Annotated in this window: 45 protein-coding genes and 1 tRNA gene (2 of these 46 running past the window's edge); 18 read left to right on the top strand and 28 right to left on the bottom strand. The window is 43.7% G+C overall.

Annotated elements, in window-relative coordinates:
- Positions 1 to 197, top strand: the 3' portion of a protein-coding gene (locus MusilaSJ_RS10100) for a DUF3892 domain-containing protein (RefSeq protein WP_274989855.1). 91 nt of this gene lie to the left of the window's left edge; the window shows 197 of its 288 coding nt (coding positions 92-288); its start codon lies off the left edge, out of view; the stop codon is at positions 195 to 197.
- Between the two features lie 57 nt (positions 198 to 254).
- Here the strand turns inward: MusilaSJ_RS10100 and MusilaSJ_RS10105 are convergent, their stop codons facing one another.
- Complete coding sequence (locus tag MusilaSJ_RS10105; protein WP_274989856.1) at positions 255 to 611, bottom strand: nuclear transport factor 2 family protein; 357 nt, start codon at positions 609 to 611, stop codon at positions 255 to 257.
- Between the two features lie 188 nt (positions 612 to 799).
- Between MusilaSJ_RS10105 and MusilaSJ_RS10110 the strand changes: the two genes are divergently transcribed.
- The 4 genes from MusilaSJ_RS10110 (at position 800) to MusilaSJ_RS10125 (ending at position 2,988) form a co-directional block, all read left to right on the top strand.
- Entirely contained in the window at positions 800 to 1,291 is a 492-nt protein-coding gene (locus MusilaSJ_RS10110; RefSeq protein WP_274989857.1) for a hypothetical protein, read from the top strand.
- A 159-nt stretch (positions 1,292 to 1,450) separates the two neighbouring features.
- Complete coding sequence (locus MusilaSJ_RS10115; RefSeq protein ID WP_274989858.1) at positions 1,451 to 1,795, top strand: hypothetical protein; 345 nt, start codon at positions 1,451 to 1,453, stop codon at positions 1,793 to 1,795.
- 110 nt (positions 1,796 to 1,905) lie between these two features.
- On the top strand, positions 1,906 to 2,478 hold the full coding sequence (locus MusilaSJ_RS10120) for a Crp/Fnr family transcriptional regulator (RefSeq protein ID WP_274989859.1): 573 nt from the start codon (positions 1,906 to 1,908) through the stop codon (positions 2,476 to 2,478).
- Between the two features lie 72 nt (positions 2,479 to 2,550).
- Positions 2,551 to 2,988 carry a carboxymuconolactone decarboxylase family protein gene (locus MusilaSJ_RS10125; protein WP_274989860.1) on the top strand — a complete coding sequence of 146 codons (438 nt, stop codon included), beginning with the start codon at positions 2,551 to 2,553 and terminating at the stop codon, positions 2,986 to 2,988.
- A gap of 72 nt (positions 2,989 to 3,060) precedes the next feature.
- Here the strand turns inward: MusilaSJ_RS10125 and MusilaSJ_RS10130 are convergent, their stop codons facing one another.
- Entirely contained in the window at positions 3,061 to 3,351 is a 291-nt protein-coding gene (locus tag MusilaSJ_RS10130) for a YciI family protein (protein WP_274989861.1), read from the bottom strand.
- Between the two features lie 95 nt (positions 3,352 to 3,446).
- On the opposite strand from MusilaSJ_RS10130, the gene MusilaSJ_RS10135 reads away from it, so the two are divergent.
- Positions 3,447 to 3,797: a nuclear transport factor 2 family protein gene (locus tag MusilaSJ_RS10135; RefSeq protein ID WP_274989862.1), complete on the top strand. Its 351-nt coding sequence runs from the start codon at positions 3,447 to 3,449 to the stop codon at positions 3,795 to 3,797.
- 60 nt (positions 3,798 to 3,857) lie between these two features.
- Here MusilaSJ_RS10135 and MusilaSJ_RS10140 read toward each other — a convergent pair whose 3' ends face one another.
- Positions 3,858 to 5,813 (bottom strand): sialate O-acetylesterase, encoded by a 1,956-nt coding sequence (locus MusilaSJ_RS10140; RefSeq protein WP_274989863.1) that lies wholly within the window; start codon positions 5,811 to 5,813, stop codon positions 3,858 to 3,860.
- 71 nt (positions 5,814 to 5,884) lie between these two features.
- Positions 5,885 to 6,247 carry a cupin domain-containing protein gene (locus tag MusilaSJ_RS10145; RefSeq protein WP_274989864.1) on the bottom strand — a complete coding sequence of 121 codons (363 nt, stop codon included), beginning with the start codon at positions 6,245 to 6,247 and terminating at the stop codon, positions 5,885 to 5,887.
- Between the two features lie 219 nt (positions 6,248 to 6,466).
- Between MusilaSJ_RS10145 and MusilaSJ_RS10150 the strand changes: the two genes are divergently transcribed.
- Complete coding sequence (locus tag MusilaSJ_RS10150; protein ID WP_274989865.1) at positions 6,467 to 7,000, top strand: hypothetical protein; 534 nt, start codon at positions 6,467 to 6,469, stop codon at positions 6,998 to 7,000.
- A gap of 119 nt (positions 7,001 to 7,119) precedes the next feature.
- Here MusilaSJ_RS10150 and tamL read toward each other — a convergent pair whose 3' ends face one another.
- Positions 7,120 to 9,480: a translocation and assembly module lipoprotein TamL gene (tamL, locus tag MusilaSJ_RS10155; protein WP_274989866.1), complete on the bottom strand. Its 2,361-nt coding sequence runs from the start codon at positions 9,478 to 9,480 to the stop codon at positions 7,120 to 7,122.
- On the opposite strand from tamL, the gene MusilaSJ_RS10160 reads away from it, so the two are divergent.
- From MusilaSJ_RS10160 to MusilaSJ_RS10170, 3 genes are all read left to right on the top strand, one after another.
- The gene (locus MusilaSJ_RS10160) at positions 9,471 to 10,220 is read left to right on the top strand and encodes a TrmH family RNA methyltransferase (protein WP_274989867.1); all 750 of its coding nucleotides are present in this window, start codon (positions 9,471 to 9,473) and stop codon (positions 10,218 to 10,220) included. The two genes, tamL and MusilaSJ_RS10160, sit on opposite strands and share 10 nt — an antisense overlap.
- Positions 10,221 to 10,266: 46 nt before the next feature.
- Positions 10,267 to 10,337 (top strand) — tRNA-Cys (locus tag MusilaSJ_RS10165).
- Between the two features lie 30 nt (positions 10,338 to 10,367).
- Complete coding sequence (locus MusilaSJ_RS10170; RefSeq protein WP_090527770.1) at positions 10,368 to 10,541, top strand: spore protein; 174 nt, start codon at positions 10,368 to 10,370, stop codon at positions 10,539 to 10,541.
- A 247-nt stretch (positions 10,542 to 10,788) separates the two neighbouring features.
- Here MusilaSJ_RS10170 and MusilaSJ_RS10175 read toward each other — a convergent pair whose 3' ends face one another.
- Entirely contained in the window at positions 10,789 to 11,838 is a 1,050-nt protein-coding gene (locus tag MusilaSJ_RS10175; protein WP_274989868.1) for a quinone-dependent dihydroorotate dehydrogenase, read from the bottom strand.
- 290 nt (positions 11,839 to 12,128) lie between these two features.
- Here MusilaSJ_RS10175 and MusilaSJ_RS10180 point away from each other — a divergent pair, with 290 nt between their 5' ends.
- Positions 12,129 to 12,731, top strand: coding sequence for a DUF998 domain-containing protein (locus MusilaSJ_RS10180; protein WP_274989869.1), 603 nt, complete (start codon positions 12,129 to 12,131; stop codon positions 12,729 to 12,731).
- A gap of 21 nt (positions 12,732 to 12,752) precedes the next feature.
- Entirely contained in the window at positions 12,753 to 13,115 is a 363-nt protein-coding gene (locus tag MusilaSJ_RS10185) for a hypothetical protein (RefSeq protein WP_274989870.1), read from the top strand.
- A gap of 147 nt (positions 13,116 to 13,262) precedes the next feature.
- Here the strand turns inward: MusilaSJ_RS10185 and MusilaSJ_RS10190 are convergent, their stop codons facing one another.
- Entirely contained in the window at positions 13,263 to 13,685 is a 423-nt protein-coding gene (locus MusilaSJ_RS10190; protein WP_274989871.1) for a hypothetical protein, read from the bottom strand.
- Between the two features lie 120 nt (positions 13,686 to 13,805).
- Between MusilaSJ_RS10190 and purU the strand changes: the two genes are divergently transcribed.
- Together purU and MusilaSJ_RS10200 are read left to right on the top strand one after the other, a co-directional pair.
- Positions 13,806 to 14,630 carry a formyltetrahydrofolate deformylase gene (gene purU / locus MusilaSJ_RS10195; RefSeq protein ID WP_274989872.1) on the top strand — a complete coding sequence of 275 codons (825 nt, stop codon included), beginning with the start codon at positions 13,806 to 13,808 and terminating at the stop codon, positions 14,628 to 14,630.
- Positions 14,631 to 14,866: 236 nt separating this feature from the next.
- The gene (locus MusilaSJ_RS10200) at positions 14,867 to 15,748 is read left to right on the top strand and encodes an endonuclease/exonuclease/phosphatase family protein (protein ID WP_274989873.1); all 882 of its coding nucleotides are present in this window, start codon (positions 14,867 to 14,869) and stop codon (positions 15,746 to 15,748) included.
- Between the two features lie 53 nt (positions 15,749 to 15,801).
- Here MusilaSJ_RS10200 and MusilaSJ_RS10205 read toward each other — a convergent pair whose 3' ends face one another.
- Both MusilaSJ_RS10205 and MusilaSJ_RS10210 read right to left on the bottom strand, forming a co-directional pair.
- The gene (locus MusilaSJ_RS10205; protein WP_274989874.1) at positions 15,802 to 17,265 is read right to left on the bottom strand and encodes a glycoside hydrolase family 30 protein; all 1,464 of its coding nucleotides are present in this window, start codon (positions 17,263 to 17,265) and stop codon (positions 15,802 to 15,804) included.
- A 279-nt stretch (positions 17,266 to 17,544) separates the two neighbouring features.
- A complete protein-coding gene (locus MusilaSJ_RS10210) occupies positions 17,545 to 17,925 on the bottom strand; it encodes a chorismate mutase (protein ID WP_274989875.1) in 381 nt (126 codons plus the stop codon).
- A 262-nt stretch (positions 17,926 to 18,187) separates the two neighbouring features.
- Between MusilaSJ_RS10210 and MusilaSJ_RS10215 the strand changes: the two genes are divergently transcribed.
- Positions 18,188 to 19,252 carry a sterol desaturase family protein gene (locus tag MusilaSJ_RS10215; protein ID WP_274989876.1) on the top strand — a complete coding sequence of 355 codons (1,065 nt, stop codon included), beginning with the start codon at positions 18,188 to 18,190 and terminating at the stop codon, positions 19,250 to 19,252.
- Positions 19,253 to 19,585: 333 nt separating this feature from the next.
- On the opposite strand, the gene MusilaSJ_RS10220 is transcribed toward MusilaSJ_RS10215, so the two are convergent.
- Together MusilaSJ_RS10220 and MusilaSJ_RS10225 are read right to left on the bottom strand one after the other, a co-directional pair.
- Positions 19,586 to 20,569, bottom strand: coding sequence for a GlxA family transcriptional regulator (locus MusilaSJ_RS10220; RefSeq protein ID WP_274989877.1), 984 nt, complete (start codon positions 20,567 to 20,569; stop codon positions 19,586 to 19,588).
- A gap of 128 nt (positions 20,570 to 20,697) precedes the next feature.
- Positions 20,698 to 21,345 (bottom strand): ankyrin repeat domain-containing protein, encoded by a 648-nt coding sequence (locus tag MusilaSJ_RS10225; protein WP_274989878.1) that lies wholly within the window; start codon positions 21,343 to 21,345, stop codon positions 20,698 to 20,700.
- A 274-nt stretch (positions 21,346 to 21,619) separates the two neighbouring features.
- On the opposite strand from MusilaSJ_RS10225, the gene MusilaSJ_RS10230 reads away from it, so the two are divergent.
- Together MusilaSJ_RS10230 and MusilaSJ_RS10235 are read left to right on the top strand one after the other, a co-directional pair.
- Positions 21,620 to 24,232, top strand: a complete 2,613-nt coding sequence (locus MusilaSJ_RS10230; protein WP_274989879.1) for an FtsK/SpoIIIE family DNA translocase — start codon at positions 21,620 to 21,622, stop codon at positions 24,230 to 24,232.
- A 69-nt stretch (positions 24,233 to 24,301) separates the two neighbouring features.
- Positions 24,302 to 24,979, top strand: coding sequence for an outer membrane lipoprotein periplasmic chaperone LolA1 (locus tag MusilaSJ_RS10235; protein WP_274989880.1), 678 nt, complete (start codon positions 24,302 to 24,304; stop codon positions 24,977 to 24,979).
- A 406-nt stretch (positions 24,980 to 25,385) separates the two neighbouring features.
- On the opposite strand, the gene MusilaSJ_RS10240 is transcribed toward MusilaSJ_RS10235, so the two are convergent.
- From MusilaSJ_RS10240 to MusilaSJ_RS10315, 16 genes are all read right to left on the bottom strand, one after another.
- On the bottom strand, positions 25,386 to 27,785 hold the full coding sequence (locus MusilaSJ_RS10240; protein ID WP_274989881.1) for a glycoside hydrolase family 2 TIM barrel-domain containing protein: 2,400 nt from the start codon (positions 27,783 to 27,785) through the stop codon (positions 25,386 to 25,388).
- On the bottom strand, positions 27,782 to 28,906 hold the full coding sequence (locus MusilaSJ_RS10245) for a glycoside hydrolase family protein (RefSeq protein WP_274989882.1): 1,125 nt from the start codon (positions 28,904 to 28,906) through the stop codon (positions 27,782 to 27,784). Before MusilaSJ_RS10245 ends, MusilaSJ_RS10240 begins: the two co-directional genes overlap by 4 nt.
- 13 nt (positions 28,907 to 28,919) lie before the next feature.
- Positions 28,920 to 31,682: a family 78 glycoside hydrolase catalytic domain gene (locus MusilaSJ_RS10250; RefSeq protein ID WP_274989883.1), complete on the bottom strand. Its 2,763-nt coding sequence runs from the start codon at positions 31,680 to 31,682 to the stop codon at positions 28,920 to 28,922.
- 9 nt (positions 31,683 to 31,691) lie between these two features.
- Entirely contained in the window at positions 31,692 to 35,213 is a 3,522-nt protein-coding gene (locus tag MusilaSJ_RS10255) for a malectin domain-containing carbohydrate-binding protein (protein ID WP_274989884.1), read from the bottom strand.
- 349 nt (positions 35,214 to 35,562) lie between these two features.
- Positions 35,563 to 38,370 (bottom strand): glycoside hydrolase family 95 protein, encoded by a 2,808-nt coding sequence (locus tag MusilaSJ_RS10260; RefSeq protein ID WP_274989885.1) that lies wholly within the window; start codon positions 38,368 to 38,370, stop codon positions 35,563 to 35,565.
- Positions 38,371 to 38,375: 5 nt separating this feature from the next.
- Complete coding sequence (locus MusilaSJ_RS10265) at positions 38,376 to 41,132, bottom strand: alpha-d-galacturonidase (RefSeq protein WP_274989886.1); 2,757 nt, start codon at positions 41,130 to 41,132, stop codon at positions 38,376 to 38,378.
- A 222-nt stretch (positions 41,133 to 41,354) separates the two neighbouring features.
- Positions 41,355 to 42,902, bottom strand: coding sequence for an MGH1-like glycoside hydrolase domain-containing protein (locus MusilaSJ_RS10270; protein WP_274989887.1), 1,548 nt, complete (start codon positions 42,900 to 42,902; stop codon positions 41,355 to 41,357).
- A gap of 19 nt (positions 42,903 to 42,921) precedes the next feature.
- Positions 42,922 to 43,935, bottom strand: a complete 1,014-nt coding sequence (locus tag MusilaSJ_RS10275; RefSeq protein WP_274989888.1) for a zinc-binding alcohol dehydrogenase family protein — start codon at positions 43,933 to 43,935, stop codon at positions 42,922 to 42,924.
- Between the two features lie 198 nt (positions 43,936 to 44,133).
- A complete protein-coding gene (locus MusilaSJ_RS10280; RefSeq protein WP_274989889.1) occupies positions 44,134 to 45,786 on the bottom strand; it encodes a UxaA family hydrolase in 1,653 nt (550 codons plus the stop codon).
- A gap of 12 nt (positions 45,787 to 45,798) precedes the next feature.
- Complete coding sequence (locus MusilaSJ_RS10285) at positions 45,799 to 47,292, bottom strand: tagaturonate reductase (RefSeq protein ID WP_274989890.1); 1,494 nt, start codon at positions 47,290 to 47,292, stop codon at positions 45,799 to 45,801.
- Between the two features lie 24 nt (positions 47,293 to 47,316).
- Positions 47,317 to 49,218: a glycoside hydrolase family 88/105 protein gene (locus MusilaSJ_RS10290; RefSeq protein WP_274989891.1), complete on the bottom strand. Its 1,902-nt coding sequence runs from the start codon at positions 49,216 to 49,218 to the stop codon at positions 47,317 to 47,319.
- A gap of 96 nt (positions 49,219 to 49,314) precedes the next feature.
- Entirely contained in the window at positions 49,315 to 50,976 is a 1,662-nt protein-coding gene (locus tag MusilaSJ_RS10295) for a glycoside hydrolase family 28 protein (RefSeq protein ID WP_274989892.1), read from the bottom strand.
- Between the two features lie 384 nt (positions 50,977 to 51,360).
- Positions 51,361 to 52,338 (bottom strand): ankyrin repeat domain-containing protein, encoded by a 978-nt coding sequence (locus MusilaSJ_RS10300; RefSeq protein ID WP_274989893.1) that lies wholly within the window; start codon positions 52,336 to 52,338, stop codon positions 51,361 to 51,363.
- Between the two features lie 21 nt (positions 52,339 to 52,359).
- Positions 52,360 to 53,796 (bottom strand): ankyrin repeat domain-containing protein, encoded by a 1,437-nt coding sequence (locus MusilaSJ_RS10305; RefSeq protein ID WP_274989894.1) that lies wholly within the window; start codon positions 53,794 to 53,796, stop codon positions 52,360 to 52,362.
- A gap of 2 nt (positions 53,797 to 53,798) precedes the next feature.
- Positions 53,799 to 54,290, bottom strand: a complete 492-nt coding sequence (locus tag MusilaSJ_RS10310; RefSeq protein ID WP_274989895.1) for a hypothetical protein — start codon at positions 54,288 to 54,290, stop codon at positions 53,799 to 53,801.
- Between the two features lie 136 nt (positions 54,291 to 54,426).
- The gene (locus MusilaSJ_RS10315) at positions 54,427 to 54,759 is read right to left on the bottom strand and encodes a magnetosome magnetite crystal formation protein family (RefSeq protein WP_274989896.1); all 333 of its coding nucleotides are present in this window, start codon (positions 54,757 to 54,759) and stop codon (positions 54,427 to 54,429) included.
- Positions 54,760 to 54,917: 158 nt separating this feature from the next.
- Between MusilaSJ_RS10315 and MusilaSJ_RS10320 the strand changes: the two genes are divergently transcribed.
- Positions 54,918 to 56,909 (top strand): LuxR C-terminal-related transcriptional regulator, encoded by a 1,992-nt coding sequence (locus tag MusilaSJ_RS10320; protein WP_274989897.1) that lies wholly within the window; start codon positions 54,918 to 54,920, stop codon positions 56,907 to 56,909.
- Positions 56,910 to 56,970: 61 nt separating this feature from the next.
- Here MusilaSJ_RS10320 and mnmE read toward each other — a convergent pair whose 3' ends face one another.
- Positions 56,971 to 57,671, bottom strand: partial view of a tRNA uridine-5-carboxymethylaminomethyl(34) synthesis GTPase MnmE gene (gene mnmE / locus MusilaSJ_RS10325; protein WP_274989898.1) — the 3' end only. It continues 796 nt past the right edge of the window; 701 of the gene's 1,497 nt are visible here — the last part of the coding sequence; its start codon lies beyond the right edge, outside the window; it ends in the stop codon at positions 56,971 to 56,973.

Consider the following 57,671-nt stretch of genomic DNA (forward strand, 5'->3'; position numbering starts at 1 on the left):
ACAGACCAAGAGTAGTAATCTCCGTTGCCGAAGCCATAGCCCGCATTGAAGCCAACAGCCAGGCATTTTATGTAAGCACCGAGCGGGGCAAAACCTATCTTACCGTAGTGAAACCTGAAAACGGCGGCAAAAAACATCTCCAATCTCTAACCGACAGGGCGGGTATCGATAACCTGCTAACGTTGGAAGAAGTTTAGATAACAAAGGACAAAACCTTTCTCCTTTAACCTTTTTCCTTTCACCTCAAAAACAATCTATTCCTTTTTATCAACTATGTACGAGGTAACCCTTTTCACCTTGCCATTTTCAAGCTCATAAATATCGGCATAGTACATAGCCATGTCCTTGCCATTTTTGTCTTTGCACCGAACAAGGCCGTCGACAGCCGCAGTGTTGCCGTCCACAATAATATGCTCCTTGGTTGATGAAACCATTTTTACATCTTCCATGCCGCCTAAAAATTGCTCCACTTCATTCTTCCCGTTCATAATAGTTACGGATGAGCCTTTCATAGTCCATTTTACGTCGTCGGCAAAAAAACTTAAGATCTTTTCAACGTCATTGTTATCAAAAGCGTCGATAACCTGCTGTACAATTTCTTTAGTTGCCATGATAGTTTGTTTTTGTTTAATATAAAGTTAGGCAGCATCCCCCGGCGCTGAGAGGGGCAAAAATGACATTATCGGGGCGTTTTACGACCATCGCGATTTAAAAAGTACAACCGTTTAAATTATCCTTCGGCGGCCTACCTTTAAATCATTTCTATTATTTATCTTGCTTCAAAATAGCCAACCTTAACATGATCAACAAACAATCGGTGGTTCAAAACCCCAATACCTTCGTAAAAACAATATCAATCATACACCTTGCTTTAATAGCCGGACAAATCATCTTTGCTGCAGCAGCTTTTATGACAACTAAAAATCACACTACAAGTAAAAGTGATGACGTGTTTATTTACGTTGCGCCGATTATGGCCCTTAGTGGTTTTGCGATAAGCAACATATTATTTAAAACATTGGTGAACAAAATAGACGGCCAAAGTCCGTTGAAGACTAAACTCGCTGCTTATCAATCTGCATTGATCGTGAGGTTTGCTTTATTAGAGGGGCCTTCCCTTTTTGCTATTGTGAGCTTCATGCTAACCGGCAACCTGATTTTTTTGGGCATATCCGGAGCTATCATAGCCTACTTTATTTATCTGCGCCCGACAAAGCAAAAAATTGAAGATGATTTAAATTTAGGGTATGAGGAAAAGGCAGAACTTGATGGCGCAGGTAAAGTTTATTAATGATGTATTAGACAAATGAGATCCAAGTTCAAATTTTGGCCTAAATTCCTTATACTGATGTGCCTGTTTTTGAACTGCCTGATAGTTTTTTTTATTTTCATTAATTTCGATATTTTTTTTGCTCATGGTAAGCCCCTTCATTTCCTAATATTTCCTTATATGATATTTAACTGGACTATCTGTAGTTTGATAGGGTATCAACTAAATCATAAAGCCCATAAAATAGTTATTGATGGTGACACAGTAATCAGGGTTCGCTGGTTTGGATTTGGCTTAAAAAAAGTTTATAAAATAAGCGATATAGAAGGTTTTTTGACCTATTCGATATCTGGCAAGAAAAATGCGAACGAATATCTATACCTGATTGCAGGCGATGAAAAGGTAGCGAAACTATCAACCTATTACCACAAAAACTATCAGGAACTAAAGCTGTCTATAGTTCAGCATCAGATCAAAAATTTGGCGAACGAACATTGGGCGATATGGAAACATCTCACGGCATAATCAATTGGAGCTTTAATATAAATAACATTTATTTTGCCGGAGATATAACTCTAATTGGCGCAATTCAATCTAATTCGAGAGATTTGTGTCGATCAACTCAAGCCTGATATATGTATCCCGAACTCATCAACCACATTAAAAGATACGTCCAGTTATCCGCGGCCGATGAGGCAACCATTTGCAGGCATTTTGAGCCTAAGAACTTTAAAAAGAAGGAATTTATCTTAGAATCCGGCAAACTTTGTGCAGGTAATTATTTTGTAACCAAAGGCCTGTTGAGGCAATACTTTGTTAATAACAAGCTCAATGAGCAGATCATCCAGTTTGGTTTGGAAAACTGGTGGATAGCCGATCAGGACAGCCTGCTTAATCACCAGCCCGCCACAACCTACATCCAAACCATTGAAGCTTCGGAGCTGCTGCTGCTTACCGAAAAAAGCCGCGCGGCGTTGTTTGAAGCTGTGCCGCAAATGGAAAGCTATTTCCGTGTCATGATGCAAAAAGCCTTTGTTGCGTCGCAACGGCGTATAGGATATATTTTTAATCAGAACGATGAGGAGCGTTACCGGCACTTTACCAGCCTTTTCCCGGCCTTTGTGCAGCGGGTACCACAATACATGCTGGCATCATATTTAGGCTTCACCCCACAGTTTTTGAGCCGGCTCAGAGCTAAAAAAATCTGATTTTCTTAAACTCAGTTCATTTTTTGAGGGCATGTTTATCCCCAACTTTGTATTAACAAAAAAGAAAAAAACATGAACCGCTTAAAAATAAACACCGCCGAACCGGCTGGATACAGGGCCATGATCGCCCTTGAAAAATATATTGAAAGTACAGGTTTAACCACCCGTCATAAAGACCTGATCAAGATCCGCGCCTCACAAATTAATGGTTGTGCCTTTTGCGTGGATATGCACACTGCCGATGCCCGCAAAGCCGGCGAAACCGAACGCCGCATTTACAACATCAGCGTTTGGCACGAAGCACCTTTCTTTGATGAGCAGGAACGTGCAATATTAGCCCTTACAGAAGAAGTAACCCTGATCGCCGGCCGCGTATCTGACGAAACCTATAAAAAAGCCGCAGAATTGTTTGACGAAAAATACCTGGCACAAGTGATTATGGCTATCATCACCATCAATGCCTGGAACCGCATTGGTGTAACTACCCAACTTCAGCCACCACTTAATTAATCCTTTTAATTTTGTTGTTTTGATTTTAAGCCGCCTGCGTAGTACCGGGCGGCTTTGTTGTTAAATTAATAACTAATCTGCGCCCCAGGCCATCATCAATGCCACTTCATAAGTGCCTAAAACATTGGCCGGGTCATTGGCGATAATTTCGTGTACCTGAGCTTCGTCATCAACTGTAAGGATGCCAAGGCCATAAACACCTTTCGGGTCGAAAACCGGGCCAAAAATAAGCACCAGGCCTTCTTTCATTTTCCCTTTCAGATATTCGGCATGAGCTTGCATAATAACGCGTTCGTCATCGGTCATATTGTTAGGAAACGTTGGGCGGTTACCGGTCAGCTTTATTACGAAGTGCTTTTTCATCCTAATAAATTTAAGAATTATTTACTGAATGATGTTTAAAGGAATAATTATTGATAGTTATATATAAATCATTGTAACCTTAAATAATTACTCCTATGACAACAGAAGCAGGTGCAACAGTTGGCAGCGCCAATGACGTAGTGCTTTCCTTCATAAAAGCATTAAACGAAGAAGATTTTGCAGAGGCCCGCAATTGTGTGGCAAACGACTTGAAATTTGTAGGCGTACTTGGCCAGCGCGATGGTGCCGATGCCTATTTTACTGATATGCAGCACATGAAGCTGAAATATGATATTAAACGGGTGTTTAGCGATGGCGATGATGTATGCATCTTTTATGATATTGATATGGGCCGCGCTAACATATTCAGCTGCGGATGGTATCATGTGGTTGATAGTAAAATAAACTCTATACGGGTGATATTTGATCCGCGGCCATTGTTATAGGTATTAGCCATATTAAAATCGTCATTGCTTCGATCTTCAGCAATGACGATTCTTTAATAACTATTTTCCCGGCCAATTATCCGTGCGGAAAGGCGATGCCGGTAAACCAGCGCCATTATATAGGGTGATCACCGGGTTATTGGCCCAGGCATACCTTACCGCAACCGGGCTTTTAACATCCGGGCTGCTTACTATAACCTTATTGCCTTTTATAACAGCGGTAGCCCAGTGAAACTTCATATCCTCGCCGGCAACGGCAAAGCCCTGCAATGTTTCGCCACCCCGCGCTTTTAAACCGCCATCGGTATAATTAAAGCTTAGTTCAATTTTATCACCCTCTATTTTCTGCGATTTATACATCGGTCCCGAATATGGCTGCGATTTGTGGTAAGTTTTATCTAAAGCTGCCAAAGCCAGTCTTCGGCCAACTTCCTGTTTATTTTTAGGGTGGATATTATCAGCGTCCCCCAGATCGGCAGCTACGGCCATACCTGTATTGGGAAGCTCAAGCGTTTTTGTTTGTGCCTCCCGTAACTCTGCCCATCCTGATGCTACGGGCTCGGCTTCACGTTTTTGCCAGTTAGCTAACTGTACAAAATAAAATGGGAAATTGCCTTCGTTCCAAATGGTACGCCAGCCATTTATCATCCCCTCAAATAACTCATTATACTGCCCCGGCCTGCCGGTATTAGCTTCGCCCTGGTACCAGATTACGCCACGGATAGCCATAGGTGTAAGCGGATTGATCATCGCATTATACAACACAGCCAACCGGTTCGGGTTATTGGCAACAGGCATGGGTGGCAGGCTTTTTATATTAAAACCTACTTTATAATCCCAGTTACCGGCTAAGGAGATCTTTTCACCCGACGCTGATACCAACTGCATTTCATCGGCGCCATACAGACCGCCGCCACCGCCGCTGTCAAAAACCCGCACAGTAATCACCGACTCCCCGGCCTTTACTTTTGCAGCAGGAATAATGTAATCACGCGACTTTGTGTAACCATCCGTAGCGCCTATCTTTTCACCGTTAAAAAATGTTATTTCATTATCATCTATCTTACCCAAGCTAATCTTCACATCCTGCCCGGCCCAGGCTGCAGGAATGGTAATCTTTTTACGGAACCAAACAACGCCATCGAAATCTCCTAAAGCGCCTTTTTCAAAAAACTGGGGCAGCAGCATGCTCCGCCAGCCGGCAGTATCCAAGTTGAACGCGTTATTATTGGTATACCCCCAATCGGCAGCGGTGGCAAGCTTGTTCCACTCATCCAATTTTTGTGCAAAGGTAGATGGAGTTTCTGTTTTAGCAGATTCCTGCTGCTGTTTGATCTGTGCACTGAAAATCGGGTTATTAGTTAACGTATTTTCATCACTCCAGGCCTCGATCATGGTACCGCCCCAGTTTGAGCTGATGAGGCCGATGGGAATTTTAACCTGTTTATTGATCTCCCTGGCAAAAAAATATGCTACCGACGAAAATTCGCCAATAGTTTGAGGCGAGCATACCATCCAGCCGTTATTAGCCACTTTTATATTGGTTTGCGGGGTAAGGCTTGTTGCCTGCGATACCTGTAACAAACGGATCTCCGGGTAATTTGCGTTGGCTATTTCTTCTTTATAATTATTTACCTGGCCCCAACCGGCCACGGGCATTTCCATGTTCGACTGGCCGGAGCAAATCCACACCTCCCCTATCAATACATTATTTAAAACTACGGGCTCGCTGCCATCGGTTATGCTGACTTTATAAGGGCCACCATATGATGGGGTTTTGACCTTGATTTTCCAGTTACCTGCTGCATCGGCTACGGCCGTATAAGTTTTATTATTCCATGACGAGGTAATGGTTACCGTTTTACCGGCATCGGCCGTGCCCCATATACCAGCCATAGTTTTTTGCTGCAAAACCATGTTATCGCTAAAAACACCAGGTAATACCACTTTGGAAAAAACATTGCTGCTTAGCAATAAGCCGCCGATTACAACAGGTAAATACTTTTTTAAATTCATTAAGTTTTATTTTACAAGCGTTAGGTTATTGATTAAAAGGAATATTACGGCATCAACAATTACCGCGACATTTATTGTTTATCGGGCACAAAATTTACCGGCTTTGCCGGATCAAAGGTAACATACACCCGTTTCCAGGGCTCATCATCCATCAACCGCCATTTGTGCGCAGTCCCTGTAGTATCCTGGGCTATCAGGATTTCGCCGGGCTTAAGTATAAATTTTTCGCCGGGATAAGTTTCAAATTCGAGGATACCGGTAAGGGTTATTACATACTGATTAGTTGGAGCATTATGATAATCATAAAATGCATGCGGCTCCGATTCCTGAAACCTAACCGCAAGGGCTTCGTTAAGTGTCCCTAAATCAACCATCCCTTTTTGTACATGTGAATGACCGTCATCAGCGGTATATAACCTGTAGGCTTTTATCATACGGGCTAAACTAACATTTAAGTGCTAATTCAGCTTAATTATTGTGTAAATATTATAACGCAGCTATACTTAGTATGTAACGTGTTCATATTGATTAGTATTAAAGATTATTTATGCGCCATAAACCTTTAAGTATTTATTTCCTTAACCGATAGCTCATAAAAAACACTATTTTTATTGCAGATAATTACAGCACCGATAAGAGCTTTCTATCAAACCATGAAAAAACTTTTACTTATTTTTTGCATTGTTACAGCCGCACACAGCTTTGCATTTGCCGATAAGACCGCTATTAACAACTTTGTAGTTAAAGAAAACCCCTTTGCGGTTGATGAGGTAGCCGTAGTTGCAACCGATACGGCAGGTGTGATCCAGGAAAATGTAAACGGCGTTTTCACCTTTGTAATGAACGGTTTCACCGAAGAACTTAAGTTTGACAAAGGCACGGCTTTTTATCGCCACAAGCTTGACCGTTCAACCTTCCTGTACGCCAAACACATGAACGATTCCGGCACACATGCCATATTATACTACATTTACAAACATGACAGTAAACTAAGTCCATTCCATATCAGCTGGGTATTACTGATAGCTATCCCTCTGTTACTGGTGTTGCTGGCCTATATGTTTAAGCGGTTCATCATTATTGCCGTGGTTATCTTTTGTATCTTCCTGTATTTCAACTACCACAACGGGTTAAGCATCCCCACCTTTTTTGAAAGCATTATTGACGGGTTGAAGAATATGTTTTAAGCGTTGAGCGGAAAGCCGAAGGCTGAAAGCACAAAGCTTTTAAGGAGAGTTGAAAGCTAAAGTAGTTAAAATCTTTATTTCTTACTGCTTTTAGCTTTCTGCCTTAAGCTTTAAGCTCCTTAAAACGGTAATCCAATACCGAAGTTCAACTGCATAAAGTTGTAATCTTCTCCGTTGGCTGCTTTGTAAGCTTGTTTGAATGAACCTTTACTAAACAATTCGCCGGCATGGTTAATCAGCACCCATTGGTTAGCTCCGCTAAATTGCGGATCTTTAAGTTTAAAGGCGGCATCAAGCCGAAAAACGAAGAAGCTTAGATCGAACCTCAATCCTGTACCAATACCTACGGCCGTTGAACTTAAAAAGTTGTTCAGTTTAAACTGCCCGTTGGGATTATCAGGCTCATCATGCAAACGCCACACATTCCCGGCATCAACAAAAACCGCACCTTTAAGTTTTGCACCAAAAAAGTTATTTGCCAACAGGTACCGGTACTCGGCATTGGTAATAAATTTGATCTCGCCGAATTGATCAAGATATTTCAGGCGGGCACGGGTATTAACATCAGTTCCATAAAATGAAGCACGATTGAATTGCCCCGGGCCTAATGTGCGCGGCAACCAGGCCCTGATATCATTGGCCCCGCCTGCATAAAAATTCTTTTCAAAAATAAGCTGATTGCTATTACCGTAAGGGATACCTATACCCGGGTTGATACGGAAAACAAATTGTTTTTCGCCGCCAAAGTTTCGATAGATGCGCGTATCAAGCTCAACTTTAGTATACTGCGCAAAAGTATATCCAAAAAGCTTATGTTGCCCAAGCGTATCTTTAGGAGCATTGGTGAGATTGCTTACCAGGTTAAGAAAATTTCCGCCAATATCTAAACTGCCCCGGAAATAGGTAAAATTTTCATAACCATTAAGCTTTATGGCATTAACCTGATAAGTGTATTGACTGCCGGATGTAAAAACGGTACGCCCGATAAGGTAAACATATGAATATCTATTTTGCTTAAGCAGAGAATCTCTTGCAGCCGGATCAATTATACCTCTCGAAAACTCAATGTTAATGGGCGTAATGGTATGTGTTTTATAAGGCGTATCAAAAAAGTCGTAAGTAATGGAATTGATAAAACTTTCGCGCTTAACCAGATCTTTCTGGTAAAACAATGAATAGTTTGATGAAAACGTAGTGTGCGGAACCGCAAATTTACCAAGAAACGGAAATTTGAACGGAAGCAAAAGTCGCGGATAGACAAGCTGTGCTCCTACCCTAAACTCCTGGTTTTGGATACTGCTGTGATCGTTACCTACATCGTTACCATTATCAAAAAGGATACTCCAGTTAACTTTCAGCTGCAATATAGCGGCCTGTTTAAATAAATTCCTGTCGGTAAAAGTATTACCCACGTTATAACCAAAACGACCTCCGCTAAAAAGCACCTCACCCTCTACACGGTCACTCATCCGTTTAAGCGGCACGATATCAATCCGGGTATTAAGCCTGTTAGAGCTATCCTTCAGTTTTTCGTAAACGGGGTTGGGCACATTTCTGAAAACATTTAATTCGGATAAGCGAGTGGTGGTGCGTGTTTGCTTATCAATGTCGTATATTTCGCCTTTTTTCTGAAAAACGTAATCGGTTACTACCCTTGGTTTAAACCTTTTTGAGTAGTCAACAAACCTGAATTGTGAATCAACTTGTATCGTATCAACTTTACCCGGCGTACGCCCCTGGCTGTTTGATATCGTAATTAATGTATTGTTGATAGTATAAACCGGGTGCTGTGTTTTCCCCGCCGGGTTGTCAATGATCATTTTTACATCAACCACACTGCTGTTAAAGGTAGAATCATAGGTAAAATTGATGTACTGCCTGTAAAAGTCGTAATAGCCATTATGCTTCATCAGCAAATAGAGCTGGTCGCGGTCGTAAGCTAAACTATCGGTATCAAACCTGCCGCCCGGCTGTATGTGTGATATCCTGTTGCGGTTACCATTATACAATGCTTTAATATTATTATCGGCAATACTATCAGTAAATTTGCGGATGCGGAACATAGGGCCTTCATCAGCAGTAAAAATCAACTCAGCCTTTTGCTTTTTTATCACTACACTGTCGGTGACCTTTGCTTTCAGATAACCACGACTGCGGATATATTTTTCCATCTGTACACGAGAGTACTCGATCAGGTTACTATCAACAACAACAGGGGCTTCGCCTATATTTTTTTTACCTTTATTGCTAAAAGTATAGTACAACTGCAAATTGAGCCAGTTATTGGGCTGTTGCTCCTTATCCACATAATTTATAGCAGTCTCCGCAAATTGCTCGTCAATACCTTTTATAGTAATTTTGCGTACCAGCGCCTGGTCTTTACGAATGCCACGGGTAATGCTGCAGCCCGAACCGATAATAACCAGCAAAATACTTAATATTGTAAGGCGGTAAACAGCAGGCTTAGTATATGCTTTCAAAATCACAGATCAGTTTATTAAAATCCTTACAACATAAAAAATTCCGTAAAGAGCATGGTTTGTTTTTGGTTGAAGGTTACAAATCAGTTGTTGAATTTGTAAACGCTGCATACCAGGTTGATGCTATATACCATACATCCGAAATTGCTTCAAAAATGATGAATTTATCCCGAAAAATAAATTTTCAGGAAATTTCATTGACCGATCTGGAAAAGATCAGCAGTTTGAAAACCCCGCAGGAGGTAATTGGTTTGATTAAAATACCAAAATGGCCCCGATTAAATTATAACTTACTGAAAAACAAGTTCTCGCTGGTGCTTGATGGGGTACAGGACCCCGGCAATATGGGCACCATTATCCGCACGGCCGACTGGTTTGGCATTACCGATATTATTTGCTCAGATGATACCGTTGATGTTTATAACCCCAAAGTAGTGCAGGCTACCATGGGCTCATTAGCACGGGTAAATGTGCATTACGGCGATTTAACGACCATCCTCCCCGAAATAAAGCTTCCTTTGTTTGGCGCTATGCTCGATGGCGAAAATATCTACAGCACTAATTTCGGCCATGAGGGTTTACTGGCTATGGGCAACGAGGGAAATGGGTTACGCCCTGAAATACAGCAGTTAATAAATAAAAAAGTAACTATACCCCGGATAGGTTATGCCGAATCATTGAATGTAGCTATAGCTACGGCCATATTATGTTCAGAAATAAAAAGAAATTCGTTCAAATAAATTTGTCCGCTAAAAATAATTACTATCTTTGCAGTCCTTAAAAAAGGGTCGGATGGCCGAGTGGCTAGGCAGAGGTCTGCAAAACCTTTTACAGCGGTTCGAATCCGCTTCCGACCTCAGGTTTAAAAAAATTAAAAATAAAAGACAATGGGCGTTACTCGTTTAAAAAGAAAAGACAGGAGAAATAAAACTTTTTCACGTTTAGAAGTACAGTTCTTGAAACTGGCTACTAACCTTGAATACGGAAGCCGTTCTGCTGAATCAAAACACAGCCAGATAGCTAAAAACAATGCAGCTTTAGATATCGCATTAGGCAAATAATTCTCTCCTTCTTCGGAAGAAAAAAATTTAAAGTCCTGCCGGTCTCCGGCGGGACTTTTTTACTTAGGCATGATTTTGAACCATGATTTTCGGGATTTGAGGATGGGCTTGATATCTTCTTCTAAAGCCTACGCCCTTACGAGTTCAGACAAAAATATCGTTCATTAAAAGGCGTTAACGTTTCCTTGAGGACACGGAAACGGGGTATTCGGTATTAAAATGTATCTTTCAGGGCAATCCTTAAATCCTAAAAATCATGTTTCAGAATTTTTTTATTGATCCTGCCGATCAAGCCCGGCCCTTCATAAATAAAACCGGTGTACAATTGTACCAATGAAGCACCCGCGTTTAGTTTCTCAATGGCATCCTCCGCAGAGTGAATCCCTCCTACTCCAATAATGGGGAACGACCCGTTAGATTTTTTACGCAGATAAGCAATAACTTCTGTTGAGCGTTGGGTAAGTGGTTTACCACTCAAACCGCCGGTTTCTTCCTTTAATTTTGGTGGGGATAAAAGGTTTTCCCGGCTGATGGTGGTATTGGTGGCAATTACCCCGGCTATGCCTGTTTGCTGCACGATGTCAACAATATCATCCAGTTGGGAATCAGTTAAATCAGGCGCTATTTTTAGCAGGATAGGTCTGCTGATACCGTTTTTACTATTGCATTGCTGTAATGTATTCAGAATTTCCATCAGAGGGCCTTTTTCCTGCAGGGCGCGCAAGCCCGGGGTATTGGGTGAGCTTACGTTCACTACAAAATAATCAACTACATCAAACAGGCGGTCAAAGCATTTAATGTAGTCGCTCACAGCATCCTCATTAGGGGTAACCTTGTTTTTACCAATATTGCCGCCAATAATCAGTTGTTTATTGATATTTTTAGGATCGCGCCTGAACGCAGCGATTCGTTCGGCAGCTATGTCTACACCAAAATTATTGAACCCCATGCGGTTAATGAGCGCACTATCTGCCGGCAGGCGAAACATGCGTGGTTTTTCGTTACCAGGTTGCGGCAGCGGTGTAACAGTACCAATCTCAACAAAACCAAAACCAAGGTTGGCCATTTCGCCCATCAGTTCCGCGTTTTTATCAAAACCCGCGGCCAGGCCAACCGGGTTCCTGAACTTCAGACCAAAAACTTCGCGTTCAAGCTTTGGATCTTTTACATCCCACATCGCTTTACTTAACGATGCACCACCCGGAAAACGATTAAAGCGTTTCAGGTTGCGGGTAACAAAGTAATGCACATTTTCCGGATCGAACTTAAACAGGATGGGTTTTATCAACTGATACATGCCGCAAAGTTAGCACATTTTTGTGATGGTGAATAAATGTACGGGTATAACCGGCATCTGTTTCATCTCTGTGATATTACGCTGTGTTGCCTCCTCCCTGCCTCACAAGGGCGAAGTGCATCTAAATCAAATTCAGGTTTCGTCAATCCATTTTTAAACTAACACATTCGGCGAAGCCATTAAACAGTTTTGAAAAATAAAATAAAAAATATAGTACTATGTATTGTATAGTACCATGTTTAATATTAACTTTGTTTTAATCGAACTAAAACAATCTGAATATTATTAAAATGGATACTAAACCGCTACTCTATACAGGCATCATTATTCCCATTATATTTTGGCTTTCAACCATTATTTGTGGGTTTGTGCATGGTAATTACAATCATTTCAGCAACACTATCAGTGAGCTGGGCGCTATCGGCACAAAATCTGAAACGTTGATGGAAACATTTACGCTGCTTAATACAGTGGTCAGTGTGTTTTTTATGGCGGGCCTGTTTATTGCGTGCAGCCAGTTGCAGCTTAATATCCTGCCCGTGTTTGGGGTGATAGGTTTCCCTATCATGTTTGGCTGGGCGGCTATATTTCATGCAGGTAACCCACTGCATTCGGCATCCGGGCCGGTGTTTTTGACGCTTTATATCGGTGCGCTGCTATCTGCTATTTTATGGCGGGGAGAGGAGTTTAGGCAGATCAGGAAACTTTCGCTATTAAGCCTGGGTATTATGCTGCTCATCTTTATCCGCTTCATTCCTTCAGCTACCATTCAAAACAATTATACCGGGCTTATTCAAAGATTGGCCCACCTGGGTTGGTCGGTTTGGTTTATATCGCTCGGCTCCTGCTTTATAAAACTGCTCAACGCCAAAGAGCAGCATCAATTAAAATAATCAACATTAAAAAACAACAACATGAAAAAATTATTAGGTTATGTATTGGTTATCATTGGTTTGATAGCTTTGTTAGATGCCTGCCACATAGGTGGAAGACACACAGTAATTTCTGAAAATGGTAATGGCAGAGAAAGACGGATTGAATACTGGGGCCACGTGTATTTTACTGCTGATAGCACGGGCATCAGCAGGATCTCGCCAAATGGGAAAGTAAAATACAAAAATAATGACTTTGAAATCAGTGCCGAAAGCGATTACAACGGGCGTATTACCTATCAGTTTAATGACGGCGAAAAGAAAAAGGAACTTGATAATAACGAGAAGATTTCATTAGCGAGTGCCGTACGGGATATGATGAAGATAGGGCATTACGCTAAGTAACTATTATATAGGGTAAGCGTAGTTTATAGTTTACTCACCCACCGGTGTCTCCTCTGCGTTGCAAAGAGGGCAAAAACCTTCTCCTCTCTTTATGCTTATTTAGAGAGGAGGTAACCAGCATAGCGATGCCGGGGTGAGTAACGGCCACTATTTCATCCGTACATATACCTCATTATACCCATCGGCTATATAAATTTCATTCAGGTAAAGCGTATCGTGCCTGATGAGGTATGAAACCGGACGCGTATCAAGGGTAGGTGCGGAGATCAATAATATGTCTGCCTTTTCTGTTGGGCTGTACTGGTAGTTTGGAGTAGTACGAAAATTGCCGCTGATCTGCAGCACGTTGTTTTGGAACCTTTTGAAACTGCTATCAGCATAAAATTCATTTCGAATATTGTAGCCGCTGCTTTGTGGCGTAACGGTAAAGCCGCCAATACCGCCAACTGATTTTACCCAACGCCATTTGCCAACTATACTGCTGCTGCCAGGGCCCGGAAGGTTACCTTTATTGCAGGCGGTTATACTACATAATAAAATTACGGATGCTGCTAACAGGATAATTTTCATAATTGTTGGTTTATAAGATACCTTACGGTACAGCACATGGCTTTGCTACAATAGGTTGTAAAATAATTTAAAGGGAAATGCCTGTTGTATATTCAGCAAAATTCTTTGTATCATTAAACCATGATTATTGTAATACAGTGTAAAGACAAAGTGGGCCTTGTAGCGGCCATATCTGCAACATTAGCCAAACACCTGCTCAATATAGTTTCCATGCGCGAGCATGTTGATCATAACGAAAATGTTTTTTTTACACGTCTGGAAGTTGAAAAAGGCGATGATGCCGGCCTTGAAGATTCATTACGTAAGATATTGCCCGAAGGGTCCTACATTTCAGTAAATCCTGAGCCTGTAAAGAAAGTGGTTGTACTGGCTACCAAAGAGTATCATTGCCTGAGCGATATCCTGGTGCGCAACCACTTTAATACCCTGGGTGCAAGTGTGCAATGCGTTATCGGCAATCACGCCAAGCTGCAAAACATATGCGAGCGATTTGACATTCCTTTTTATCATATCAGTCATGAACAGGTAAGCAAGGCCGAATTTGAACAGCAGGTGATCGGTACCATTAAACAATACACCCCTGATTACGTGATATTGGCCAAATTTATGCGGATCCTGTCGCCCCAATTTGTGGCTGAATTTCCGATGAAGATCATTAATATCCATCACTCGTTTTTACCCGCGTTTATAGGTGCCAATCCCTATAAGCAGGCGTTTGAGCGGGGTGTGAAACTCATAGGGGCAACAGCGCACTACGTATCAAATGAATTGGACGAAGGGCCGATCATCGCCCAGCAAATTGTTCCGGTAAATCACTCATATAGCTGGACAGACATGGTAAAAGCCGGCCAGGAAGTGGAAACTGCCGTATTAGCCAAAGCGTTGAAGCTTGTTTTTGAAGACCGGGTATTTGTGTATAAGAACAAAACGGTAGTGTTTGAGTAAACACACAGCCGATGTTTCGGACAGTAGTGATACCGACCAATGCGAAGCTAAGCTTGCTCCTGGTACCTTTGCACATTTCTGTAAATTCTGAATAGAATTAATCCTGGCTTACAAAATTTTTGGACCTTCGTAAGTCTCCGCCGGTTAAATAATCTTCAGCGTGTAGCTTATATTATAACGTAATATTTACTTTTAACTTTGTTCAAGTGCCGTTGGCATCTTATCTAAATATTACTATGAAAAAACTACTTTCTTTATTATTCATGGCTATACTTTCTGTTTCAGCAAGTTATGGCCAGCACCAGCTTACTATTGCTACGTATAATTTACGTAATGATAATGCCACAAACGATGATTCGGTACGAGGCAACGGCTGGAAACAGCGCCTGCCGGTTATAACGCAGCTCATCCGTTTTCATGACTGGGATATTTTTGGCACCCAGGAAGGGCTGGTACACCAGCTTAATGGTTTAAAACAGGCCATGCCTCAATATGCCTACACCGGCATAGGCCGTGATGATGGTAAAACTGCCGGCGAGTTCTCGGCCATTTTTTACAAAAAGGAAAAATTTAAACTACTGAAACATGGCGATTTCTGGATGGCGCCAATTACCAACAAGCCCAACAAAGGCTGGGATGCCGCACTTCCAAGGATCTGCTCATGGGGATATTTCCGGGAAGTAAAAACCGGTTACAAGTTTTACTACTTTAACCTGCATATGGACCATATAGGTGTTGTTGCCCGCCGTGAAAGCGCCAAGCTGGTATTGAAAAAAGTGAAAGAGTTAGGCGGTAACTCGCCTGCTATTTTATCGGGCGATTTTAATGTAGATCAAACGTCTGACAGCTACGCGGTAATCAATAACTCGGGTACACTGAAGGATAGTTATGAGCTGTCGCCAATAAAATATGCTACCAATGGTACTTTTAATGATTTTGATGCTAATGGTAAAACCAGCGGCCGCATCGATCATATTTTTGTAACCAAAGAGTTTAAGGTAAAGAGATACGGAATCTTAACGGATACCTACAGGGCGAAGACTAAAGGCTCTGATAAATATGAGGCTAAAGAGCCCAGCGACCATTTCCCGGTAATGATAATGGTGGATCATAAATGACCCACCATACCAGAGATTTAGTTGATTGATTAAACTAAAGATTTTTATAAAGATTACTTCACCATAAGTGTAGCAATTGAGTGCGGCAGAGCAGTGGTGCCTGCCGCTTTTCCTTTTATCCAAAGGCTGTAATCTATTTTTTCGTCGGTTTTGTTCATTACCACCACTGCAATTGAACCATCGGGGTTTTGGTAAGCGGTTGTTAACAGCTTGTCCCTGCTGGCCACCGCGCTGATGCGTTTTGCACCCGGGTGAATATATTTAGAGAAATGACCGATGTAATAGTATGAACTGGTGTAGATGAGGCTTCCGTTACGCAGGTCGGCATGTACGGGAGCAAAGCAAAAGTTACCTACGTGATTTGGCCCGCCTTTTTCATCAAGCAATACGTTCCAATCGGTCCATGCTACGGTACCGGCATTAAAGTCATTGATCATTGACAGGCCGTAACGTTCGCCAAGCGACCAGTCATTGATCTTGTTGAAATCAAATTTTTCGATACAACCTTCGGTAAATACCAGGTTTTTGCCTGGGAATGCTTCATGGGTACGACGGGTGGCTTCAAAATTTTGGCCTGCACCGGTCCAGGTTTCATACCAATGGAAACCGATACCCCAGATGTATTTGGCCGCTGCCGGATCTTCCAGGATAGTGCTGGCGCGTTGATAAAGCAAATCGCGGTTATGGTCCCAAACTATCAGTTTTTTATTGGACAGGCCTTGTTTTTGCAATGTTGGGCCTAAAAAGTTCTTTACAAAATCACGCTCCTCTTCGGCGGTGTACATGCATGATTCCCATGTTTGCTTAGCCATCGGTTCGTTTTGTACCGAAAGTCCCCATATAGGCACACCTTCTTTTTCATAAGCTTTAATAAACTTAACGTAAAAGTTGGCCCAGCTTTGATCAAATTCCTTTTTGAGCTTACCTCCATGCAGTACATCGTTATTATCTTTCATAAAAGCAGGAGGGCTCCAGGGTGATACAAACATGGTCAGTTTACCTCCCGCAGCCGCTGCGGCCGCTTTAATAAAAGGAATCCGGTAGGTTTTATCATGACTGATATCGAAGGTTTTTAAGTCCTTATCACCATCTTTTACATAACTGTAGCTATCGCTCGAAAAATCACAGCTTTGAATATTGGTGCGGCCAAAGGAGTAACCAATACCTTTGGCTTTATCATAGTAAGCGGTTAAAAATTCTTTCTGTTTATCTTTTGGCAGTTTGGCATAAGTTTCGGCTGCCGCATCTGTAAGCGCACCGCCAATTCCTATCATGGTTTGGAATGTTTTGGCCGGATCAATAAAAACCGCTACCTCTGTTTCTGCGGGTTGAGGTTTATCTGCAAACTTCAGGGTTTCGGTTTCTTTAAATTTATATCCGGCTTTTTGCTCAGAAACAATTACCTTGACCGATTTACCCATTACCGAATAAGGCGCTTTACCCTGCGCGCTGACAAAGCCAGCCTTTAATAATAATCCGCCAGCGATGAAACAGGCAATTAAATACTTTTTTTGCATGAGTTTAATTAAATAGGCTTACCGGCTTGGTTACGAGCCTGGACAGTTGGCTAACCGGAGTTGTCAAATTTATTAAACTTAATTAAAAAAAAGCGAAAATCCAGATATAAATTATCGCATCAAGGCGACTTGCCGGGCAAATTGATACGCATTAATACCAATTTTTACCCCCATACAAACAATTGATAATAAGAATATTATACACCAATTCACAACAAACTTGACTCCAAATTTGATGCGCTAAAATGCATTTAAATTATAGTGTATTTTTTACACCTGCTATTGCTTTTGAGCTTTAACTTCTTCCTCAATGCGCAGGCTTTCTTTATGGATAGCGTTCATAAGTTCGGTAATGAATGTTGCAGAGAGCCCTTCCTGTTTTCCGGCTTCGACAGTTTTTTCCAGTACTTGCTTAAAACGGTCGGCCTGGAGGGCCGGAATATTGTTTTCTGCTTTATAGATGCCGATCTCTTTTACTACCCTCTCACGTTCACCCAGTAAGGCTATAATTTTTTTATCGATGGAATCAATTTTGATCCGGTTGTTTTGTAATGGATTGCCGGCAGAAGTTTGGGTCATAGGTGTTGATTGGGCGTTAACTAAACTGTACCGGATCATGCACACTAAAAATAATATAAAAGCGCGGTTAAATAATTTCATATCAGATGATTTTTTGAGGCAAATTTATAGAAATAACCTTGCTGTTAACGGATTGTTTCAAGATTGATGCAGAGTTTTACTCCTGACATCGCTACCCTTTTATTTAATACGCCCTCATTTCATTTGCTCTATTTACCAGGCTAATGAAGAGCGCAGGCCGGGTGAGCCGACTTCGTGAGATATTAATATCCTTTCAAAGAATTTGCATGTACCTACATATATACAAATAAAATTTCCTAAATTTGAATAAAACCTTTTACCGGTGAACCTAATTTTAGATATGGATTTTTTAAAAGCGATATACGAGCATATTACAGGATTTTTTGGCCTCGGCGGATTGTATGCCATCATCAAATCGGGCGATTATAACAAACTGCTTACCTACGATGGCATTACGGCCTTATTAGGCCCTATGCTACCTGTATTGCTGGTGTTTGAGATCATCAGGGGGGCTTTCTATAAAAAATTCAAGGTGATCCATTACAAGATCTCTTTTTGGACATATGTGTTAAATGCTTTTATAGGCAGCGTACTTTCCATTGCCATGGTAGGGTTTTGTATCGGCTTCTTTTCGAGGTTTGCTATTTTTAAAACAACGTTTACCTGGTACTGGTTCATTTACGGCTATATCGTATGGGAATTTGCTCATTTTTGGTATCATTACCTTGCGCATAAGGTGAGGATCCTGTGGTGCCTCCACTCAACCCATCACGCGCCCGAAAGCATGAACCTTTCGGTCACTTTCGCCCATTTCTTCCTCGAAGCGCCCTATGCCGACCTCATCCGCACCAGCATTTGTATTTTATTGGGGGTGAACCCACCTATGCTGTTTGTAATTATGTTTATTGATGGTTTTTGGGGGTCAATGATCCACATTGGTGAAAATCTTATAGAGGATGGACGCCTTGGTTTCCTCAACAGAATCGTACTTACGCCATCGCATCACAGGGTACACCATGCGCGTAATCCATTATATATGGATACTAATTTCTGTAACCTGTTACCGATATGGGATAAAGTTTTCGGAACCTTCCAAAATGAAGACCGCAAGATCCCTATTGAATATGGAATTAGTCGCCCGATGATTAAAAACAGCTTTTTAGATGCTTATTTTGGCGAGATCATAGCACTGGCCAAAGATGTACGCAAGGCGCCGGGTATTAAAAACAAGTTTTTATACATTATAATGCCCCCCGGCTGGAGCCATACCGGCGATCATAAAATGACGACAGTTGTTAAAAAGGCCTATTTTGAATCGCTTGAGGAAGAGGTAAATAACCAGGAAATAAAAGTTGTGAAGCAAGGCGAAAAGGAAGAAATGGTTTAAAAGTAATTATAAAACCATGTCATTGCGAAGAAGCGTGGCAACCAAACGGAAGCCCAGCCGTCATTCCTCCTCACAATGACAACTTAAAACGGGTGTCATGCTGAGCCTGTCGAAACATGGTGGGTAGACCCCTGCGCGCGAATCTTCGACAGGCTACCCATGACAACTTCAAACGGGTGTCATACTGAGCTCGTCGAAGTATGGCGGGCAGGCCTCTCCGCACGAGTCTTCGACAGGCTCAGACTGACAAGCCCTCTTTTGTCATTTCACCTTCAGAGGCCTCCGGATTTAAACACTCACAATGACATGTCTTTTATTTTAAATACTTCATCTTTAATTCTCCAGCACTGCCCTCCTGCAATATTTACTCCTGTAATCCTGCGGGGTTAGTCCTGTTATCCGTTTAAAGATCTTCCTGAACGTTTTCAGGTCGTTATAACCAACTTTATACATCAGTTCGCTAATATTGAAATTGGTTTTCTCCAGCCCTTTTTTTACCGATTCTATCTTTACCTTTTGCAGGTATTCCATCGGCGTATTTTGGGTGGCGCTTTTAAAACGGCGAATGAAATTACGCTTGCTCATATTGGTTTGGCCCGCAATTTCTTCAACAGAAATAGGCAAATGGTAATTATTTTCGATAAACAACTGTGAGCGCATGATTTCCTGATCTTCATGTTGGTGCTGCCCTTCAAATACCTTAAAGTGCGCCTGGCTGGTACGGTCGATATCCAGCGAAAACATTTTACTGGCCCAGATGCCTGTATCTCTGCCGCAATATTTTTCAATCAGGTACAGGATCAGGTTCATGCTTGAAAAAGCACCGCCACTGGTATAAGTCCCGTCTTTATCGGTGGTTACCATATCTGGTAAAATATTCACGCTTGGATAGCGACGTTTCATATCGTCCACAGCAACCCAATGCGTAGTACAGGGTTTGCCGTCAAGCACCCCTGCTTCGGCCAAAAAATAGCTGCCGAAACACAAGCTGGCCACTTCCGCGCCCTTATTATACATGTTCCTTATAAAGTCGATCAGGTTTTTGTTTTTACGCATCACCAGATCAGGCGGACCATAAAACGCCGGGGCTATTACCAGGTCGATCTCTTTGATCTCATCAATGGTTTTAAAACCGGTAAACTGTGCCGGGAAATAAAGCAGGTTATTGTTTATTCTTTCCCCTACAAGCATTACACTAAAGGCCTCGGTTTTGCCGCTTTCTACCAAAAAACGGTTAGTATGCCTCACCATATCCAATACACCCGATATGGTTGAAAGATTAATGTCTTCGTGAATAAGCAGCGCTATTTCTTTCATTTGTTATAATTCAGGTTATTACAAATATATAAAAGCACCCGGCACAAAAACATGCGATAAGCCTTAAAAAACGCGAATCATTGATAAAAAGCTATCACTTAACCAGTTTAAAATTAAGCGTTTAAACATCAACTCAAGATTTCCGCTATCTCTTCAAAGCCTTTTTCGCGGGCCAGGTCGGCGGGAAGTTTGCCGCCTTCCATCCGGGTGTGAACTTCGGCACCGCTTTCGAGCAGCAGGATGATCAGCTCAAGATTACCATTTTGCGCGGCCGAATGCAGCGGCGTAGCGCCGGCTTGCTGCACAACGTTCACCTGAGCGCCGTTTTCGATCAGCATCCGGGCTATATCGGTATAGTTTCCGGCAGTTGCCGAATGAATGGGGAATACGTTAAAACCGTTATTTGATTGAAGGTTAACATTTGCACCCTTCAACACCAGGTACCTGGCCACATCAAACTGCCCGAAGTAACAGGCCAGCCCAAGTGCAGTAAAGCCATCGTCAGCATAATCATCAAGTGTGTTCGGATAGGTAGCAACCAGGTGGGCAACCGTATCAAATTTACCGGCAGCAGCGGCTTCAAATAAACTGATATCGCTTACATAATTTAACAATAAATTGGTAACTTCTGGCTTTTTATAATAGCAGGAAAGCATAAGCGGCGATACGTTAAGGCTTGTTTTTTTTAAAGCCAGCGCCGGGTCGCGGCCAAGCAGGGTATTGATACTATCTAAATCGGTTGATGCGATATATTCTTCCAGTCTTTCTATGCTCATTACTTAGTTAAGTAAAGTGTTTACTATTAAGCGCGCTGTTATATTACTTTGTTAAATTTACGTTTTCTGTTACAGGCAAATGTTGTTTTTCAATTATACTAAAAAATTAAAAATGTTGCCAATAAGTTATATAATCTGTTAACTTTATATTCATTCGGCCTGTAATTTTTTGCAGGTTAATGAATCTTATATAAAATATTTACCGGGTGTAACTGCAAAGTTCACATAGGTAAAATTTTACGTAAGTTTGCACATAAACGATTGTTACATCAGGATGCCGGCAAAAGGAAACCAGTTTAGATCAAATAATTTCAAGGGAGAAAATCAGCCTCGCCAAAGCGGCAAGGCCGAAAAGGAACGAGTGGCAGGCAGGAAATTACCTAAACTGCCCAGTTTTGACTTTGACTATGAAAACGGCAAGGCTGTTAAAATAGCAGGCTTGTTTTCACTGCTATTATCCATTTTTTTCCTCATCGCTTTTACATCTTACCTGTTTACCTGGCAGGAAGACCAGAGCTACATTTCCAAAACAAACGGCGGCTGGCATAACCTATCAACAGGCACTACCGTTCATGAAATTGCCGACCTGAGCGATCCAACCATCAGGGCACAAAATTGGCTGGGCAAGTTTGGCGCGTTATTATCCAACCAGTTTATTTATGAGTGGTTTGGCGTAGCTTCATTCTTGTTTATTTTTGTGTTTTTTGTTGTAGGATACCGCTTGCTTTTTAAAGCGAGGTTGTTTTCTATCCGTAAAACACTTGCATATTCGTTATTCAGCATTGTTTTTATTTCTGTGGCGATAGCTTATCTTCATTCATTTGTGATTGATTATCCCCACTACCTTGAAGGCGGTTTCGGTTTTTGGAGCAACCGCTTACTCGCGGCTCAGATAGGTGAAGCGGGAACCGGCGGATTGCTGGTGTTTTTGGCACTTACCGTATTGGTAATAGCCTATAACATCGACTTTAAAATACCCCAGCGTAAAAACCGCCCGGTTGCAGCAATGAGCGTTGATGAGATAGCACCTGAACCTGTTGAACTAATTGATGAGGAGCCGTCAATGCCGCTTGAATGGCCTCGGGGTAATAACAAGATCCGCGAAACCCATGTAAGCAGCATCATGCCCGAGCCCATGGTACAGGAGCCGCTTATACCGCCATCACCGCTCAGGCACCCCCCAATGGAGCAAATGCCCGGATTCCACGAACCGGTAGTTTTAAGACCGGCAAACACGGTTAAACATGAGCCGGAAGAGGAAGAAGAAATTCCCCTTACTATTGATACCAACAGGCCATTGCCCGAATTGAGCGTTGAGAAAACCGATAACGAAAAAGCAAACGATCTGGTAAACCAGTTTGGTATATATGACCACAAGCTCGATCTGGCTTCATACAAACTGCCGCACCTGGAGTTATTAGAAAACCACGGTTCGAACAAGATCTCGGTTAATGCCGAAGAACTGGAAGCCAACAAGAACAAAATTGTTGAAACGCTGAACCACTATAATATCGAGATTGATAAGATAAAAGCCACTATCGGCCCAACGGTTACCCTGTATGAGATCATTCCGGCCCCTGGTGTCAGGATCAGCAAGATCAAGAACCTGGAGGATGATATCGCATTAAGTTTAGCCGCATTGGGTATCCGTATCATTGCTCCTATGCCGGGCAAGGGGACCATCGGTATTGAAGTGCCCAATCAAAATCCCGAGATGGTTTCGATGCGCTCTATCCTATCGACAGAAAAATACCAGAATACCACAATGGACCTGCCTATCGCTTTAGGTAAAACCATATCTAACGAAGTATTTATTGCCGATTTGGCCAAGATGCCACACTTACTGGTTGCGGGAGCCACCGGCCAGGGTAAATCGGTTGGTATTAACGCCATCCTGGTATCGCTGCTGTATAAAAAACACCCTGCCGAGCTCAAATTTGTACTGGTTGACCCTAAAAAGGTTGAGCTTACGCTGTTCCGTAAAATAGAAAGGCACTTTTTGGCTAAGCTGCCTGATGATGGCGATGCGATCATCACCGATACCAAAAAGGTGGTAAATACGCTCAATTCGCTTTGTATTGAGATGGACCAGCGCTATGACCTGCTGAAAGATGCGCAGGTACGCAACCTGAAAGAGTACAACGCCAAATTTGTGAACCGCAAAATCAGCGATCCCGAAAAACATCGTTACCTGCCGTTTATAGTTTTGGTGATTGATGAGTTTGCCGATTTGATGATGACTGCTGGGAAAGAAGTAGAAATGCCTATTGCCCGTATCGCACAGTTGGCCCGTGCGGTGGGTATACATTTGGTTATTGCAACGCAGCGCCCTTCTGTTAACATCATTACCGGTACTATCAAAGCCAACTTCCCTTCAAGGCTGGCATTCAGGGTGCTTTCCAAAATCGACTCACGTACCATTCTTGACGCAGGTGGCGCCGATCAGCTCATCGGCCGCGGGGATATGCTATTTTCAACAGGTAGCGACCTGATCCGTTTACAGTGTGCATTTGTGGATACCCCCGAGGTTGAAGCTATATCTGATTTTATCGGCAATCAGAAAGGTTATCCATCAGCTATGTACTTACCTGAGTATGTAGGCGAAGGTGAAGCAAGCAGCGGAGCCAAGGAATACGATCCCGACGACCGCGACCCAATGTTTGAGGAAGCCGCCCGCTTAATTGTACTGCACCAGCAGGGTTCAACATCACTTATTCAGCGTAAAATGAAATTGGGCTACAACCGCGCCGGCCGCATTATTGACCAGCTGGAAGCAGCAGGAATTGTAGGCCCTTTTGAAGGCAGCAAAGCCCGCGATGTGCTTTATCCCGACGAATACAGTCTTGAACGCTACCTCGAAACACTGCAAAAACCTATTAAAGATTAAACCAAACAAAATTTAATTACTCTAATCCGATAGCTATTAATAACAATAGTTGTTGTTGAATAAAACTGAATGAAAAAGATCATAGCATATACCATTTTAGCAATAAGTACATACAGCACTGCTTTTGCACAAAAAGACAGCCAGGCAAAGGCAATTTTAAACCAGGTAAGCCAAAAATACCGCTCATACGATGTTATTAAAACCGACTTTACCTTTAGCCTTAATAACCAGCAGGCCAATATTAAGGAAACGCAAACCGGCACCCTGATATCAAAGGCAAAAACCGGCAAATACCGCGTTACGCTTTACAACACAGCTGCAAAACCCGAAGTTGACAAAGAGATTTTAAGCGATGGCAAAAATCAATGGACCTATCTTAAAAAAGATAAAGAAGTACAGGTAAGCGATGCCGACAAAAGCGGCGATGGTTTGAACAACCCCGCCCAGATTTTCACCATGTATGAAAAAGGGTTTAAATACCTGTATACAGGCGAGCAAAAAATTGCCGGTAAAGCTTACCAAAATATTGAGCTTACGCCCGAAGATGATAAAAAAGCCATTTTTAAAGTGAAGCTTACTATCGATAAAGCAAAAAAACAGCTCTATAGCGCTTTATTGTTTGATAAAAACGGCAACAGGTACACGTACACCGTACGCACCTTTACCCCTAACGTACCCGCTCCTGATGCCACCTTTGCGTGGGATGCCAAAGGCCATCCGGGCGTTGAGGTAGTAGATTTGAGGTAGGCTTTTTTAGATGTGAGATTTGAGATATTTTAAAGCGGGAGGTTTTACTTTCCGCTTTTTTTGTATAACACCGCCGCCAGGTGGCAATTATATAGTATAACTACAGGGGTTAACAGGGTTAACAGGATTTCTATTGCTACAACACAAACTACTTACAATCAATAACTTAATAAACAAAAGGGTTAACACAAAAGATTTACTAAACATATTTAGCTCCCGCTGCCCGGGCTCCTGGCAACCGGCGACAGTTTTTTTAAGTTTTTATTTTCACGCCGTTATTGGTGCCGTCACCACAGATGTTCGGAAGCTTTTATAATTCCCTCCTTTGGAAGAGGGATATCGCGCAATCCCGCGCTTTTTTTCTATAAGTCAGCGACAATGACACATCTTAGCTTCTAATGATTTTTCAACGCACGCTTTTAATAGTTAAGCATGCAGACTGCAATCCATCGGCAGCAGCCCTAATTGTAATTTCCCCGGCAACAGATTTAGATTGAATAATAGCCAATCCCAAACCATTAAACAAATGGTGCTGATCGGATACAAACGGATCTTGATCCGTTTGTGAACCATTATCCACACCCTTCAGTATCCCTTGTCCGGTTACTTTAAATTTCACCAACTGGTTGGCATCCGCCACCGGAACATTGTTTTTATCTAAAACAGACACAGTAATATACGAAAGATCTTTACCATCGGCTTTAATTTTACTTCTGTCGGCCTTAAGCTGTAATTTATATGGTTCACCGGCTGTAACAACCTGTGTGGTCATGACCACTTTACCCTTACGGCGCGATACGGCTTTTAATACTCCCGGCTCGTATTTAACACGCCACATTACATGCAGGTCATCGCCGGTTTTCTTCCTTACGCCTATCGATTTGCCATTCAGAAATGCTTCTACCTCATCGGCATTGTTGTAATAAGCCCATACATCAATCATTTGTCCGGGCTTCCAGTTCCAATGCGGTAAAAGGTGTAAAACAGGTTTATTTGTCCACTCGCTTTGGTACATGTAATAAACATCTTTGGGGAAACCGGCCAAATCAACAATGCCGAAGTATGAGCTGCGGGCAGGCCACAGGTACGGGGTTGGTTCGCCGATATAATCGAAGCCTGTCCACACGAAAAGTCCAGAAAGGAAATTATGCTTTTTAATAATCTTCCACGTTTCCTCATGTGTTGAGCCCCAATAGGCCGACACATTATCATACGATGATACCGTGAGATCGGCGTTGCCATCCTTCAAAGGTGTTTTACCATCCTTTGGCCAACGCCTGATACTATCCGACGGCATATCATAATGCCCTCTTGTTGCCAGGGCCGACATATTTTCGGTGCCGATAAACTTTTGATCGGGATAATTTTTCTGAAAATCAGCGTACACTTCCTGGTGGTAATTTAAGCCGATCAAATCAAGCGCGCCCGACTGGTAAATGAAATTCTTTTTAGGATCAGCATCGCTCAGGGCCGATGTAACCGGCCTGGTACTATCCAGTTGCTTTACAATTTTAACCAGCTCACGACCAATACTTACACCTGTACTGTCAAATTGCTCCCTGATTTCGTTACCTATGCTCCAGGCAAAAATCGAGGGATGGTTACGATCGCGCAATACCTGGTCTTGCAGGTCTTTTACATGCCATTTATCCCAATCCTCATGGTAATCATGCTTGCTTTTTTTCTTCTTCCACATATCAAAGGCTTCATCCATCACCAGGAAACCCATTTTATCGCACAGGTCGAGTAATTCGGGCGCGGGAGGATTATGCGATGTACGGATAGCATTACAACCCATGTCTTTCAAGATCTGTAATTGACGTTCGATAGCGCGGGTATTAACAGCTGTACCCAAAGCGCCCTGATCGTGGTGCAGGCATACACCAAGAATTTTCATCGGTTCACCGTTCAGGCTGAAACCTTTATCTGCATCGAAATTAAAATACCTGATACCTGTAGTGGTGATATAATCATCAATAACCTGATCTCCAGCCATCAATTGCAGTTTCACTTTGTACAGGTATGGATATTTTACCGACCATAGTTGAGGATTACTAACCCGGATACCTTGCTGAACTACAGTGTCCTTTACAGCAGTGGTAGCAGATCCAACAACCTTACCTTTATCATCCAGAACAGAAGCTTTAACCTTAAACTTTGAGTTAACGAAAACCGGTAAAACCGTACGAATATTAATCTCCGCTTTTTGATGATCAACCTTTGGAGTTGTTATAAATGACGACCATTGCGGCAAATAGATTTTGCTCGTAGTGGTTAGCCACACATTACGGTAAATGCCCGAGCCGGTATACCAGCGTGAATTAGGCTGATCGCTGTTATCAGCCCTCACGGCAATCACATTTTGTTGTGTGCCGAATTTGAGATAAGGCGTTAAATCATATCTGAACGAGATATAGCCATTGGGCCGTTTACCTAAATAATGGCCATTTATCCAAACTTCGCTGTTATGAAAAACCCCGTCGAAATCAATCAAAATTGTTTTTGTTTTTGATGATACGGCAATCAAAAAGCTTTTACGATACCAGCCAATGCCGGCTGGCAACCCGCCTTCGGCCTGCGTGGTGGGGTTTTTACTGTCGAATTTACCTTCAATGCTCCAGTCATGCGGCAGATCAAGCTGTCGCCAGTGGCTATCATCATATTTTACATTATTCGCCGTCGAATCATCTCCTAAAAAAAACTTCCAGTTGGAGTTAAAACTTTCTGTTTTGCGTACGTTTTGGGCCGATGCAAAACCGGTCGCGAAAAACACTAAACACAGCGTATATAGATAGTGTAGCCTCATGATTTCGTTTTGCTTTTCTTAACAGGCGGCGCAACAAAGTTCAGCTCACTTTTACCCAGATCTTTTGATACAGCTACCGCTATACCACGCTGATCCGCCTTGTTCACGGCGCAATAAAAGTGATAAACCGTGCCTTTATATTTTATCACACATGATTTATGGGCGAACATATTATCATAAGGCTCGGACGATTGGATGAGCTTCTCTCCGGTCCAGTCTGTCCAGTGTATCAGATCATACGAGCAGGCGAAGCGGTTAAACACACCTGAATCACCAGTTTTCCAGAAAGCACCGAAGTAGAACATGACATATACATTTCCTATTTGCTGAATGTACGGGTCGCCGGTAATACCGTCGCCGTGATTCAATACCGGGTCTTTGCCGTAGCGTTTCCAGTGCAGCATATCATCAGATACAGCCATGCCAATGCGCTCGGCACCGCGTTTTTTGTTTACGCTGTCGCCATTGGCGTTATAATACATAATGAAAGGGTGACCGGTCAGTTTCTTTTTATCCCAGATCACCGTTTGCTTGTATTGCGTATGGTTATCCCACCAGCTTACATCTTTATCAATGCTCGACAATACGGGATGATCTAAACCCTGCCATTCATGCACCGTACCCGGATCTTTATCGGTAGAAGCCACACTTATAGATAGCAAACCTTTCTCGTACCCCTTACTTTGTCCACCGAAGTACGATAACCAATATTTGCCATTGTACTGCTGTAACTTGTACGAACCGCCCCATTTATAATCCTGCAAACCGACATAACCGGCTTTTTGGTTATTGTCCCATTTGGTAGTATCGTCTGAAAATGAAAGGATGCGGCCCCGTGTTTTCCAGTGCAGCAGGTCTTTACTATCGGCCAGCCAGGTTTCGTATCCGCGACCGTTAAAAATAATATAGCTCATATACCAGCTGTCACCCTGGCGGAAAACCATCGGACAATCTGCTTTTTGACTATTATCTTCGGGCGCTATCACCAGGCCATACTTATGAGGCGTTTTTACCTGCTCGTAAATATCCTTCATCACCTTCTCGGGTACCTCCTGGGCATGTACCTTCAGCATTAAAAAAGTACAGACGAAGAATGCAGACGATTTAAAAATGTGTTTCATTTTGATTTTAATATTATTTGGCGATGAATGTGTAATTACCTGATCCCACCTTGATTTCTGCTTTTCCATCGTGATAGCCGATAAACTTAAGATCATGGCGGGCTTTGATATTTTGTCCATCTACCATGATAGCCACACCACCTTTTACAGGCAGAAAAATGCTTGCGGTAGTATTTGCGGGGATTTTCACCTCCAGTTTAAACTGGCCTTTGGCCTTTGTCCAACTGCTTAAAATATTACCATAAGGCGATTGGTAGTTGGCTTTTGCCCAGGTTACATTACCCACAGTTTCGGGCCTGATCTCGATTTTGTTAAACGCAATGGCATCGTCGGTTGGCCGGATTCCTGCCAAACCGCTGTAAAACCATTCCATCAGGTGCCCCAACATAAAATGGTTATTGGATACCGATGGCAACGCCGCCCATGATTCGGTTAAGGCAGTAGCGCCATGGGCCAGCTGATAACCATAGCCCGGCACATCAGCCCTGCTATTCATGTCATAGATTATATCCGAAAGACCTTCATCGTCCAACACGCGCAACAGGTAACGATAGCCAATGTCGCCGGCAGTAAGGGCGTTACCACGATCACGGATATCTTTTACAATGTTTTTTACTACGGCTGCCTTGTATTGCGGTTCAACCAATCCGGCATAAACCGACATGGCATTGGCAGCCTGACTGCCTGTACCGTATTGTTTAGTATCAGTATTAAAAAACGTTTTGTTGTATGCCTGTTTAACTTCGACTGCTGATTTTTTGTACGAGGCGGCATCATCGTTTTTGCCAAGCAGCGTAGCTATTTTTCCGGCTATATTAAGGTCATAATAGTAAAGCGAAGTAGCCGTAATACCTTTGGGAGTTAGCTGCGAAACGCCGGGTGGTTTGGGGCCGAGGTCATACCAATCGCCCAGGCCCTGGTACAACAAATGATTTTGTGATTTTTTATCGAGATAAGCCAGGTACCGTTTGATCATATCATAGTTTTGTGCAAGCACCTCTTTATCGCCGTACCACTGGTACACATACCATGGCAAAATCACCGCGTTGCTCCCCCACTCGGGCGAATCGCGGAAAGGCTCATCAAACTTTACATACTCGGGCGAGATCTCAGGGATCAATCCGTCTTCCGTTTGGGAAATGCGCATATCGTTAATACACTTACGCGCCAGGCCCACAATGTCATAATTATAATGCAGGGAGCTGCCAACTAAATGCGCTTCTTCCAGCCAACCCAGTTTTTCGCGGTGAGGGCAATCGGTAAACACGCTGGCCATATTACTTTTCATGGCCCAGTCAATCAGTTTAAATGTTTTGTTGAACAGCTCGTTTGAGCAGGCGAAACTGCCCACTGTTTTGGCGGCGTTACGGGCGTGTAAGCCTTTAATGTCAACAATTACGGGCAATTGCTTCGGATTGACTTCGTTTTGAGGTACAGCGCCCTGTACCTGCAAATACCTGAAACCGTAATAAGTAAACAGGGGATGCCAGGTTTCAACGCCGTTACCTTTCAATACATAATCATAATAATGCGGACTGCCGGAAGCTTTCTGATTAGCGCTGCCATCCTCATTAGCCAGTTCGGCGGGAGTGATCCGCACGGTATCTCCTTCTTTGCCTTGCACAGTAATTTGCGGGATTCCTGAAAAATTTTGACCTAAATCATAGATCCATGCGCCATTAGCGAGTTGCTTTTTACTTTGCGGTTTCAACTCCTGCATAATTTTCAAAGGTTCGGCCATTTGCGCGTTCAATTCGGGTATACCATCTACTTTAACAACATTTCGCCATTTGGAATCATCAAAATCGTTAGCATCCCATCCCGGTTGTTCAAGGTTGGCGTTAAAATCCTCACCGCCATAAATACTGCTGAAAGTAACCGGCGAAGGTGCTGTTTTCCATGAGCCATCGCTAACAACATTTTCTACCTTGCCGTTATCATATTCCAGCATCAAACGGCAAATCATTTTAGGGTAACCGAAAGCACCGGTGAGTTTCCGGTAACGCCTGTCGCGCGGGATGTAATAAAATCCATTGCCCAGCATTACACCTATGGTATTTTTACCGGCGATGAGTTGATTAGTTACATCAAAAGGCACATACAAAGCCTGCTTATCGTATTTTGTCCAACCGGGATCGAGGAAATGATCACCGACTTTCTTACCGTTCAGGCTCAGCTCAAAATGCCCTAACCCGCATATATAAAGGGTTGCTTTTTTCAGTTTGACATCAACATTAAAGGTCTTGCGTATTAAAGGCAAAACATTATTGGCAGCACCCAGTTTTTTGGGCCCTTTACCGTGATAGAACGGTACAATAGCCGAAGAATCAGGTAATTTATCATAGGCAATCCAATCGGCACCATACCAGTCTTTTTTTGTAAGCAGGCCTATTTGCCAACTGGCAGTACTGCTCCATGCCGATGCTTTGCCATGGTTGTCCCAAACCATTACCTTCCAGTAATACGTTTTGGCGGCTTGCATGGGCTTACCATTATATGCAACCTGCAGCGATGCATTCGATAGTACTTTGCCCGAATCCCAGATATCAGCATTGTTGCTTGCCAGTTTAGCCACGTCACCGGCAACCAAAACCCTATAAGCGGTTTGCATGGTGTTACGGGCATCACTTTGTATTTGCCAGCTCAGCTTCGGCTTAAGCGATTCGATACCCAGCGGATTGGTTTTGTACTCACATTGTGGGTTTAACACCTTGAGGCTTTGAGCAAAGAGGCTGAAGGGCAGTAACAAAAACAACAGGCTGATACTTTTTTTCATGTTAATATTTTATTGCATTTCGATACCCGAAACGGCCAAACCATCGGCCTTAATTCCTGTGATTACCAGCTTATAATTCCCCGCGTTGATACTTGTGCCCGTGTTGGTTGCAACCGTGCCCGACTTATTTTTGGCAACCGGTTTAAAACTCAGTTCTTCCTCCTTCATCACCGTACCATCGGCGGCCAGTAATTGTATTTTTGCCGTAAAAGTTTGATTGCTCTGGTTATAATATTTTATGCGCAAGGCGTACAGATCGGCAACACCCGGCGTTAACGCGAATGCCACACTGCCGCCCGCACCGCTGCTAAATTTAATTATTTTTTTTCCGTTCAGGGTGTCGGCTTTTAAGCCATAGCCTTTTATCTCAGCTGTCTCCGCCTTATAACTTATGGTTTTACGAAGATCAGTAGCCGGTTGCAGCGAAGTAACAGGTAATACCACTACCGTGTACATGAACCTGCCTTTATTTTCGCCTAAAGTTACCACCCCGGCCTTTTTAAAACGTTTCCTGTAAACAGGCAGCTGATGGCCTCCATCAGCATCTGTTTTTACAAACAAGCCGGTATTTTCATAATCAGCAAGCCATGCTGGTCGTTGCAAAGCGGGTACATCCATGGCAACATAAACATCGGCATCGGCATTTAAAGTAAAAGCCCCCTCTAAATCTCCCCCGGAAGGAGAGACTTTTAAAGCCCTCCCTACCGGGGAGGGTTGGGAGGGGCTACTGATCCAGTCGTCCCCATAAAATATAGGCGGCAGATCATTAAAGGTTACCCCCGCATTGGTATATTGTTTTTGGCCGATATCCATCCAGCTTTTTATTACCCATTTGTTGTTACCCTGTAACTGGCCGATTATTCCTTTGCCCGCCTGTTGCGGCTTTACCGCCTTATTTAAAGTACTGATAGCAATGGCTGAGATAATCGCTTCACCTGCTGCAGCATTTGGAAAAGATATGCTTACCATCCCACCGGTAACATGCGCGATGATACTTTTTTTAAGGGCCTTGTCGTATCCTGCTTCTTTCCAGATATCCAGATTTCGGATCATGGTTTTATCATTCACAGCTATATCAAACAAACGCCAGCCTGAACAATCCATTCCGCCGCCTGTGCCATACCAGGGTTCGGTAAAATATAGATCGATGCTATAATCACCATCGGGTACCGGGAAATTAAATTTTAGTTTATCTAAACCATACCTGAAAGTCTGGAACAAGGCACCATCAGCCGTGTTGCTGATCCTGTCGAAAGTGCGTTGCTGACTGGCAAAAAACTGGGGCATACCCGGATAATCATCCGTCCATGATGTGGAGCCGGGTTGGCGTTGATTATCCTGATGTTTGTCGGCCATCCAGGTATTGCCGTAGGTATCGGTATAATCCGGTCCGCCGCAATTGAGGCGGTACAAATAGTTGTAACCCGTTTGTGGTTTCAGGATAGCAGGATTCTCTTTAGGCAAATGAGGTGCTTGTGGCAGATGATTCAGCATAATTTCATCATGCGTTATCTGCTTACCATTAACATATCCCACAGCGTACAGCACATTGTACTTAATATCCGCGCCATCCCATTGAAAGTGCGTGCCGATGCCCTGCCGTTTTCGTTTGCCTAAAGACTCATCGTTGAGATCATTAAAAAGCTCAACCTCATCGCAGTTGGAATAAACAATGATACTATCCTTCTTACCCGGAGCCAGCCAGCGGTTTGGCCAGGTGTGCGATACAATGTAAACCATCGGCTCCTTATCTTTAGGCGCATAATTGGCCCTGTACATATAAAAAGCATCGGTTGGTTGGCCCCAGGGTGTAAACAAGCCTTTGTAATTAATGGGGCCTACTCTGTCAAGTTCTCGCTGGCCTTCGCCACCCTGCGTTCTTCCGGGATTTTCATGCGAATACAATAGCCATTGAAAATGCCCCGCAGCCTGATCTTTTACAGACTCGGCCAGGCATACTTTAGTTTCCATGAGCTGGGTCATACGGTCTTCACTCAGCGGACCGTTAGCGTTAAAAGGGCCTTCTGTATGCAGACCCAAACTTCGCCATGCACCATACTCGCCTACTAATATTTGTTTTTTCAGGTCATCACCATAAGTAAGCGGGTTACCGCCGTAGGTACCCGTCCAGTTTTGGGGCACGTCCCAATCGGTACCTTCGCCGCCGTTGCAGGTTGTTATTTTACGTTGCGATGAGGCCGTAGGGTCAAGCTTACGGATGATATCGCTGCATTCGCGGGCAAAATTAGCAGGGAGTTTACTTTCGTTCTGCAGTCCCCAAAGAATTACCGAAGGGCTGTTGCGCCGTTCCTTCACCCAATCAATCAGCAAAGCTTTGTAATTGGCCCTGAACTCCGGCGAATCATACCAGATATGTGCCGAATACTGCGGCCACCATAAAATGCCCAGCTTATCCCAATATTGCTGATAAGCGAGGTTATGCGGCTGGTGCGCATCCCTGAAAGCATTGAAACCGGCGGCTTTTACCTGCATTACCCTGGCTTTTATCTCCTGCGCTTCAAAAGCCTGGCTTTTGCCCATTAAATGTTCATACTCGGCAATGCCATTGATAAACACAGGTTTGCCATTGAGATAAAAACGATTGTCGTTATTATTTCTGCCAATTGGCCAGCTGATCCACCGGATCCCATACGGTGTTTGCGTTCTGTCGATCAGTTTTGCATCGACCCAAACCTCTGTTATTACCTGATACAGGTAAGGCTTTTCTAACGACCATAGCTGCACGTTTTTAACATCGGAAAGTTGTTGAGTTATTACATTGCTCTCCCCGGCGTTTAGTGTTTTGTTGGTTTTTACTTGGGTGATGATTTTGTCGCCGGCATCAATCAAGCTGTTTAAGACGATTACTTTAGATGGCTTTCCACTATAGTTTTTAACTTCAGTTTCAAGGTTAAGCGTGGCTGATTTTTCGCGAACAGTGGTATCATTCCAGATATGTACACCAAAAGGTTCTACCCTGACGGCGTTAGTCACCACCAAATGCACCGGTCTGAAAATGCCCATCGGCTGCGAACCTTCCGAAAAACCCGGATCATCTGAGCAGGCGCCGCAAACCCATGGCAAATCTTTTATGAATGAAGGATGATCGGCCTTAACGCATAACAGGTTTTGTTTGCCTGCTTTGATAGCATCCGTTATATCGATAGTGAAAGATGTACGCCCGCCGGCGTGATACCCAACCTGTTTACCGTTGAGCCAAACGGTAGCATAAGAACCAACACCTTCAAACCAAAGGAAATAGCGTTTATCGTTTTGCTTATTTTCAAGCGGGAATATTTTGCGGTACCATGCCGTGCCATGCCTGTTGCCATGTTTCAGTCGGCGATAGCCCCCGTATGTATCCCAGTTATGAGGTACGTTTACCGTTTCCCATTTGGCATCATTAAAACCGGTTTGCTCAAAACCGGTATTTGCCTTTGAATTATTATCATCGGCAATACTTTTCCAGTTGGTATTTAATGAGATATCATTACGCTGTGCAAAAAGGTAACTTTGTGAAAAAAAGAGCAAAAACAGCAGTGAGGTGATTAGTTTAAAAAAAGAGAAACATATGCCTCTACTCCCCTCACGAGCTACTGTGCGTACACATCTTTTCAAAAAAAATAAAATGTCATTTCGATAGAGCTGGGGCAGGCTGAGAGGTGGGGCGAAAGAGAAATCTTCTGCATCTGGCTGTACAACCATGCCTGTAAAAGCAGGGCGTAGAAGATTTCTCCTCACCTCCGACACATAAATCCCACCCTGGTTCGTTCGAAATGACATTTTTCTATTAATGATAAAATTAAAATGGTGTGTCGGTAGCCCTTAAGGAGAAATCGCACAGTGCCAAAACACGCTGTTCTTGAGTTTCACCCATCTTTTACAATTGTTTCAGATCGGCATCAAAGCGATAGCTTTTACCTTTTTGAGTTTCGACATCAACTGCTTTTCCGCCATAATTTAAGCGACAGGTTTTACCTAATTTTGAAAGTACCTGCAGGTTTTTCAAGCGCCCGTTTTGCCATTCAAAATCCAGCACAAAGCCGCCCCTCGCGCAAATACCTTTGATGCTACCTTGCGGTAATGCAGTTGGCAAAGCTGGAAGCAATTCAATAACATCACCCTGACTTTGTAAAAGCATTTCGGCTAAACCTGCTGCGCCGCCAAAATTGCCATCGATTTGAAACGGCGGATGCGCATCGAACAGGTTATGGTAAACGCCGCCTTTCTCCTTACCCGAGGTTACATCCGCGGGCGACAGTAGTTTAGTTAACATCAAATAAGCGTGATCTCCCTCGTGCATCCGCGCCCAGATGTTTACTTTCCAGGCGATACTCCAGCCAGTGCCTTCATCGCCACGGTATTTCATAGATTGTTCGGCTGCTTTTAACAGTTCGGGAGTTTTGAGCGAGATCTCCTTGCCGGGATAAACGCCCCACATGTGCGAAACATGGCGGTGGGTATCCGTAGTATCGTCCTTATCTTCCAGCCACTCCTGCAGCTGGCCGTACCTGCCGATTTTATTGGGTGCTATCTGCCTATATTTGAGTTTGAGTGTATCGGCAAAAGCTTTATCCGTGTTCAGCGCTTTAGCTGCTTCGATACAGTTTTTAAACAGGTCGCGGATGATCTGGTGATCCATTGTTGGCCCTGCAACTAAACCACCATGCTCCGGAGAGTTAGATGGTGTGCTGATGAGATAGCCTGACTTAGGGTCTTTTACCAAAGAATGCACAAAGAATTCGGCTGCACCCTTCATTTCGGGATAAGCCCGCTTTTGCAGAAAATCCTTATCACCTGTGTATAAATAATGCTCCCATAACTGATGGCAAAGCCAGGCAGCTCCGCTCACCCAGATACCATGATTGGATGCGTTAACAGGTGCAGTGCCGAGCCATAAATCCGTATTATGATGCAATACCCAGCCCGGTGCACCATAGTGTTCAACCGCCGTTTCATGCCCGGTTTTGGCGAGATCATCAACGATACTAAAAAACGGCTGGCTGCAGGCCGATAAGTTAAGTACCTCGGCAGGCCAGTAATTCATTTGGAGGTTGATATTGGTAGTGAACTTACTACCCCATGGCGGTGTAAGCAGGTTATTCCACAAACCCTGCAAATTCGCCGGACCACCGCCCGGACGAGATGATGAGATCAGCAAATACCTGCCATACTGCATGTACAAACTGACAAACGAAGGATCAGGCTCATGGCCAAACTTCAGGATCCGCTCATCTGTAGGCAGATCAGCATTTTCGCTCCGACCCAGATCAACAGAAAACGTATTGAAATACTTTTGATAGTCTTTTACATGAGCAGCTTTAATGGCGGCATAGCTTTTATGTGATATAGCCGCAATCTGAGTCTTACAGGTAGCCTCGGGATTGCCCGAGACATCATGATAGTTTTTAAAATTGGTTGCCGCTGTGAGATAAAACGTAGCTTCATTAGTTCCGGTAACTGATATATTTTTTGAATCGATCAGAACCCTGCCGCCTGTAGCCTCCACATGCAGATAGCTCAGGCCACGCAAAACGCCTCCTTTTATTTTTAACGAAAGCGCGAGTGTATGATCATCAATTTTGCGGATAACATAGTTTTTATGCAGACTGCTCAATAAAGCCTTCAGTGTAATTTTACCCGGTTTATCGGCAGTTAAATGCACTGTCATCACCTGGTCAGGCGCACTGCTGAAATATTCGCGGGTGTAAGTAACACCACCGGCTTTATAGCTCACATGGGCAGTGGCATTGGTAAGATCAAGGTCGCGTTTATAGTCTGTAACTGCCTGTTTTGGAAATTGCAGGTACAGATCAGCAAAGGGTTGGTAATCGGCATTGTAATGAGGATATGCCGGTGGGTTATCATCCTGGATAAAATATTTCCATTGACCGGCAAGACTAATCGCATCGCTTTCACTTCCTTCGGGATAAACCGATAAAGTTTTAGCGTTGCTTGTAAATCCACCTTTATCGTAAAAATTGATTACCTGTATGGCAAGTTTATTATCGCCAACAAATAATTTACTAGCAGGGATAATGTATTTTCTATAGCCATTACCTGAGGTAGTACCGAGGTAATCTCCATTGAGCCAGGTCCGGTCAATATCACGTATCCTTCCTAAGCTAATCACTAAGTTTTTCCCCTTCCAACCGGCAGGAATATTAAAATGCTTAATGAACCAAACTGCACCATCTACTCCTTCAAAACCGGGCGTTGTTTCCCAACCTTGCTCAGTCGGCAAATTGATGGCTTTGAGATTGTCGTCATGAAATAACTCGTCTTGAGGTAAATGGTATGAGTTCACCATTTTAAACCATTTTGCCGAATCAACCGCATAAGTAGCTTCATTGCTTTTCGTGCCCATAAAATGCTGTTGGGCCATGGCCTCTGCTTCGGCTTGCTTACCTTCGGCAAGGAGCTTGCGGATAGGCTCCAGATATTTCACAGCACCTTTGCGGTTATAGTCGCGCGGGCCGCCTGTCCATAGCGTTTGTTCGTTGTATTGGATATGTTCTTCGGCAACGCCACCGTAAATCATTCCCCCTATCCGGCCATTGCCAATGGGTAAGGCATCCGTCCATTTTTGGGCGGGCTGTTTATACCAAAGTTTCAAGGGTTGCTGGGCAAAAGCCTGTACAACCCCAAACATCAAAATTGCGATAAAAAAACTCTTCCTGCTATTCATAAATATCAGTTAAAAAGCCAGCGTAAATCCTTTATATTACCTTCGTTACTCAGGCCGGCGTCGTACACCGGCACGTGGGCATCCGCATCAACAATGCCCAATACCAACGCGGCACCTCTACCTAAGGTAAGGGTATTTGAACCGGTTTTAAAGGTATAGGTATGAATATTTACCGGAGGCAAACCATCAATTTGAATGGCATTGGCAATCTTAATATCGGCCTGGCCATAATCATTAGCGCTGGCATCTGTTTCCAATTGCGGTTCGGGCAGGTATTGAGGCAATTTGCTATTGAAAAAACCAACCAGTACTTTTACCGGCTTATCATTTTTAAAGCTGATGGTTGTGCCATTCTTTTGCTGATCTGCTTTGGATAATTTCACACCTTTTAAACCTGCCAATTCTTTTGCGATATTTTTTATCAGAGCGGTTGTATCGACATAAACTGCTTCGCCTGAATTTACCTGATAACTGCCACTGCCACTATTTTCAAACTTCAAAGGCGCATCCTGCAAAACGGTAACCTCCTTTTGCTTTTGCTGTGTTTGAGGTGATTTCAGCGAATCGATATTCCGTTTAAAATTGTCCAGTTCCTTTTGATAAACCGGCAAAAGCTCGGCCCAGGTTTTCATTTTGGCATCATTGCCGCCAACCGGGATTTTGCGTTGCTTAGTCTGCATGCTGTTGGCATACAAATAAGTATTTTCGGTTAGTTTCACCAGTTGCTTATAATAATCCAAACTGGTTTGCAGCTCGGGTAAAGCCTTTTCCAGATCGGCAACATTATCCGAGTATTTATAACGTAACACCCATAAGGCTGCTTTTGCCTTGTGAGCGTAATTATTGGCCATTGCGTTATAACAATACATATCATTTTTTAAGCGGGCAAACTCGACTTTATCCTTACTAATTTTCGCAGATACCTGGTTGATAGCCTCAACCGCTTTTTTCCCCTGCACTATTACACTATCAATAACTTTAACCGGTGTTTCGCCAATATGTGATTGGTGTTTCCATTCCTTTTCGGCGTACTCGCTCATCATTTCACCAACCGGACCTTCGGAGTTATAGAGCAAGGAAAACAGGCCGTACTTTTCAGGATTAACCAGCTGGCTCATCAGCATCCCCAAAGTCATAGTTTGGCGGTTGCCGTCGGTAATACCGAAACGGCGCAACAGTTCGGGCGAGATATTGCCTGATTGTTCATAAGCTTTTAAAATAGCCTCGCCGTGCGCCTGGTCGCATCCATACTTATCAGCAATTTGTTTTGACCAATAGTTTATTTCGCCGGCCCTGTCCCTGTTGCTATTCCAGGCATAGCGCGCCCACGCTTTGTACCAGATCCAATCCCTGTCCAACTGCAGCAGGCGTTTGCCATCAGTTTTATCTGCTGTATAAGGCCAATCCCAATAAGATGCCTGCGGATACAGGTGGAGGGCATTCGCCCCATAAATCTGATGCATAGCCTGTACGCATTTCTGAATAAAATCGGCCGAACCATAACGGAATGGCTCCAGGTTGGCAAGAATATGCACGTTTTCGATTTGTACGGTGCCGATATTACTCAAAGTCCGATGAAGATCTGCCCAGGGACCATGTGGTTCATAAGTAGTAAGCGCTTCACCATTGTATTTGGCCATGGTGTACAGGTTGTGATATAAAGGTTTGGCGTATTTCATTACTGTAGGCGCATCAGTATCATGCGCGCGTAGTACGATCGGTGGTTCATCCGTACGACCGAGGGCTTTTAACCCATCTTTTACGCCCGGAATAATGGTTTGTGTAAACCAGTCGATATCATCCTGACCCGCACCTTCCATAGCCTCGCCCAGCGTAATCAACAATCCAACATGAGGGTATTTTTCAACAAAAGCAGCTATAGATTTACGGGTATAATCGGCAATGATGGGTACAATGTGCCGGTTCCTGTCCTGCGTTTTCAGGTTATTTTTTTCGGCGAAGGGTTTGGATACGATGATGTTATAAAAACCCTGAATAAGCCAGATGCCGCGCTTATCAGCTTCATCGGCCAAAAAACTGTAAATCTCTTCATTTTTTTTAAAGGTAGCGTCATCAACCTCAACAGCGTAAGGGTATTCTTTTACCCTCACCAGCGAGGCAAAAGGGTGCCCGTTCCACAAATACAAGGAGTTCATGCGGTTTTCAGCCAACGAATCCAGGTAACGAATCCATAATGCTTTATCATAAAACCATGGGAAATTTTGCGGCGTGTAAGGGTACTCATAAGTACCGCGACCGGGAAGTAAAGCAGGCTTTTGCACACCGATGCAAGTCCCCCGCAAAACCATTTCGGGCTGATCATGCAGATTAATATTGACCGGCAGCTTTTTATTTAGATCGATCCTACCCGCCAGTTCAAGACAGCCGTAAAGCGCACCTGAATTATCAGCACCCGCTATCAGGAGTTTATTTTTAAGCCCGAGACCGCTAATAATAAAACCCTCTTTTCCGGGTTGACTATTTTTAGCACCCACCAATTTCTTAATCGAAACATCGGTAAGGAGACCAATAATTATGGTATTGCCGGATGGAAGCGCACCTTTATAAGATTGTTCGGCAACCGAATAACCTGCGCTTTTTAAAACCATCGTTAACTTTTGCACACCATAACTTATCCTTGAATGATGCTTAGGCAAACTAACAATAGTGACTTTTTTTGACTGAACTTGCGCTTGTAAGGATGAATGAAAACAAGAGATCAATATAAGCAACAGCAGCAGGCAACGGTTAAACAGCTTCATTCTCATTAGTATTTAGACAGGGGTACTCCAAGCAGGCTTTCAATATCTAAAGCGAATTAGCTTCTGAAACCTACTCTTTAGTTTTGAACTTAATTGGTTGTATAGTATTCAAAAATATCAGTACGCTGCTGCAATTTCATCTGATATTTTCTCTATCTACTATACGATATTATCATCATTAAAGCCAACAAGCCAATAAAAAGAGAGAAAATGAGTCAGGATTTAACCCGGGAGTTTCACCAGTACATGTTTCAGTTGCGTACTCCGGGATATTGCCTTACCATCGGCATAAATGATAAAACCTTTGCCTTTGTGATATTTAGTACCGGTTTTATCCCAAACTACGCTGATAGTATGCCCGTGATAAAGCACATTATCCAGCGCAAACCATTTCCATTGGTTTTGGGGGATAAGCGGGAAAATTTCCAGCATATTGTCTTCACGAGGTTTCAGGCCAACGAGATTGCTGATGACCAAATCGCAAAAACCGGAGTGGTTGTAATAGCTGCTTCTTGGGTTATCCCCTTTAAGCCAGTAACCTGTTTTTTCATCCTGGTACTCACCCAAATAAGGCAGTCCGCGTTTGATGTGCGAAAGAGCATATTTATGCAGTTCATTATAAAAAATACCGGGTGTCATAGCGCCTTTATTTTGATAAGCCGTAAGCAGGTTAGCCAGGCCTTTTAATGTTTGCGTGGTCGCGAAAGGCCATACCGCACCATCCCACTCACAACCGTGACCGGTACCATGGGTACGGAACAATGGGTGCCTGCGTTCGGCAGTGGTGATGCCCCAGGGTGCACTGAAACCTTTAGTATCGGTTAGCTGATCCCACTGTTTGGCATAAGCTGGTTCATCATCGGGCAGGTTAAAGTACCAGGGAATAAAACCTAACTCCTCGCGGGCATTTGCAAAATGCCCGTCGGGTTTGCGCACTTCAAAAAAAGATGCGCTGTCGTTCCACAAACTATCCTGCACCAGTTTTTTTAGGTCGATAGCTTTTTGTGTGTATTTTGTTTTTAGTGAATCATTGCCGGTTAGGGCCGCCATTTTTGATAGCGCCACAGCATTGCCATACATGTAGCTGTTAATAGTAGGCCGGATGTTTTTGACTTTGCGCCCCCCGCTGATACTTTCCTCCATCGCGTCGCGCACGTCGAACTGCCAGAACAATTTGGAAGGCAGCTGCTTTTCCTTTTCCCAAACATGATAATCAGTATTAAGCAAAGGCAAGGCTTGTTCAACAAATTTTCTATTAAGGTTTACGAGGTAATAATTGTAAACCGCGTCATCTATCCAACTGCTGAACGCATGCAGATGGGGCTTCTTTTGCTTAGGATCAACATACAGCCAAAAGTTGATATACTGATTGATGTACTGCGGATCGTGCAGCCAGCGCCCCTCATAAATTTGGTGGCCAAGGGCACTGCTCGAACTGTTGTAAACGCCGGTAAAGCTAACCGGCGTTATAAATTCAGTAAAAATGAAGCCATCGGGTGTTTGTTTCAGGTGTTTCCTGAATGTCCACCAGCGGTAGTAATAGATCTTTTGAATGGCCGAATCCGGGCACTCAAACAAGGGCACATTTTTGGCAAGCCATTCGTAAGCGTGATCATTGGTGATGTAGTTTTTTACCGTTTCGGTATCGGTTTTATTAAAACCGTTTACATACGTTTTCAGCTTGTCAAAACCCAATACACGCTTTTGCTGCGCGAAAGCATTGCATGCAACACAAAAAAGCAAGCCGGTCAAAAACGCCCTTTTCATCATCAATATACCTCTACAATAGCTATACCTCTACAATAGCTTTTATAACGCCATTTGCCGGGTTAAGCCAGCTTTCAAACTGATCTTTTACTTCATCAAAAGTTACCCGGTGGGTGATATAGGTCTGCGGGTTTACCAAACCATTTTTCATGGAACGGATCACGTGTTCAAAATCCTCGCGGGTAGCGTTGCGACTGCTCATCAACGTGCTTTCACGTTTGTGAAACTCGGGGTGACTTACAATAAGTTCGTCTCGTTGTAAACCAACCAACACATACCTGCCGCCATGCGCCAGGTACAAAAACGCGCCGTTTATAGCCTTTTGATTGCCGGTAGCATCAATCACCACGGTAGGCATATCGCCATTGGTGATCTCTTTCAGGCGCTCATTCACATCTTCGTTTTTCACGTTGATGGTATAATCAACCTTCAAATTTTCGCTGCAAAAATTAAGGCGCTGTTCGTTCACATCGGCAGCAATGACTTTTGCACCGGCAATGCGGGCAAATTCCATAATACCCAAACCTATAGGGCCGGCGCCAATAACCAGTACAAATTCGCCCGGCTTTACATCTGCCCGTCGTACTCCGTGGGCACCAATAGCAAGAGGCTCAACCAGGGCCAGTTCGTCAAAACTTAATCCCTCTCCATGAACCAGTAAATGTGATGGAACCTGCAGGTATTCTGCCATGCCGCCATCGGTATGCACGCCGCAAACCTGGATATTTACACAACAATTTGGTTTGCCCGAGCGACAAGCGATACAATGCCCGCAATTGAAATACGGAATAAAAGTAACGGCTTCACCTTTTTCAAAACCTTCGGCATCGCCGGCTTCAACCAGTTCGGCGGCAAGTTCGTGGCCTAAAATTCGTGGATAGCTAAAAAATGGCTGAGTACCTTCAAAGGCATGCAGATCGGTACCGCAAATGCCTATACGTTTTATTTTGAGCAGTGTATTACCCGGTTTTAATTGCGGAGCTTCGGCAGTGCCGTATTCCAATTGACCGGGTGTTGTACAGGTTAGTATTTTCATTAGTTGGTATTAAATTTAAAGTACTAAGTCAGAAGTTTAAAGTCAGTTTTTTTTTATTTTCCCCTTCCTCTTTCCGTGTCCTCACGGAAACAAAAATGCTTTTTCCTGAATCAGTTTCCCTGCGCTTTTTCATTCCAAATGCTTGCCTGCATGTGTTCGTGGGGACACGAGCACGGGGAATGTACAGAAATCATCATTTTAAAGTGAAACCCCTCTTTTCCAGGGAATAAAATCATCCTGACCGTGTCGTACAGCATGAACTTCAATTTCGCCGCTTGCAACTTTTACCACATAATCCAGGATGCGTTCTCCTGCTTGTTCAATGGTTTCGTCACCTTCTACAATTGTACCGGTATTTATATCAATAATATCGCTCATTCGGTTAAACAATGCAGTATTAGTGGCGATTTTTACAACCGGAGCTATTGGATTGCCGGTTGGCGTACCTAAACCGGTAGTAAACAATACAATATTAGCGCCCGAGCCAACTTCGGCCGTGGTCGATTCCACGTCGTTACCCGGGGTACACAACAGGTTTAGCCCCGGCTGTGTTACTTTTTCGGGATAATCCAGCACATCCGCAACCGGCGATGTGCCGCCTTTTTTGGCTGCCCCGGCAGATTTGATGGCATCAGTGATCAGGCCATCTTTAATATTACCCGGCGATGGGTTCATGTAAAAACCAGAACCGGCCTCTTGGGCCCGTTGACTGTAGGTACGTACCAGATCGGCAAAGCGCTCGGCTTTAGTTTTATCCAAACAACGATCAATCAGGTTTTGTTCAACACCACACAGTTCGGGGAATTCGGCCAAAATAACCGAACCACCCATCGCCACTAACAAATCAGATGTGTAACCGATAGCAGGGTTTGCCGAAATACCAGAGAAGCCATCCGATCCGCCACACTCCAAACCGATGGTCAGTTTACTTAAAGGAGCCGGTTTACGGGTATATTGATTTGCCTGCATTAAGCCTGCAAGCGTTTGCCTGATGGCCAATTCCATCAAATCGGCTTCTTTACCGGTTTTCTGCTGATCTAAAATGTAAAGTGGTTTGTTAAACTCCGGCGAGCGTTTATTGATCTCCTCCAGTAGTGTTTTTACTTCGGCATTCTGACAGCCAAGGCTTAATACTGTTGCCCCTGCAACGTTAGGGTGCGTAATATACCCGGCCAGCAAACCGCAAAGCGCAGTTGAATCCTGGCGGGTACCCCCGCAACCGCCTGTATGCGTTAAAAATTTAATCCCATCAACATTCGGGAAAACTTTATTACCGGCGTTTTGAGCGGTGTCGCTGCCTATTTCGGTGTATAAAACCTCATCTATCTCGGCGCCTGCTTTGATCTTACCGATCAACTCCTGCGCTTTGATCTCATATGTTTTTTTGCGGCCATAACCCAAAGGTTTTACCAGGGCCTCCTGCAATACTTCAATGTTACGGTTTTCGCAAAACACCATGGGTACAACCAGCCAGTAATTCGCGGTGCCCACGTTGCCATCTCCCCGGTGATAGCCGTTAAATGTTTTGCCCTCCCACTTGCTGATATCAGGCCGGTGCCAATCGGTGTGGCTCTGGCCTGTTAAAAAGCTGTTTGCCGCATGTTTTACATTAGCGGTACTGAGCAACCCGCCTACCGGGATCAGGCTTTGCGCTTTGCCCACCAGTACGCCATACATGATAATTTCGCCGCCTTCGGGGATCTCGGTAACAGCGAATTTATGCTTTGCCGGGATCAATTCTTTTACGGTATAAGTTTCACCTTTGTAAGTAACCTGCTCATTAGCCTGCAGATCTGTAAGTGCTACAAGCACATTATCGGCAGGGTGTACTTTTAATATATTCTGTTTCATCTGTCCTCTTATTTAAATAGCGCTTATTTCCAGTTTTCCCTGTTCGTTAATAAGCTTAAACTGTGCTGTCACTGCTTCGGTAAAGCCGGGTAACGTTGTTAGATCTGTATCCCAAAGGCTTTTATTTTTAAGAATAGCCACTATCGCTGTTTCCGCGTCAGCACCATTCCATGCTTTGCTCAAATTAGGTGCCTGGTCGTCGGTTACCATGTAATTATCCGAATGTGCCGTTCCGGTATATTTACCATCAGCAGATTCGGTGATCCGCATAAAGCGGATAAAAGCTGCAAAACCCAGGGCCATCATTTGAGGCGCCTTATTGTTTTGTTTATAATAGTTCAATAATAACGGAATAACCCGCATTTTAATTTTAGTAGCGTACTGCACCGAAATGCTCAGCCACTCGTGCCTGATGTTGGGATTGCGGAACCTGTCGAGCACCTTGTTACCAAAATCACGGGCTACATCTTCATCAATCTGGTAGGGGATAGATGGCATGATCTCGGTAAACATCAGTTGGGTGATGAATTTGGTAAAATGCGCATCATCCATTGCTTCCTTCACTGTTTTAAAGCCGGATAGATAGGCTACGGCACAACTCAAGGTATGCGTTCCATTGAGCAGCCGGAGTTTCAATTCCCTAAACAGTTCAATATCAGGGGTGATCACAACACCTTTATCAATCTGGGCAAAAGATAGCACTTCGGCTATTTTCTCATCGCCCTGGATAGCCCAAAGACTGTACGTCTCAGACATGATGCTGAGGTTATCAGTATAACCGCGCTCGGTTTCCATGGCGTCACTTAACTGTTGATCCGGCCTGCCAGGCACAATCCTGTCCACCAGCGAATTGCAGAAGCTATTGCTGCTCTCCAGCCAGTCCATAAAGGCGGGCTCCAGTTTATTCAGGTGGGCAAGTTCCAATACTATGGCTTCCAGCTTTTTACCGTTATCAATGATTAGTTCGGTTGGGATGATCACCAAACCTGTATCGGGCCTTCCGTTAAAGGCCCTGTAACGCTCATATAAAATAGCCAGCAATTTGCCGGGGAATGATGCCGGCGGATGTTTACGTACATCTTCCTTCACCAACTGGATCCCAACTTCTGTGGTGTTTGAAATCACCACCTGTAAATTCTTGCTTCGTGCTATTTCCAGGATCTCCTCCCACTCGCTTGAGGCCGAAAGCACCCGGCTGATCGCCGAACAAATTACCTGCTCATTAACTTCTTCGCCGTTTTCAATTCCTTTTGAATAAATGGTATACAAACCATCCTGCATATCGAAATCCGTTGTCGAACCTTTGTCGGTGGATTTAACAACCGCAACCCTGCCGTTGAAGATCCCGGCACGGTTAGCCTTGTCGATAAAGTAATCGGGCAGGCCACGCAACAATACGCCTGTACCGAATTGCAGCACCTTTTCGGGCAGATCGAACACATTTGCAGGCGGCAATTCAGATGCCGGTACGGTTGTTTTGTTGAGGTTATATCTTGATAATATCATGTTCTTTTTAATTGTAATAAGTTACTATTTTTTTGTTTGAGGAATTTGTTTAACCAACCAATTGACCAAATCGTTGGCTGCTTTAAAATTGTCATAGTCGGGTGGCAGCTTTCGGCCATCTGTATATTCGTTATAAAACCAGGGGTCGCCAACGGCAAACACAGTGCCTTTACCATATTTAGCGGTAGCTACAATGATATCCTTGCCGTTAATTAACCGCGGTACAGCGGGCTTAGTTAACTGCAGGGTGCTCAGCTCCTTGATGTAAACCTTACGCGCCGTCTTGAAGATGGAATTATCCGAAGGGATGTTGATTGCTCCTTGCTCAAAGTTGCGCCCAACTACCCTATTAATACTGTTTTGGTTAAAGCTGATACCACATTTGGCCATTAGCTTGTTCAGGTGTGTAAACTCGGCGTTGCCGGTATCGTTGTTTAAAACCACCAATACACCGCCATTTTCAACCCAATTACTGATGGCTTTAATATGTGGTTCTTCAATATATTTAGCATCCGGGTTCTCTTTAGGAATATCAGGATCAACAATAATATAAGCAGCCGCTTTTTTCAGATTTACATCATCAGGCGCTTCGTTTAAAGTTTTGGTGTGCAGACCATAATTGTTAAAGATCTGTGCCAAAAATGAAAAGCCATTGTTATCCAGCTCATCCCATTTATAATGGAAAGGGATGCTTTTGCCGGTAACATCTGCGTGGTGTTCGTTATTAAAATAGCTATCCAAAAGCACAGTTTTGCCTTTGCCCGCCTTCAGGTTAGCCAGGCGTTCCATCTCCACACTTGCCAGCATAAACGCGCCAACACCTTTAGTTTCGTTAACGACGGTTTTTACACTGGTATAGTATTCATAACTACCGTCGCGATATGGCTTGCCGCCCACACCAACAGCGCCCGCAGTTCCTTTAATGTTTACCTGCCCTTCGGCATCTGTTTCAATAAAGTTTTTGATAATAGCTTCATAGGCCTTTTGAGCTACCGGTAAATATTGAGGAGGGAGATATCCTTCCCTAACACCTTTAGCAAACGCGTAAACAAACATGCATGATGCCGAAGCTTCCAGGTAATTACCCTTTTTGCTGCCTTTATCAAGCACCTGGTACCATAAACCCGAACCCTGGTCCCGGGAAGCCCGGATAGCTGCGGCAAGACGGTTCAAAATGGCTATCAATTTGACACGTTTAGGATGATTGGCAGGGAAATAGGGCAACACATCAACAAGCCCCATGGCATACCAGCCATCGGCACGGGCCCATAAACTTGCCGACAAACCCGTTTGAGGGTTAGCCCAGCGCTCTTTCCTGCTTTGATCCCAGGCATGGAACAATAAGCCTGTTTTACTATCCCGCGAATGTTGCTCCATCAAAATAAACTGATCCGCTATCTGGTCAAAGTCGGTATCTTCGTGGTAAGCTGAAGCGTATTGAGCATAAAAAGGTTCGGCCATGTACAAACCATCGAGCCACATCTGGTTGGGATATCGGTTTTTATGCCAAAAACCGCCTTCAGGCGTTTTGGGTTGCTCACTTATCTGCTTACGAAGCAAAACTGCTGCTTTATAGTATTTTGGGGTATTTAATACCCGGTGCAGCAGTAACAGGCCCCGGCCCGGCAAGATATTATCGAGGGTATACTCACTGGCTTTATAGGTGCGGATAGTTCCATCCGTGCCCACATACCTGTCCATCGCTTTTTGGATATAACTAAAATATTCGGCTTTGGCCGATTGCTGCCAAACGCTTTGCAGCCCCTGCAAAACTACCCCCTGATCATACGACCAGTTGGCGCCCGGTAACGAATCTGCCCAGATATGCATAGCAGTATTAGCCATCCGCTGTGACCATGGCAGCGTTTGCGCCCTGAGCCCCAGGCCCGCGAACAGGAAAGCACATAACAATAATATTTTCTTCATTATACAGCTCATTTTATCAATATTATACTCCTGGTTATAATTCCCTGCACAAGTTATCAATGTGTTTTTTTCAATCAGCTTCGGCGTTTGTTTCGGCTATTCATTATTTGTACCGGTTAGTGCATTTTCTGATGCGCCCGAAACAAATTCAACTTTTTTCTTAGCCTTTGCCGCATCTGTATCAAGCAATTTAATTTGCCGCGACCTCTTCCCGCTGATCTTGAACAACAGCCTGGTGTCGCTATAGATAATATGGTTAAAAGTTATGTTGTTGCTATTTTGAATACTGATGAGCGGGTTGGTTTCTTTGTTTTTGAAGTAGATATTCTTTAAAAAAATGTTCTGTGCCTCTATTACGTCAGCGCCCTTAACGGTTTTGAATGTGCTGTTTTCAATGTGTATATCTTTAATTCCCATCTCGGGTAACCCCCGGATCATGAGCGCTTTTTCGGCACCGTTACATACTACATTATCTACATAAAATTTGCGGAATGAGGGTGTAGCTTCTGTTACCGGCACAATAACCTGATTGTTTACATCATCCGATTCGCCAGGCGATTTACCACTATAGTACATATCAAAAAGTATGGCCTCATGAGCGATATCCCTCATGCTGATATTTTTGATGAAAATATTCTCAACTACGCCGCCCCTGCCGCGGGTAGTTTTAAAACGCAGACCGATATCGGTACCGATGAATGTACAGTTAGACACGAAAATATTTCGCGCGCCACCCGACATTTCGCTGCCTATAACAAAACCGCCATGGGCACGGTAAACTATATTATCCCTTACAATTACATTTTCAGTTGGCATGCCACGTTTACGACCTTCCTCATCCCTGCCCGATTTGATGCAGATACCGTCATCGCCGGCATCAAAAGTACTGCCTTCAATTAGCACATTCCGGCACGATTCTACATCGATACCGTCACCGTTCTGGGCGTTCCAGGGGTTTCTGACCCTTGCGTTCTGTACGGTAAGGTCTTCGCATAGTAAAGTATGGATATCCCATGCGGGCGAATTTTGAAGCGTAACACCCTGCAGCAATACTTTTTTACAATTGGTAAGCACCAGCATATTTGGCCTGAAAAAATCTTTAAAAGGTTCGTTATCCTTTATAGTTTTTCCATTGCCAATCACACCTGCCCCAGGTGCTTTAAGTCCCTTAACATAACTTTCAGAAGGGTACCATGACCTGCCATTTTCGCTTACTACGCCTCCCGATGCCACCAGTTTTTTCCATTCAGCTTCGGTAAGCCTGTCTTTGCTGATGGCCCGCCAAACCTCGCCGTGCCCGTCAATGATCCCTTCGCCGGTGATGGCGATATTGGTAAGGTTGGTACCTGATATCGGCGATTCATTGCGCACAGCGGCATGGCCTTCATAATTACCTTCAACCAGTTTATATTGAGTTTTATCACCGGTAAACTGGAGCAGCGCCGCACGGCTTACATGCAGGTTTACGTTACTCTTCATCACCAGCGGCCCGGTTAACCACAAACCTTGCGGAATAAGCACTACCCCGCCGCCCTTGGCGCTGCAGGCGCTTATTGCTTTATTGATACTTGTTGTATTTAACGTAATGCCATCCGCTTTGGCTCCATATTTTAAAATATTGATGGTATCCTTTTTAAATACAGGCTCATTTATCTGCGGCAAATGCTGCCACGAATACTGCTGACCCTGTGCCCGCGATGTCAGAAAACCCGCCAAAAGCAAAACCGCTATCCCTATCCTTGTTTTTATTACCGACATGTTTTTATCTTAAAACAGCTATTTATCGCCCTATAATTGGTGAAGGATCATTAAATCCTAAACAAGATTAAAGGCTGACGGCAATAAAAAAAAGAATTTGCCCAACTAAAACCGCGCAAACGTTCCCAGAAACGTTTGCGTAGATTTGAGCGGTTTGAAAGGGGGACCGGATTTCTTCAGCTAAACTAAAACCAACTCCGGTTTTAGTGCATTAGAGTACATAGGCCAGCGTAAAGAGAATATGGTAGTTGCCGGGCAGCAAGCCATACAAACTAAACGTACCTGGACATTGCTTGATTAAGTACAGTTAAAGGTTCCTATAAAATAAATGCCTGCCGCTTCAACATATCGCGGCAGGCATTCATTATAAACGAAACTGTTTTATTACCGGCTTTCGGCACCGGCCATTAACAGTTGTTCCAATATTTCGGTATAACCGCGCTCACTGGCAAAATCCATAGCGTGCCGGCCGTTATTGTCCACTGCGTTTACATCGGCGTTATTTTCGATTAAAAAGGCTGTAAAATCATTAAATCCGCACTGTGCCGCCACAATAAGCGGAGTTTCACTAAAGCTGTTACGCGAGTTGATCTCGGCCCCTGCCTCAAGCAGCATTTTGCCAAGATGATAGTTGCCCATCCCTGCCGCATAGTGCAATGCCGAATTACCATTCTGTACATGCAGGTTAACATCGGCGCCATTTTTAATCAAAAGCCCGGCCACGTGTATATTGGAGTTATTAACTGCAAGTATCAGCGGACTAACGCCATCGTTATTTAACCCGTTTACATCCCATACCCCCGATTTGAGCAAAGCGCTTATTGTTTCGCTATGGTTATTGTAAACCGCCTGGTGAAGCGGTGTGTTCCCGTTGTCATCTTTTTGCGCGGTTTCACCATCCGACAATTTTGCAACCAGATCGCGCATACCGTTGGCTGTAGCGTGATCGAGCAAACTGTAACCGGCATTATCTTTAACGGCGATATCGGCACCTAATGAGATCAGGTAGAGCGAAGTTTCTATTTTACCAGCAAGTACAGCATAAAAAAGCGGTGTTTGCCCGTGGTTGTTACCAGCATTCACATCGGCACCGGCATCAGTTAATAATTTGATCAGGTCTTTACTGCCACTGCGCGATGCACAATGCAGGGGTGTTTCGCTTAGATTATTGCCCAGGTTAACATCAGCGCCGGCATCTATAAGCATTTTAGCAATATCCTTTGCACTTTTTAAGCATACATAATATAAGGGCGTATTGCCCAAGCTATCGCGTTTGTCAACATTAATCCCTCCCTTTTTCAGGAATGTTTGCACTATCCCTTTTTGTGCGTTTTTACACGCGTTTAAAAACATATTATCCATAGGTGTCTATTTTATTACCGGCTATGCAAGCATCAGTTTAACAACAGCTTCATTATTATGCTGAACTGCTACATCCACAGCTGTTTGCCCCGCATTATTTACATTTTCAACTGTCGAACTATCTTTATCCAATAACAACGAAACTATCTTTTTGCCCGACATTTTATCGCCATTTGCAGCAGCGTACATCAATGCAGTGTTACCGGCTTTATCGGCGTAGGTAGTATCAGCGTTATTGTCCAACAGCAGTTCGGCAATATTGTATTTAATTTCGTTACCTTTTTGTGCAAAACTCATCAGTGGTGTTTTGCCCCAAACGTTAGGTTTATTGATATCGCAGCCGGCTTCAACCAATTCTTCTGCCAGTACAATATTTAAATCGGCCAGGTAACCGGCCTGGCATACTATGTTTAAAGCAGTATCACCATCGTTATTCACCGCTGCGTCAAGATCAAGTCCGTGCCTGATCAATATGTGCAGCATTTTCACAATATCTTTTAGGTCGCGGCTCATGCCCCTTCCAAAATTGCTCACAGCCCTGGTAAGCAGTATAAAAACGGCAGTGTCGCCATTACCCGTCCTGAAATTCACATCTCCGCCACCTTCGGCCAGTAACTGAACCATTGGTTCTGAGGGATACTCGCAGGCCAGCATTAAAGGTGTGCGCTTGTACTGATCAGAAAAATCATCCAGGTCTGCCCCGGCTTTGATAAGTGCTTCCACAGCTGCAACATCACGGTTCAATACAGCTTCATGAATACTCATCCCCCCGGTAGCTATGTCGGCTTCATCACCCGATAGCAGTGCAGCTATTTCCTTTACTCCGCTGCGCTGCGCGTAAGTAAGCGGTGTTGTATCAAATATGTCTTTATCCTCTGTATCAATACCACTTTTTTCCATTAAGATCTTTACGGTTTTCGTTGCTGCATCTATGGCTCCGGGTATGGTTTTACGGTGTACCAGTTTATCACAGATAACATGTAAAAGATTTTTTCCTTCCGATTCTGTTGCATCCATCTTTATCCCGGCATTGCCCATAGCCTCGATAAAAGGGTACATGTATAGCTGCCCGGCCTCAAAATAGGCTAATTTGCCCGAATCGTTTTTCTTTTTAGGATTGATACCAAGTTCCAGCAGTGCAGTAGCGGTATCAAATATTTTCTTCGCCTTATCCTCAGGTGAAGTACCCTGCAAATCAAACCTGGCGGTAGTGAGTGCGTGCAAAGCCGTGTTGCCGTATTTGTCGGGTGCGGGTTTCAAACCCGCACCTGCTAAAAACCGGATGGCTTCCGGATCGGTAAAACGGGCTGCAAGGTGAAACAGGTTTTCTTCCTGCTCATTTACAATATGAATATCAGCTAAATCCTTATAAATGCTCATCGCATCAACAGCGTCGGGCACCGGATTAAACATGTTACGATGATAGGCATCCCTGATCTGATTAAATTCGTTTGTCATATTTAAATTCGTTCTTTGGCTATCCGCAACGCATCGGCAATGTTTTTATAATTTTTGTGCGCAATGGGAGTAGCAATCTCAATAACCTTTTGATATGCTTCAAGCTGCAGCCAGCAATCTGTTTTAAGCCGCGCGATATTATCCTTCGCCACCCCACCAAACAAAGCAATATATTTTGACGTGAGGGGCATTTTGTATTCATCGGCAAGATTTTGCTTTTCCCTGATGGCTTTGTAAAAATTATCGCTGTTAAGGCTTATCCCGCCCTGATCAATCGGCAGTAACATCTGGGCCTTATCAAGGCAAACCAGTGTTTCACGATAGCTGCCAAGCCAGTAAAAACATAAAGCAAGGTTAAACAAGCTGGCCGGCCGCTGGGGCGTTTCCGTTTTTAAAAGCAGGTATGCTTCGGCGTAACGACCCTGGCCAATCAGGTTAATAATTAAAAGCTCTTCAGCCCCCCCGGGAGGCACCTGCGATGATTGTAGCAGCATACAGCCTGTTGAATTGATATAAACCCGGAAAGCCGGCATTTGTTGGCGATCCGGGTTCGTTAATTAAAATATAGTGATAGGTAAAAGGTAAAAAATGGCTTCCAGGATATGGCCGTTTGCCTGCTTTATGGGAGAATTATTTGGAGAAATCAAATTTGCCTTCAAATAATTTACCCACTACCGGCAACGGTTTAATGGCCTCATTATTGGCGGCTATAATACCCAGCAGCAGCAATACAAACGTAAGGATGCTGATAACCAGCGATACAACCGAAAGGGCCGGGACAATTGCTGCCAATACCGAAAGAGCAACTCCCAGGATCACTGATAAAATAATGAGGCCGAGCGATTGACCGAGGTGATAATTAACCAAAGGACTTTTATCAGCTCGCTTTTTATATTCAAGATAAGACACTATCCAACCAATAATAGTGATGTAAGCTACAATGGACATGCTTTTGTTTGTCATAACTTTTTGTTTTTTAAGGTTAAACGATAAATGATGTGATCCAAAATTAGCCGCCTATATGCCCTGATTCAAAAGAACGACGACTACAAGCCGTCTACCATCCTGATTAACAGTGTCTACAAATCATCTACAACAATTACTTAAACTTCTGTGTTATAATGCAGATATTTAATTATCGGCTTAATATCCGGGTAATACCTAAAGCAAGAAATAATACCTTTTATATGCCTTTGACGAATACAATCACCGCAATAACCTCCCTTTTTTTAATATCATACACAACCATAGCCCAGGCCCAATCACTCGTAACCGACTCGCTACAGCAAGTTTTAAAAACTGCCGGCAGCCGCGAAAAACCAGTTGTAATGGCCGAACTTGCCAGGGCCACCGTTGAGAAAAACATTGATGCATCCATAACCAACGCGGGCAAGGCCATAACCGTGGCAAAAGAGAACGCCGATGCCGGTGCCACCGCTTTTTGTTATGCAACTATGGGATATTTGCTGATGCAGAAAAACCAGCAACACCGGGCTTCCCTTTTTATCGACAGCGCGGTACAGATAGCCACAAAATCAAAAAATAACGTGCTGGTTTCTTTTGCCTGGCTACGCAAAGGCTGGCTGGAATTGGTAAAAGGCAATAATGAAAAGGCCATGTCAGGTTTGCTGAAAGCCGAACAACTAATACAATACGCCGACGACCGGCGCGCTTGCAGCTATAAAACACTCATCAATCATTACATAGCAAGCATTTACGCTTACGGCAGTGATACCCTTAAACAGCGCAAATACGCGTCAGATTGCCTTTCGGCGGCTAAGCGAAGCTTATATCCGGATGATTTATTATTAGGCTACATGACCCTGGGCCACAGTTTTTTTTCGGCTTTTGAAAAGAATAGGTACAGGCGTGCACTGCTTGATTCGTCAATGGTATATTACCGGGTTGCGTTAGCCACCTACCGGCATAATACGGAAAAAATACTTTTGCAAAGTAATGCTTCGGCCACGGCCCTCAATATCGCAAACAGTTATTTCAAATACTATCCTCCCGCTTATAAAGACAGCGCTTATAGCTATGTTAACATGGCACTTGATATTGCCAGGCGCACCAACGGCAAAGAAATAATTGCCAATTGCTACGGCATATTGAGCGAATATGCGCTGCGCGAAGGGGCGCCAAAAAAGGCAGAGCAATACCTGCTCACAGGGATATCCGAATTAAAGGATTCTGCCCCCGGCATCGCTATCACACGGTCGCGGTTAATGTTAGGACTTGCAAACGTAGCCGAAAAAAGCGGCGACAAGGCCAAAGCGCTCGATTATTACAAAAAATATATCGACTACTACAGCAAGGTATTTGACAGCCAGAAACTGGCTACCGTTCAGCAACTGGAAGAGGAATATCAATCTGTACTTAAAGAAAATGAGATTGCCCGCCTGCGCGAACGCGCCGATTTTAATAAGCAACTCAACTGGCTTTATGTAGCTATCGGGTCGGCAAGTATTATTTTACTCGGGCTGTTGTTAAGCTCTTACCATTACAAACTAAAAGCATCGCAGCAGCAAAAACAGCTTACCGAACAGGAGAAAGAAGAAATAAAGCTTCTGGCGCAATTACAACAAGCCGAAGCCCAGCGCTTAATGCTCGAGAAACAGGAAGCCGAACTGCAGGTCTCCCTGCGCGAAAAAGAACATGCCCATGCAAAGGCCCAACAGGAGTTGTTACAGGACCGTACTGAATGGCTGGAAAAAGAGTTACTGGCCGGTTCATTGAAGATTGAAGAGAAAAACGCTATTCTCGAGTTGCTAAAAGAAAAATCGCGCAAGGCCGATTCTCCGGCTGTAGCCAGGCAGATGGGCCGCATCATTAACCAAAACCTGCGGATGGATAAAAGTATTGATGAGCAGCAGGTCATAAGCCAAAGTCGTCCCGGTTTTTTCAATGCCCTGCAGCAACAGGCCGAAAACAGCCTTACCCGCCTCGACCTAAAATATTGCTCATATATTTTAATGGGGCTTGATACCAAGGAAATAGCTAACCGCCTTGGCGTTGAGCCAAAAAGTATCCGCATGGCCAGGTACAGGCTTAAACAAAAACTTAAATTAGCTAAAGACGACGATCTTGACCAATTTATTGGCAGGGTTGGTTAACGTAAGGTAGAAGTGCAGGTGAACGCTCTCAATATTAGTAAACATTTGTCAGCCTGCGTACCTATTTGCCGATGCAAAATTTACTAAATATATTCTCCAGCAAATCATCTGTGGTAACAACGCCGGTGATCTCACCGAGATAGTGAAGCGCCTGTTTAATATCCATCGACAAAAAATCGGAAGTTATACTGCCATCAATACCGCCCAATACCCTTACAAGCGCCTCTTCAGTTTTTTGTAAGGCTTCGAGGTGGCGGATATTGGTTACCAGCGTTTCATCGCCACTGAGCTGGTCTTTTACGGCAGACGAGTAGATCTTGTGTTTCAATTCGTCAATATGATGTTTTTCTTTGGCGGAGATAAAAATTATGTCCGGAACTCCGAATGTCCGAAAGTCGGGGGATGGAGAAGTGAATAAACCTCGTTCCCCGAAACCGTAAGCATTATCGAATAAATCAGCGAAGCTTCTTTCGGACTTTTCGACTTGCTGGCTTTCTGACTTATTTAACAAATCTGCTTTATTGGCTACCACTAACATGGTAACCCCGGGTTTTTGCAGGCTGGCGATATCACTATTCAGTTCTTCAATAGTAATTTTAGCGGCGTCAAAAACATAAACCAACAGGGCCGACTGGCTGATCTTTTCCATGGTGCGCTGTACGCCAATCTGTTCAATAGCATCGGTAGCTTCCCGGATCCCGGCAGTATCAATCAGCCTGAAATTAATGCCCTGGATATTCAGCACCTCTTCAATCGTATCCC

It is taken from the genome of Mucilaginibacter sp. SJ, from assembly GCF_028993635.1.
Lineage (GTDB): Bacteria > Bacteroidota > Bacteroidia > Sphingobacteriales > Sphingobacteriaceae > Mucilaginibacter.

Bases quoted from the DNA above. Each gene is read 5' to 3' on its own strand.
- MusilaSJ_RS10275 (WP_274989888.1), bottom strand. From the start codon at position 43,935: ATGAAAATACTAACCTGTACAACACCCGGTCAATTGGAATACGGCACT.
- MusilaSJ_RS10140 (WP_274989863.1), bottom strand. From the start codon at position 5,813: ATGAATTTAAAAAAGTATTTACCTGTTGTAATCGGCGGCTTATTGCTA.
- MusilaSJ_RS10130 (WP_274989861.1), bottom strand. From the start codon at position 3,351: ATGAAAAAGCACTTCGTAATAAAGCTGACCGGTAACCGCCCAACGTTT.
- MusilaSJ_RS10220 (WP_274989877.1), bottom strand. From the start codon at position 20,569: ATGAAAGAAATAGCGCTGCTTATTCACGAAGACATTAATCTTTCAACC.
- MusilaSJ_RS10110 (WP_274989857.1), top strand. From the start codon at position 800: ATGATCAACAAACAATCGGTGGTTCAAAACCCCAATACCTTCGTAAAA.
- MusilaSJ_RS10180 (WP_274989869.1), top strand. From the start codon at position 12,129: ATGGATACTAAACCGCTACTCTATACAGGCATCATTATTCCCATTATA.
- MusilaSJ_RS10225 (WP_274989878.1), bottom strand. From the start codon at position 21,345: ATGAGCATAGAAAGACTGGAAGAATATATCGCATCAACCGATTTAGAT.
- MusilaSJ_RS10125 (WP_274989860.1), top strand. From the start codon at position 2,551: ATGAACCGCTTAAAAATAAACACCGCCGAACCGGCTGGATACAGGGCC.
- MusilaSJ_RS10190 (WP_274989871.1), bottom strand. From the start codon at position 13,685: ATGAAAATTATCCTGTTAGCAGCATCCGTAATTTTATTATGTAGTATA.
- MusilaSJ_RS10115 (WP_274989858.1), top strand. From the start codon at position 1,451: ATGATATTTAACTGGACTATCTGTAGTTTGATAGGGTATCAACTAAAT.
- MusilaSJ_RS10305 (WP_274989894.1), bottom strand. From the start codon at position 53,796: ATGACAAACGAATTTAATCAGATCAGGGATGCCTATCATCGTAACATG.
- MusilaSJ_RS10270 (WP_274989887.1), bottom strand. From the start codon at position 42,902: ATGATGAAAAGGGCGTTTTTGACCGGCTTGCTTTTTTGTGTTGCATGC.
- MusilaSJ_RS10285 (WP_274989890.1), bottom strand. From the start codon at position 47,292: ATGATATTATCAAGATATAACCTCAACAAAACAACCGTACCGGCATCT.
- MusilaSJ_RS10145 (WP_274989864.1), bottom strand. From the start codon at position 6,247: ATGATAAAAGCCTACAGGTTATATACCGCTGATGACGGTCATTCACAT.
- MusilaSJ_RS10260 (WP_274989885.1), bottom strand. From the start codon at position 38,370: ATGAATAGCAGGAAGAGTTTTTTTATCGCAATTTTGATGTTTGGGGTT.
- MusilaSJ_RS10310 (WP_274989895.1), bottom strand. From the start codon at position 54,290: ATGCTGCTACAATCATCGCAGGTGCCTCCCGGGGGGGCTGAAGAGCTT.
- MusilaSJ_RS10175 (WP_274989868.1), bottom strand. From the start codon at position 11,838: ATGTATCAGTTGATAAAACCCATCCTGTTTAAGTTCGATCCGGAAAAT.
- MusilaSJ_RS10320 (WP_274989897.1), top strand. From the start codon at position 54,918: ATGCAGATATTTAATTATCGGCTTAATATCCGGGTAATACCTAAAGCA.
- purU (WP_274989872.1), top strand. From the start codon at position 13,806: ATGATTATTGTAATACAGTGTAAAGACAAAGTGGGCCTTGTAGCGGCC.
- MusilaSJ_RS10160 (WP_274989867.1), top strand. From the start codon at position 9,471: ATGCTTTCAAAATCACAGATCAGTTTATTAAAATCCTTACAACATAAA.
- MusilaSJ_RS10230 (WP_274989879.1), top strand. From the start codon at position 21,620: ATGCCGGCAAAAGGAAACCAGTTTAGATCAAATAATTTCAAGGGAGAA.
- MusilaSJ_RS10245 (WP_274989882.1), bottom strand. From the start codon at position 28,906: ATGAAACACATTTTTAAATCGTCTGCATTCTTCGTCTGTACTTTTTTA.
- MusilaSJ_RS10280 (WP_274989889.1), bottom strand. From the start codon at position 45,786: ATGAAACAGAATATATTAAAAGTACACCCTGCCGATAATGTGCTTGTA.
- MusilaSJ_RS10265 (WP_274989886.1), bottom strand. From the start codon at position 41,132: ATGAAGCTGTTTAACCGTTGCCTGCTGCTGTTGCTTATATTGATCTCT.
- MusilaSJ_RS10315 (WP_274989896.1), bottom strand. From the start codon at position 54,759: ATGACAAACAAAAGCATGTCCATTGTAGCTTACATCACTATTATTGGT.
- MusilaSJ_RS10170 (WP_090527770.1), top strand. From the start codon at position 10,368: ATGGGCGTTACTCGTTTAAAAAGAAAAGACAGGAGAAATAAAACTTTT.
- MusilaSJ_RS10135 (WP_274989862.1), top strand. From the start codon at position 3,447: ATGACAACAGAAGCAGGTGCAACAGTTGGCAGCGCCAATGACGTAGTG.
- MusilaSJ_RS10210 (WP_274989875.1), bottom strand. From the start codon at position 17,925: ATGAAATTATTTAACCGCGCTTTTATATTATTTTTAGTGTGCATGATC.
- MusilaSJ_RS10300 (WP_274989893.1), bottom strand. From the start codon at position 52,338: ATGGATAATATGTTTTTAAACGCGTGTAAAAACGCACAAAAAGGGATA.
- MusilaSJ_RS10205 (WP_274989874.1), bottom strand. From the start codon at position 17,265: ATGCAAAAAAAGTATTTAATTGCCTGTTTCATCGCTGGCGGATTATTA.
- MusilaSJ_RS10250 (WP_274989883.1), bottom strand. From the start codon at position 31,682: ATGAAAAAAAGTATCAGCCTGTTGTTTTTGTTACTGCCCTTCAGCCTC.
- MusilaSJ_RS10185 (WP_274989870.1), top strand. From the start codon at position 12,753: ATGAAAAAATTATTAGGTTATGTATTGGTTATCATTGGTTTGATAGCT.
- MusilaSJ_RS10105 (WP_274989856.1), bottom strand. From the start codon at position 611: ATGGCAACTAAAGAAATTGTACAGCAGGTTATCGACGCTTTTGATAAC.
- MusilaSJ_RS10150 (WP_274989865.1), top strand. From the start codon at position 6,467: ATGAAAAAACTTTTACTTATTTTTTGCATTGTTACAGCCGCACACAGC.
- MusilaSJ_RS10290 (WP_274989891.1), bottom strand. From the start codon at position 49,218: ATGAAGAAAATATTATTGTTATGTGCTTTCCTGTTCGCGGGCCTGGGG.
- MusilaSJ_RS10200 (WP_274989873.1), top strand. From the start codon at position 14,867: ATGAAAAAACTACTTTCTTTATTATTCATGGCTATACTTTCTGTTTCA.
- MusilaSJ_RS10295 (WP_274989892.1), bottom strand. From the start codon at position 50,976: ATGTCGGTAATAAAAACAAGGATAGGGATAGCGGTTTTGCTTTTGGCG.
- MusilaSJ_RS10240 (WP_274989881.1), bottom strand. From the start codon at position 27,785: ATGAGGCTACACTATCTATATACGCTGTGTTTAGTGTTTTTCGCGACC.
- MusilaSJ_RS10235 (WP_274989880.1), top strand. From the start codon at position 24,302: ATGAAAAAGATCATAGCATATACCATTTTAGCAATAAGTACATACAGC.
- MusilaSJ_RS10120 (WP_274989859.1), top strand. From the start codon at position 1,906: ATGTATCCCGAACTCATCAACCACATTAAAAGATACGTCCAGTTATCC.